Here is a 44,478-nt window from a genome sequence, read left to right on the forward strand (position 1 = left end):
TGCTGAAAACAATCAGGTGACTTTGGGCATGATCGTGGATCTGTCCTACACCAACCCGCATATGTATCCATTCATGGAAATGCAGCGCTGGAAAACCCATCCTTTAATCAAGCAGTATTTAGAAGGCGGCAAGCGTATTTCTTATGGCGCCCGCGCCGTGACCAAAGGTGGCTTTAACTCGTTACCGAAGTTCACTTTCCCGGGTGGCTCACTCATTGGTGATGATGCCGGCTTCCTGAACTTTGCCAAAATCAAAGGCTCACATACCGCAATGAAATCCGGCATGCTCTGCGGTGAAGCGGTATTTGAAGCGATTGCGGCTGGTGTGGAAAAAGGCGGTGATCTGGCGATTGCACGTGTGGTTGAGGGTGACGATTTCTTTGTTAAGGAACTCACCGCGTATACCGACAAGTTCAACAACAGCTGGCTCAAAGAAGAGTTATACAATTCACGTAACTTTGGCCCGGCGATGCACAAGTTCGGTCAATGGATGGGTGGTGCATTTAACTTTATCGACCAGAATGTGTTCAAAGTACCATTTACCCTGCATGATCTGGTGCAAGACCATGCCGCACTGAAAACCCAAGCCGCTGAAAGCTTCAAGCCAAACTATCCAAAACCGGATGGCAAGCTGACTTTTGACCGTTTATCTTCTGTATTTGTCTCGAATACCGTGCATGAAGAAAACCAGCCTGCGCATTTAAAGCTGACTGATGCCTCTATTCCGGTAGAAGTAAACCTGCCTAAATGGGATGAACCGGCGCAGCGTTACTGCCCGGCGGGTGTCTATGAAATCATGGAAAATAATGATGGTTCAAAACGTTTCCAGATCAATGCAGCCAACTGTGTACACTGCAAGACCTGTGACATTAAAGATCCGTCTCAGAACATCACCTGGGTAACACCGGAAGGTGGCGGTGGTCCTAATTACCCTAACATGTAATTCGGATAGTCCTTGCGCGAGCTCATACCCTAACATGTAATGTTAGGGTAATCTTGCGAATGAGGAATATATTCCGCAAGTTCTCATATCCGAATATTTAAGCTCTCATGAGAACAAAATAAACCCGCTCGAAAGCGGGTTTATTTTCTGGAGAATGGCGATAATATTATTTTTAAGATCGAATAGGAACTCTTATCAGATCATAAATTTCAAAAAAAATTCGGCCAATTTAGCCGCCCTTTTTCACCAGATAATGAAATTCTTTATTGCCGTTTTCATCCAGACACTCTTCCTGCAACAGCAATTCATGTCCCAAGTGCATGCAAAATTTTGGAATATCCCAAGAGGTTGAATTATCGGTAGCAAACACCTCAACCACATCACCGGCTTTAGATTTACGAATGGCCTGATGCAACATCATGACTGGCTCAGGACAGCGTAAACCTCGGGTATTTAATTGCAGGCTTGGGATAATTTCAGTTGGGGACATCGATAGACTCAAGAGTGGAAGACTGAAAATATTTTAGCATAATCCCGCTCGGGCATTGCGGCTTTGCCAAAGTACACACGACTAAACGCAGCCCTGACTGATACGATCATGCCTGCACATCATATTTACAATAGACAAGCGTATTTTCTGCGGTATGATAAAACCACGTTTTTTTAGATATTAAGAGTCTTCAGGAAAAATCATGCACGAGGAATCAGGCCCGTCGTGGGGTATGCGCGGCTTACGTAAATGGCTGGGAACTGCACCCGAAACTCGCGACGAACTGCTAAAATTAGTACAAGATTCACGTCGATTTTTAGAACCCGATACTGTTGCCATGCTTGAAGGTGTACTTGACCTTCCGGCAACCAAAATTCGCGAAGTCATGACGCCTCGCACGTCGATGATCAGCTTACAGGAAGATGACCAACTGCTGGATATCCTGCATGTGTTGGTCGAATCTGCGCATTCGCGTTTTCCGGTCTTTTCCTCCGATCAAACCGATAATGTGGTCGGCATTCTATTGGCCAAGGATTTATTGCCTTTTCTGACCGAACCAACCTCCAAAGTCGATATTCGCGCACTGATGCGTCAACCCTTATTTGTACCAGAGAGCGCCCGTTCCGATCAGGTGCTGCGGATGCTGAAAAACACCCAGACCCATATTGCCGTGGTGATTGATGAATACGGCACCACCTCGGGTCTGGTCACGCTGGAAGATATTCTGGAAGAAATTGTTGGTGAAATTGAAGATGAACATGACAATGCCGATGAAGAGGCACAATTCATTGTTCCGGATAACGATCCAAACACCGCCAATACCTGGATAGTACAAGCTCTGACCCCGATTGAGCATTTCAATAATATGCTGGATGCGAATTTTTCTGACGATGAAGTGGAAACCATGGGTGGCTTGTTATTACAGGAAATTGGTCTGGTGAACGATCTTGAAGGCCAGACCATTGAACTGGAAAACTGGCAATTTACCATTCTTGAAGCAGATTCACGCTCTATTCACCTAATTCGAGCCGTGCGCCAATGAGAGCGTATTTCGACAAGCTGTTGAGTTCTGATCAACAGCAAAAACCGTTGCCGCTGATCTATCCTGTTCTAATTGCCTTATTTGCAGGTGCTATCTTTAGTTTGGCACTGGCTCCCTATCATTACTGGTGGCTGGCCATCCTGTCTCCGGCACTGCTCTATGCCTGCCTGCGTGGACGTAGTGCCAAACAGGCCTTTGGAATTGGCTGGGCCTATGGAATTGGCCTATGGTTTGTGGGCGCATTCTGGCTGTATACCTCTATTCATGTCTACGGCGATACTAGTGCATTTCTCAGTGTTGTAATGATCTTGATCATGGCACTGGTGATGGGCCTGTTTAGCGCCGTTCAAACCTTTGTCTATCGCCGCTTTTTCCCGGAAACCCCTTTGACCTTTGCCCCGCTTTGGGTTCTGTTTGAATGGTCTAAAACCTGGGTCTTTACCGGTTTCCCGTGGTTGTTTGCCGGCTATGCTTTTACCGAACGCTACCTAGATGCCTATGCACCTCTGTTTGGGGTGTTTGGAGTATCTTTTGTGGTGATTATTCTAGCCTGTGCACTGGTCGAAATTCTGAACCGACGTCTGTTCTGGGCGGTTCCTGCTGCAATTTTACTATTCGGTGCCTGGGGCGCGGCTCAATTGAGTTTTGTGCAACCAAAGAATGAAAAGCCGCTTACGGTTTCTCTGATTCAGGGCAATATTCCGCAAGATCTGAAATGGCTGACTGAATATCAGGTAAAAACCTTATTGATCTATGCCAATCTGAGCAAGACCGAATGGGGCCGCGATCTGATTGTCTGGCCAGAGTCCTCGATTCCGATGTTCCAGACTGATATTGAAGCCTTTCTCGAAGCCATGAAAGTACAGGCTAAAAAATCGGGTACGGCTTGGGTGACCGGCATTCCGTATTGGGATTTAGCAGAATCACAGGCTGCGGGTTATCCAAAATATTATAATAGTATTATGGCCAGCGGCGATGATTCTGATGGACTGTACAAGAAACAACGACTGGTGCCCTTTGGTGAATATATCCCGCTGTCAGGCTGGTTAAGCTGGGTATTGCCAGGTTTACAGAATGATCCCTCTATGAGCGGCTTTACCCGTGGTGCGGACAATCAAAAACCATTGAATGTGAAAAACCATCCTTTAGGTTCCGCAATTTGTTATGAGGTTGCTTATCCAAACCTGACACGCCGCAATGCCAGTCAAAGTGACTTTTTAGTTACGGTCTCGAACGATGCCTGGTTTACCGGCACGGCAGGACCTTTGCAGCATCTACAAATGGTACAAATGCGCGCCAAGGAAAATGGCCGCTGGTTTATCCGTGCCACCAATACCGGCGTGACCGCCTTTATTGACCACAATGGCCATATTGTGAAAAAAGCCCCGATGGATCAGGAAGCGGTACTGCGGGGTGAACTTCCAGCCATGCAAGGCGAAACACCTTATATGAAACTGAGTGATTGGCCGGTAATGATCTTCTCGATTCTGCTCTTGCTGGTGGGCTGGCGCTTCCGTCCCCGTAAAGTGGATGTCAGCTTTAAGTCGAGAAGATAATTTCTTCAAGTCCCTCTTTTACAAAAGGGGATTTAGGGGGATTATTAGATATAACATCTTATCAATCTCTCCTAAGCTCCCTTTACGAAAGGGATGGACACTCAAGGCAATAAAAAACCGAGGTCAATGCCTCGGTTTTTTATATTTCAAATTTTAGAACTGAACTGCTAGATAAGAAATCATACTGGCGAGGGATAACATTGGAAGATAGCGGTAAGTTTGCACCATCATATTTTCGAATACAGACGTCTGCCGTTGTTTTAATTGCAATACCGAGGCTTTCAGTGCTGACCAGAAGCACAATGCAAATAATGAACTCATCAAACTGATGGCAAAAAAACCTACCATAATCTGGCTGCTACCCTCAGTAGTCTGCCATAAATGCAGAATGCCCTGACTAATCGGTAACATGCTTAAAACCAAAAGAACAGATTTCAGCATCGACCAATGAAATTGGTTTATTTCATCCCCTAAGATTAATGCTTTCATATTCTTCTCCGTTGGCTCGTCAAGTGCCTTTCAGATCATTATGAGCCTTTTTGGGTAAATAGAAAGTCTATATTTATTCATATTTTACGATAATTGTAATAGATAAATATGGGAATAATTCTTATTATAACTCGCATATACAAATTATTAATTAATTACAATAAATATCAAAAACTTAGATTATAATTTATAATTAAGAGTTATTATCACTTCACTTAGTCTTGAAAACGTCTATTAAGTGAAGTGATATATTTCATCTATTGAGAGTTTATATTGATTCTCAATCAAGGCTGATAATAAATATCAGCATCGGTGCCTTCACCACCCGACTGACCATCTGCACCGAATGAATACAGATCAAAAGTACGACCATTGGTGCCCGGCATCACATATTGCAGATCATTATCCCAACTGTCTTTAGGATAGCCGCCCTTGACATAGCCGCCCGGCAACCAGTTTTTCGCAGTCGCTGGCTGATTCACCAGTGCATCCAGACCACCTTCCTGCATGCTTGGATATTTGCCATTGTCCAGCTTATATTGGTCCAGTGAACCAGCAATACTCTGTAACTTGATCACAGTGGTATCCACTTTGGCCTTTTCACCGCGTCCCATCACGTTCGGTACAATCAGTGCAGCAAGCACACCGAGAATCACAATCACCACCATCACTTCGATTAAGGTAAAGCCCGTCTGTTTATTTAATTGATTTCTTTTCATTCAATCTCTCTCATTCATTTGCATCATTCACAACATTCAATTTAATTTTAATACCACGAGAATTTTAACTTGATTCTGTTTAAATCATATTATTCATATTGACGATTGGCAGCATCACCGCAATCACAATGACCAAAACAATACTGGCCATTAGCACCAGCATTAAAGGTTCCAATAAGGCCAGTAAAGTCGAAATCAGCGTGGTGACTTCCCGATCCTGCATCTGTGATGCACGCTCCAGCATGCGATCCAGTTCGCCCGAGGCTTCGCCACTTTTGATCATTTGTACCATCATCGGCGGAAAATAACCACTGCGCTCCAGCTGGGTTGCCAGGTTGCCGCCTTCGGTGACTTTTTCCGCTGCCAGATTGACCGCATCACGAATCACCCAGTTATTACTGACTGCAGCGCCAATCCGTAGGGCATCGACCAAAGGCACGCCTGACTGGGTCAAAATGGACAAGGTACTGGCAAAACGTGCGGCATTAATCCCGCGTGATAATTTTCCAAATAAAGGCAGTTTCAGGGTTAAACGGTCGAAGGCATAATGCCCGGCTGTGGTTCTCAAGAATCGTATCAGCAGGGAGATGCCCAAGAAACCGCCAACCAAGAGAAATGGCCACGCAATACGAATAAAATCACTGGCTTTCATCAAGGTGACCGTAATCCACGGTAAGGCATCTTTGCTTTGATCAAAAGTCTTGACGATATCTGGCACCACATAAGTCATCAGCCCCATCACGATGGCAAAAGACATCAGCATCAGAATAATTGGATAGACCATCGCGCCTTGAATTTTTTTCTGCATGGCAAAACGGTTTTCGGTATAGTCAGCCAATTGATCCAGAATCAGATCCAGATGCCCGGAACGCTCACCGGCCGCAATGGTGGCAATATACAATTCTGGAAACCGCCCGGACTGTTGCAGACCCTGCGCCAGACTATGCCCCTCCAGAACCTTGGAACGCACCGACATCAGCAGATTTTGTACATGTACTTTTTCGCTTTGCTTGCCGACGGCGCGGATGGCTTCTTCCAGCGGAATCGCGGCAGCGACCAGTACAGATAATTGCCGGGTCATTAAGGCCAGATCATAAGCGGTAATGCTTTTTTCAAACCATTTCCTACGATCATGTTTGTCTTTTTTCTCGACAGGATCAACAGAGACCGGAATAAGTGCTTTATCCCTTAACTGTTGCCGGATCTGACGTGCAGAATCCCCCTCCAGCACGCCTTTTTGCTGCTTTCCTGAAGCATCAAGCGCAATAAACTGATATGCAGGCATTGTAATGCTCTAATTTTCCAAAATTTTGCTTAACGCTGTTGCGTCAGACCACCGAAATCATTCATATTCTTTGATATAAATTATCTGCTCACTCTACCATAATCGAACTTTAAGCACGACGAAATTTCTTCAGGATATCCAGCACCAGACATGCAAAATTCTCATACCGATTCTAGTCCACTTTGTCGCGTACGCGTTGCTGTACCTGTGCATGTATTCGATTGTTTTGATTACAGTATGAATGCAGAACAATTTGAGCAGGCCCAGGTCGGCGCACGCGTATTGGTATCTTTTGGACGACAGAATCTGGTTGGGGTGATTATCGAAAAGCTCTCCGCAGATACTCCGGTCGACCCACGTTTTAAACTCAAGCCAGTCACTGAATTGCTGGATGAACGTGCCATCATAGACCCTAAAGTTTTAAGTTTGTTGACATGGTCGGCACAGTATTATCAGTTTCCGATGGGTGAAGTGGTGCACAGTGCCCTGCCAACGCTGTTACGCCAAGGTAAGCCTTATAACCTGCTGGCCCGCACCTGGAAACTTCTGAACCCTGATGCTGAAGCTGAAATACGCCGTTCGGAAAAGCAGCAGGAAGCCTACCGGATTTTAAAACTGCATCCGGTTGGCACCACTGAAAATGTATTGAATTTGGCCGGAATTGAAACTGCGACCTTAAAAGCACTGGAGAAAAAAGAGATTTGTATCTGTGTGCTGGAGCCACAAGATTTCAGTCCACAGCCGATGCAATTGGCGCAAATGCCGCTGACCGCTAATCCTGAACAGAAACATGCCATTGATCAGGTATTAAAGTATCGCAATCAATATCAGGCTTTTTTACTGGATGGTCTGACCGGCAGCGGCAAAACCGAAGTCTATCTACAAATCATGCAACAGGTGCTGAAACAAGGTAAGCAGGTCTTGGTGCTGGTGCCGGAAATTGGTCTGACCCCGCAAACGATTAGCCGTTTCCAGTCGCGTTTTCAGTGTCATATCGCGCTATTGCATTCAGGCCTAAACGATACAAAACGTCTGCAAGCCTGGCAGGCAGCAGAGACTGGCAAAGCTTCAATCATCCTCGGCACACGTTCCGCCATCTATACCCCCATACCGAATTTGGGTCTGATCATTCTGGATGAAGAACATGATTTGTCTTTTAAGCAGCAGGAAGGTTTCCGCTATCATGCCCGCGATGTGGCGCTGTACCGCGGCCATTTACAGCAATGTCCAGTGCTGCTGGGATCAGCGACACCAAGTATCGACAGTTATGCGCTGGTTGAACATGGCAAAATGCAGGTGCTGGAGCTGAATCAACGTGCCGGCACAGCCTTAATGCCGAAAATCCATATTCTGGATTTAAAGGTGGCACAGAAAAAGCATGGCATCAGTCTGCAACTGATTCAGAACATCAAAAAGCGTCTGGAGAAAAAAGAACAGGTACTGATCTTTTTAAACCGCCGTGGCTATGCCCCCGTCCTGCTTTGTGGCAGTTGTGGCTGGCAGGCACAATGTCCGCACTGCGATGCCAATTTTACTGTGCATCGCCAGCCTTATCAGCATCTGCATTGCCATCACTGTGGCACCATTCACCGGATGCCGGAGCACTGTCCGCAGTGTCAGCATCAGGAACTGGTCACACTGGGTATGGGCACTGGCAAGGTCGAAGAACATCTGAATGAACTTTTTCCGGATCATGAAGTGATTCGGGTCGATCGCGATTCCACCAGCCGGGTGGGTAGCTGGCAAAAAATCTATGACAAGATTCAAAAAAGTGAACCCGCGATTCTGCTCGGCACCCAGATGCTGGCCAAAGGGCATCATTTTCCTTATGTGACGCTGGTGGCGATTCTGGATATTGATTCCGGTCTGCTCAGTGTGGATTTCCGTGCCACCGAACGTACCGCACAACTGATCGTTCAGGTCTCAGGCCGGGCCGGACGTGGCGAACACAAAGGCGATGTCTATTTGCAGACGCTCAGACCGGATCATGCCCTGCTGAATACCTTGGTCAATGAAAATTATCGTGTGTTTGCCCAGCAGACCTTAAAGGAACGGCAAATTGCCCAGATGCCGCCCTATCGTTATGCCATCCTGATTCGCTGCGAATCCAAGGATCAGGCACAAAATACCGAATTCTTACAGAAACATGCGGCATTCCTCAGGCAATATCCTGATCTGGCGCTGGACATCTGGGGGCCCATTCCTGCGCCGATGGAACGTAAGGCTGGGCGCTATCAGTCGCATATGGTGCTTTTGTCAGCAGATCGTCCACGTTTGCATTACTATGTGCGCAGCTGGTGGCAGAATATGCTGCAGGACAAACCTTCCAGCATGAAGCTGACGCTGGACATTGACCCGCAAGAACTCAGCTAAGAGAATTGCATCTGAGTCCATGTCCGGGACATACGCATCAACGTCTTGATCAAGCATAAAATTTAGGACAGGAAAATGTCGATACTGTTACAAATAACACTGGTTTTGGTGGTCGCACTGTTAATAGTGCCACTGAGTAAAAGGCTCAGACTACCAAGCGTACTGGGCTATCTGTTAACAGGACTGATCTTAAGTCCCGGTGTTTTGCATCTGATTCAGACTCCAGACCTGATGAACAGTTTCATGAACGTCAGCCTGTTGGCACTGCTGTTCTGGATCGGGCTGCAACTCAGACCACAACGCATCGCCCAGATCAGTCAATCTCTGTGGATGACGGCTGCTTTGCAGGTACTAATGAGCACCTTGATTTTTAGCCTGCTGGCCTGGATTTTTCTACAACAAAGCCTGCTGGCCAGTATTGTGATTGGACTTGCTGGCAGTCTGTCAGCCATGACCTTGGTGATTCAACAACTCCACAATCAGGAACAGTTTGCCACCAGCTATGGTCAACAGACCTATTCAATCCTGCTGCTGCATGCCCTGCTGGCCATTCCTGTGATTGCCGCCATTCCTTTATTTGCCGGGATTCGTTCGACCGAACACGGAGTGGCTTATTTTGCCGCGATGATCACTACTTTTACCGGCTTGTTCCTGTGTAATCGCTATCTGATGCAGCCACTATATCGCTGGATTACAAAAAGTGGCAGTCACGAACTGCATGCCATTGTGGCGATTGCGGTAACTTTGGCACTGCTGCTCTTGATGAGTACGCTTGGACTGAATCTGTTTCTTGGCGCTTTATTTGCCGGGATTTTACTGGCAGATACAGATTTCCGGCCCGCGGTAGAAAGCACCATTCGACCTTTTCAGGGCTTATTGATGGGCCTAGCCTTTATCAGTCTGGGTATGTCACTGCAACTGCCCGATCTGTTGAATTTCCGTTGGATCATTTTAGGCGGCACTCTAGCTTTAATCTTGGTCAAGTTTGCAATCAGTTTGGTATTGGCGCGTTATCATCAAAATAGCTGGCGCAACAGTAGCTTGCTGGCAGCCAGCCTGGCACAAGGTGGCGAGTTTGCCTTGCTGGCGCTGGTGATTGCGGTATCCGACCAGATCATCGCAGCCAATCTGCTGTCTCCCTTGCTCTGGATGGTGAGTTTCTCATTATTACTTAGCCCGGCATTTTACTGGTTATTACACAGTCAGGTTTTACCGCGTCTGGATCAAAACAATCATCTGGCTGCGACCTTTGAAACCGATTCCAGTCCTCAAGCCAGCCCCCCTATTTTGCTGATTGGATTTGGCCGCTTTGGACAAATTATTGCCCGGATTTTACTGCAACAACAGCATGTATTTAGTGTCATGGACAGCAATGTGCCAGCCACTGAACTGCTTGCGCAGTATCAAATTCCTTTCTATCAGGCCGATGCGACAGAGCCAGAAACTTTGGCACATGCAGGAATTGCGATGGCCCAGCAAGTGATTATTGCCATTGATGATATTGAAGATTCGATGCTGATCGTGCGGTATATCCGGCTGAATTATCCTGAAACTTGTTTATGGGTACGCGCACGTGATCGTCATCATGTGCATCTGTTACAGGATTTAGGTGTAGAGAAAATCTGGCGTGAAAACTACTTTTCAGCACTGGAAATGAGTGAGGCTTTGTTAAGCCAGTTGAATACTGCTCCGGAAGAAAGTCAGCAACAGATTGAATACTTCCGCGCACATGATGAAAAATTACTCAACAGTCAATACCATCTAGATTCGGATCAACACGCAAGTTATGAACATCACCGCAGTAGCTTGGCAGAACTCGAACATCTGTTTGCGCAGGATCAACGCAACAAAGTTCAAAAAACAGATACACAGCCGCAACAGGATACAAACGGCGCAGGAATTGATGCGTTAAGAGATGATCTGTCATAACTTGTGTTTTACAATAATGACACCATTAAAGCAGGGTTATGGAGAATTTTATGTCTGATTTACGCCAACGCTTTTTTATTGAAGATAGCCCTGTTCGTGGTGAAGTGGTGCATCTTGAAGAAGCTTTACAAACCATTTTAGCGCAACGTGACTATGCACCTGCGGTCAAGATTCTGTTGGGTGAAATGCTCACTGCGACTGCACTGCTTGCCAGCACCTTGAAGATTAAAGGGCGTATCAGCCTGCAAATTCAGGCATCAGGCACATTTAAATGGGCAATGGCTGAATGCAACCACCTGGGTGAAGTTCGCGCTTTGGCGGACTATGAAGAAGATCCGCACTTTCTGGTGGGTGAAGATAGCAGCACCATCTTAAAGTCACTGGTTTCTCCAGTGCTGTTTATCAATATCGAACCAGAATTTGGTGAGCGTTATCAAGGTATTGTGCCGCTGGACAAAGAAAATCTGGCTGGCTGCCTCATGCAGTATTATGACCTGTCTGCACAGATTCCAACGCGCATTGTACTGGCAAGCGACTATCAGCGCGCCGGTGGTTTACTGATTCAGCTATTGCCACGGAATAGTGAAGAAGAACAGCGCCGTGTTGATGAAGATTTATGGCCGCGTCTGACCATGCTCACTGAAACCTTGAAAACTGAAGAACTAATCGGCCTGCAAGCCACTGACATTCTTTACCGTTTATATAATGAAGAAGAAGTGCGCTTGCCAGAAACTGAAGCCTTGAAATTTGGCTGTACCTGCTCTAAAGAGCGCTGTGCAGTGGCCTTACAACAGATTGGCGTAGAATCAATACGTGAAACACTGGAATTCCAGAATCCGATCAAAATGGATTGTCAGTTCTGTAATAGCCAATATACCTTTACAGCCGAAGAGGCCTTAGGTCTATGTGGTGAACATCTAAGCTAAGCGGTGCTAAGTATGGATTTAAAAAAGCATTCCTCAGGAGTGCTTTTTTATGTTTTAAAATTTACATGACGAAGCTCAACAGAGCATATTTACCTCCAGTAGAAAACCTGTTGATTCACTGAATCAGATCCTCAGATAAACCCCACCCCAAAATCCCATTTAAATTATAAGACTATTCACATTAACAAAGACCAAATACTCATCGTTTTAAAAAAATTATGAGAATACAATCACATTTTATAGTATTGATTTAATTATGCTTTTAAAATAAATTAGAGTAATAATTCTAAAATGAATACAGTATCAAATTTAACAGGTATGTTATGAAAAAATTATTGAACACTCTAGTGATGGGGATAAGTTTAGCTGCGGTTTCTAGCTTGGCCTTTGCCTATGAAGATCCATTAGTGGGTAAATGGAAAACCATTGATGATCAATCAGGCTATTCTCGTGCGGATGTAGAAGTTCGTAAGAAAGCGGATGGTAGCTATGAAGGAATAATTGTCGCAACACGTAGCCTGCCTGGCGCGGAGAAAATGGGCATCTGTCATAAATGTCCAGGTCAGCTCAAAGATAAACCGTTTATAGGCCTGCCGTTTATCTGGGATTTTAAAGCAGATCCGAAAAAGCCACGTGAATACCATGACGGCAAAGTGCTTGATCCGATCAGTGGCAAAATTTACAAAGGCAAAGCACGCCTAAGTGCCAATGGCAAACGCCTAACCTTGCGTGGTTATGTCGGTGTCTCAGTAATTGGCCGCAGTGTAACCTGGATAAAACATTAATTTCAGAAAGATTTTCAAAGCCTCTGTATCAGGGGCTTTTTCTTTGTCATGATTTGAAACAATAAGGTACAAATAAAAACTGTTTTGGCGCAGCTAAAGTCATAATAATGGATCGAAGACGGTTATTTTTTATCCATTTATGATGATCAATCTTCAGCCTTGTTTAATTCTGTCATCAGGTCTGCTTTGCTGTCCTCATAGGGCAGCGTATATTCAACACAGGAAAGTGTTTGAACACACTCGGTCAATAAAACATAAAACTATAAAAACAGCGTTCACTTTCACCTTCTCTTATTCGCGCGTTCCTGATGCATTGAATACCGGAACATACCGATTTTTTTCTCGTGATCATTTGAGTCATCACTCTGAGTCTGCATATCCGAAGAATAGAAAGCGTTTTACTTCAGTACCTTTTCATTCTCTCAATTTTGCACACTTGGCTGTTTAAGGAGTAGAGCCATGACTACAATTCAGTACCAAGAAAGCTTTTCACAGGACTATACCCCGTCAGAAATTATGGACGATCACTCATTTGACCTCATCCACTTCGCAGAAGCATGCGGACAAAGTCCGGAATGGGTCATGCAATTGATTGAACATGGAATTCTGCCCGATCGTTCTCCTGTCACGCCAGCCAGCACTTTCCTCGGTGAGGATATTTCACGTGCACAACGCGCCTATCGCCTGCAACGCGATTTTGATGCGTCATTTACCGCAGTCGCGATGATGCTGGACCTCATCGATGAAGTGCAGGAGTTACGCCGCGAGGTCAAACATTTGCATTTTAAGTAAGTCCTTTGATGCTCTGTCTATCTGCATCTTTCGCTGCAGATCAGGACATATTTATTTTTAATTTGATGATTAGAGTATAAAAAGCGCTATGAAAACCAAAGATTGTAATAAAAAAATGAAATACATGTTTCCCGAATACCGCGACTTGATTGTGCAACTTCGCGAGGAAAACCCATACTTTGCCAAATTGTTTGAGGAACATAATGAGCTGGACAGGAAAATTAGTCAGCTTGAACTCGACCCGGTCAATCATATCAACAATGATATTGAAGCGATCAAGCGTAAAAAGCTAAAATTGAAAGATGAAATTTATCGTCTGCTAAAAAGTTCTGAAGCCGATCCCCTGACCTAAGATCAACTGCTTACTACAGACTCAGATCGTTCAATACCATCGTGCGACAATCGTTGACAGCCTGTGGCCGATTCAAACATTTTGGCCAGATGTGCGGAGATTTTCCGAAGCATAAAAAAAGCCCTGAACAGCCAAAGTAAGCACTTTGATCAAGCTCAGGGCTTTTGATATTTCATTCCCATGAGCTAACTCATGGGAATATTCAGATGATTAAACTTGTTCGATGTCTTTCATGGTCAATTTGATACGGCCACGGTTGTCAACGTCTGCAACCTGTACCTTCACTTCTTGACCTTCTTTCAATACATCTGCAACGTTCGCAATGCGTTCGTTCGAGATTTGAGAGATATGAAGTAAGCCATCAGTACCCGGAAGAATATTCACGAACGCACCGAATTCAACGATACGAATCACTTTACCCACGTAAATTGTACCTGGTTCGATCTCAGCAGTTAATGCTTGAATTTTAGCAACTGCAGCAGCGGCTGCCGCTTTAGTTTCACCGAATACGCGAACTGTACCGTTATCTTCAATATCGATTGCAGCTTTCGTTTCTTCAGTAATCGCACGAATCGTCGCGCCGCCTTTACCGATTACATCACGGATTTTGTCCGGGTTGATGTTGATTACCTGGAAGGTTGGTGCATGCATCGAAATTTCAGGACGAGCGCGTGAAATTACTTGGTTCATCTCATTAAGAATGTGCATACGACCGGCATAAGCCTGGTTCAATGCAGACTCCATGATCTCTTCAGTAATCCCTTCGATCTTGATGTCCATTTGCAGTGCAGTAATACCGTTTGCAGAACCTGCGACTTTAAAGTCCATGTCGCCAAGATGATCTTCATCACCCAGGATGTCAGAAAGAACTGCGAAACGCTCGCCTTCTTTTACTAGACCCATTGCGATACCCGCAACTGGTGCTTTAAGTGGAACACCTGCATCCATAAGTGATAGAGAAGCACCACATACAGAAGCCATTGAAGATGAACCGTTCGATTCTGTGATGTCAGATACGATACGGATCACGTACGGGAAGCGGTCAGCTGCAGGAAGAACTGCTTGAACACCACGACGTGCTAGACGACCGTGACCGATTTCACGACGCTTAGGACCAGATTCACGACCCGTTTCGCCTACAGAGTATGCAGGGAAGTTATAGTGAAGCATGAAGTTGTCAGTTTTAGTACCTGCAAGGGTATCAACCATCAACGCATCACGGGTGTTACCCAAAGTTGTTGTAACCAATGCCTGAGTTTCACCACGTGTGAACAATGCAGAACCATGAGCACGACCTAATACGCCCACTTGTACATCGATTGCACGAACAGTTTTAGTATCACGACCATCAATACGTGGCTTACCAGACAAGATGTTGTCACGAACCGTGCGGTATTTAAGATCTTCGAAGAGTTCGTTTACTTCGTCAGCAATACCTGTTTCATCTTCTTCAGGAACGAATTGGGCAACAGCTTCTGCGTGAAGTGCATCAAGCGCCGCATAACGGTCTTGTTTCACAGCAATTGTGTAGGCTTCAGAGATTTTCGCTTCGAATGCATCTTTTAATTGACCAAGAAGCGCTTCATTTTTGCTTGGAGCAACCCAAGTTGACTCAACTGCGCCAGCTGCTGCAGCAAATTCTTTGATCGCTTGAATCGCGATTTGCATTTCGTCATGACCGAACAATACAGCGCCCAGCATTTGGTCTTCTGAAAGTTCTTTCGCTTCAGATTCAACCATCAATACTGCAGCTTCAGTACCTGCAACAACCAGATCAAGATCAGACTCTTTTAACTGTTCGTGGTTCGGGTTCAGGATGTATTCACCGTTGATCAAACCAACGCGAGCGCCGCCGATTGGACCACGGAAAGGCGTACCTGCAATCGACAATGCAGCAGAAGTACCCAGCATTGCAGCAATGTCAGCATCCATGGTTTTGTCAGATGAAATTACTGTTGCAGTCACTTGAATTTCGTTGAAGTAACCTTCTGGGAACAATGGACGAATTGGACGGTCGATCAGACGTGAAATTAAAGTTTCAGCTTCAGACTGACGGCCTTCACGCTTACCATAACCACCCGGGATACGGCCTGCAGCATATTGCTTTTCTTGGTAGTTAACAGTCAATGGGAAGAAGTCTTGACCGGCTTTTGCTTTAGGTTGCGCTACAACAGCAACAAGAACCTGTACGCCGCCCATGGTAATCACAACAGTGTTTGCTTGACGTGCAACGCGACCTGTTTCAAGAATCACGTTGTGTTGACCGAATTGGAATTCTTTACGAATAATATTAAACATCGACATGTTTTATTTTTTCCTAGTTCTTGTGAACAATTATTCTAGTGGAGACCCCTAAGGTTTGGCATTCACGACCATATAGACGAACAAATGACAAAGCTTAGAAGCCGACCTCACCAGATTAAATACTATTTTTAAACACAAAGAAGGAGCGAAACATTCGCCCCTTCCACTGGCCTAGCCAAAAGCTAAACCGACTTTAGTTTTCAGCAATAAAGCACAAAGCATGCAATAACCCGAAAATAAAGTTTAAATCGAATTAACGACGTAAACCTAAAGCACCGATCAATGCTACATAACGACCGTGGTCTTTACCATTTAGGTAGTCAAGCAGCTTACGACGTTGGTTAACCATACGGATTAGACCGCGACGGCTATGGTGGTCGTGTTTGTGCTCTTTGAAGTGACCTTGTAAGTCATTGATTTGAGCAGTCAAAAGAGCTACTTGAACTTCTGGTGAACCAGTGTCGTTTTCAGCGCGTGCGAATTTAGCAATGATCTCTGCGCGATCTGCGTTAGTTAAAGCCATTCGATTTCTCCGAGATGCTTATATATTTTGATAAAAATCAATGTAATGAGAATTCAAAACTTTGACTGCCGTGCATCACTACAGCAAGTTGCATATTTTAAGGGAAAATGCGCCAAATTGCAAAAATAGATCAGCACTTTTAAATGTTTTCAATCGGTGATTTATTTAAAGCGAAGCTGTTGTCCATTGATCCTGAGTTATTCAAGATCTGTACTGTTTTAAGCGAGATCATCTAGACCACTTAAATAGAGAAATCGACCTAAGCAATTAGAACGCTTTTTCTATTGTTTTAATGTACCGTCGTCTGTCTGAATAAAAAATAGATAAAAAAAAGCCCGAGTTTAGTCGGGCTTTTTGGCGCTGTAGTTCTTTCTCTTATCATTATTATTTATTGTGTTTTTTATAGCGTTTTACGCTTGTTATTATTTTCAAACATCCTGTTGAAAAATCACCTTCCTTGTGTGGTAGATTTTGCCATATTCTACAAAGACAAGTAGAGGCATTTAGCGTATCTTGCTGTAAGCTATTTCGTACAATAACCAGCCTAAAAGTTGCATAATATTACATTAATACCACTTTATTTAACCTAATTCGCTTAAATCCAGCCATTCCACAACAATATCCAACTTTAGAATTAAGGTAAATATCTAGTATTTTGAAATATAAATTAATTAAATATAAAAAAGCCTTGTAGTCTCTCCCAAAACTACAAGGCTTAGCGGCTGTAAGTTTCCTCTTTTTACTTACCTCACTGTAAGTTCGCTGTCTACTGACATTCTTTTTATAATTATACGATTATGCTCAACTTTCCGTGTTGAGTTATTTTGTATGACCAATCTTCTCAAAAACTGAGTAAAAGCTCTATGCGGCAATTTCTTGAATCCGTGTAAGCTTTTACCTACAAGATCTGATTATTTTTTGCCAATAAACTAGTAGATTGTTCAAGTATTTTTTGACTTAAACCACTTTTACGTGTGGTTCGTACGCATAAGGCTTGTGTAAAAGCGTCACAATCTACCAATAAACTGACCACTTTTTTAGCACGGGTAATTGCAGTATAAATCAACTCTTTACTTAATAGATTTTGCGCATATTGATCCAGCACCACTGCGGTATGTGCAAATTCTGAACCTTGAGATTTGTGAATGGTCAGTGCAAAAGCGGTTTCTATACTCTTTGGCAAACGGGTGGCTAAGACCCATTTTTCCAGACTCGGAAAATAGACTTCAAACTGGCACTGACCAGACTGCTCACGTAAAAAACAGATGCCAATATCACCATTGGATAAACCCAGTTGATAATCGTTATAGGTCATCATGACCGGCCGCCCGACATACCAGTCACCCTGCTTCAGTTGACCTTGAGCGGCTAAAAAGCGTTGTTCAATCTGTAGATTGATTTTGAATAAGCCCAGATCACCAGAACGAATCGCAGTTAAAATACGGTAATCATCAAATGATCTCACCACCTGTTGTACATATTGCTCGAAATTATCTAAGCCTTGCTTATTTTTGACAACCTGTGTATAGGCCTGATAACCATACATCAACTGGTCATAATATTGATTCAATGTAGTGGCCGTCTGTTCAGCACCAGGCGCTAAATATTGCAACTGGATCTGGTCAATCTCAACCTGATCCAAGGCGATGGCTTGTAATTCACTGGCAGTGACAATCTGCTGCTCAAATTTTTGCAGGACACTGGCAGCTTCATGCTGCTGCTGAATAAAATCAGCCATTGCACCAATCTTGGCCCCTGCTTTAAAACGTCGTGTGGTAATTAAGTTGACCCGATTATCCTGCAAAGTCGCAACCTGTTGCAGATCTGCCAGAACGGTGCCGACATCCACAGAAGCCAACTGGTCTGCATCGCCAAGTAAAATCAGACGTGCCTGAGATGGCACAGCGGCCAGCAACATCTGTGACAGACTTAAATCCAGCATCGAGGCTTCATCGACCACAATTACGTCATAGGGCAAAGGCTGTTTGGTATGAAAACGTGGCTGTCCGCGCGTGCCCAATCCCAATAAACGATGCAGGGTCACGGGTTGTAACTGTTGTAGTGCAGCTATTTCAAACTGCTGCAAAACTTCAGTCTGTAAGGCTTTTTGCAGCGCTTCTTTCATCCGCTGTGCAGCCTTTCCGGTCGGCGCGGCCATGGCAATCCGGATATTCGGCAGCGCGTCATATAAAACTGCAATAATATGCGCCAGCGTATAAGTTTTACCGGTTCCCGGCCCGCCAGTAATAATACTGAAGGCTTGCTCTGCCACCATTTGCAAGGCTTTTTGCTGCTGTGGATCTGAGAGCAGACTGCGGTCACGTGCTGTTAACTCCAGGGCTACAATAGATTGGGTCTTGATTCGTGCTATATGCGTTGCCACTGCCTGTTCCAGCTGCCAGTAGCGGTACAGATATAAATGCTGATCTTCAAACACCAAGGGGGCAATACCCGTGCCTTGCTGAGCATGATCACGCACCAGATTATGCAATAATGCCATTTGTTGAGGAAGCGCTTCAATGCAGCTATCGCCGGCCTGCATCGCCTCAAGCAATTGCTGAATCAGTAATTTTGCTGCCGGATCAAATGTAGCCGAGCTAAATGGTGGCTGACATAAATAGTCAATCCAGGCCATCAAACTGACGTTTTGTTGCGACACGTGATTCTGCTCATTTTCCACACAGTTATCCTCAAAGTTATCCACAGGATAATTTTCTGTTTAATCTCTATATATTTTATCAGGCAGCAAAATTATGCTGTTTTTTTCTGCTCAAAATAGCCCAAAATCTGATCCAGTTTTTCAACGAATTCGATGTCTGGTTGCCAGTGATATACACCTTGTTCCATCTGCCCGTGCATACCGCGTAAATATAAATAGCTTGCGCCGCCCAGATGCTGCTGCATTGAATACGCCTGCATATTTGCGTTCAGATAACGATGCAGGGCCACCAGATACAAGGCTGCCTGCAACCAGTAACTGGACTGGCTCATATTCTGCTGAATCGCCTCAGTTGTATAATGCTGTTGATCTGGGCCGAGAAAGTTACTTTTATAATCGGCAATATGGTAACGCTGGCCATCAAAATACACCAGATCGATGGAACCGGTCAGATAACGTGCCGATTTGGCTTCATTAAAATCGCTCATGACAATGTCATGTTCAACAAAGAGCTGATGAATTTGTCGGATCTGCAAAGGCGCATCGGTCAGTGACAGATAGAACGGGAATTCTGACAGATACTGTTGATCACCCAGTTGTGCCAAAACAAAATCTGCCTGAATCGGAGTGACCAGAATGTCATGCACCCAGTCATGCATCAGATTGAGTAAAATATCTTCCCTAATTTCATCAAGCAATCCATCTAAAGCAGTCTGGAAGATGCTTTCGACATTGAGCTGTTCAGGACTTGCAAGGTGTGCAATCTGGGCCATTTCCTGTTCAAAAAACAGGATAAAGCTGTCATCATCCAGCTCGGTGAAATAACGCTCAAACTGGCTTAAAAAGAGCATCAAGGCTGATCGGTCTTGCTGTGCCGATTGAAATAACTGTCGCCATTGTTGACGATAAGCTTCGCTCTGATCATGCAGGCGAATGCCGCTCAGCAATTTATAGTTCAGGCTGGACAAAACGCGTTGCATACTCTGTTGCAACTCATCTGCTTTGAAATTTGCCTGCGCTGCGGCTTGAAAAAGGCTACGCAGATTCACCGCTGCGGCCTGATAATGCGGCGCAAAGGTCTGCTCCAGCACAGTACGCAACTGGAAGGCCTGTTCAAATTTTTCTTTCAGTTCTTGCCAGATTTGCGGTGCAGTATTTTTAAAACGACGGCGAATTTCCAGATTCCAGTAACTGCTATCCTGAAAATTGATATGTTCAAAAATACTGTGCAAGAAAGTCCCGGCCACCGTACCTTTGGGGAAATTCAGCTTGATCCAGTCTAGCGGTGTGACAGCCGGCTGATCTGCTAAAGCATTCAGATTGATTTCATCCGCTGCACTATCCGGGTGTTCCTGTGCATTGACCAGATCATCCTGCAAAACTGGCGCATGTGACTGGTGTTGCGACAATGCGGTAAAACTGGTTTTGGTGCGTGGATAGAACTGTCGCTCTGGCAAAGGTTGCGCCAGCATGTCGATCTTATGATTGTGTGACTGCTCGACCAGACGTGCCGGTTCCTGAGACAGCGGCTGCTCGACCAGAGTTAAAGCATGTTCGAAGATGGCATCGCCCTGGCCACGCCAGAACGCCAAGCCCGAATCGGATTGTGAAGCGTGGTCTTGCAACATGGCATACACCCGATGACTGGCACGGGTCAGCGCCACATACCAAAGCCGGTGATTTTCCGCTGCATTACGCGCTGCATTCTGTAAAATCGCCTGCTCGTGCAAATGCTTATGATTGACTGCAATCACCCGGGATTGTTCTAAAATACTTTCAGACAGTGTGCCACTTAATGAAAAGTTCAAGTTGCCTTTATTTACATCAAAAGCAGCATCTGCGCCCAATAAAAATACCACTTTAAATTCCAGCCCTTTAGAGGCATGGATGGTCATCAGCTGTACCCCATGATCACCAGACAGCTTGCGTTCTTTTTCATTGTCTTTGCCTGAAGGGGACTGTAACTGACGCAAATACCAGTGATAGAGTTTTTGGGCACCCTGATAATATTCACTTTGCTGGCTCAGAATTTCAGTCAGATGACGCAAATTCACAACCACCCGTTCATTATCCAGACTTTGACTGGCCACCAGATGAGTCCAGACCTGAAACAGGTTTAAGGCATAATTCCATGCCGTGAGAAAACCTTTTTCGAACCACATTTCCCGAATTGCATCCAGATCGGCAATATAGCGACTGAGCCCTTCACTCTGCGCCTGTAACTCAATCAGTTTTTTCAGGTTGAAGCCCAGCAGGCGGGTCAGTAAGGCACGTTTGACCTTGGATTCATTAAAAGGATCCATGATTGCAGTCAAGACGGCCGCGACATCCTGCGCAATAGCACTGGCAAAAACACTTTGTTTGGACTCTTTATAACAAGGAATACCCATACGCTGTAGGCGCTGCTTGACCTGCTCAAGGGCAAAATGTCCAAACCCCAGCACTGTAATATCATCGGCTTTCAGGCTTTGAATACTGTTCTGCTGCTGAAAATATAACTGCTGTTGAGCAGACTGATTGAGGAGTGCACGGATTTTCCAGGCCACCTGATCGGCTTCTACATCCGACTCACCTAACTGAATCCAGCGTAAGGGCTGCGGATTGCAGACAGCGCTATCGATGAGATCCGGATGTGGCCGACTACCGGCCTGAATCAGGGTGTACTGCACCTGTTCACCAAAATCCATCTGGCATTGAAATAAAGCATCGACCACTTCGACCAGCGCTTTGACCGAACGATGGTTCTGCATCAGGGTATATTCGCGGCCCTGCTTCTGCCGCACGTCAGCATGTGCCTTGTTATAGGTCAGCATGTCGCCACCACGGAAACCATAAATCGCCTGTTTCGGATCGCCGACCATAATCATGCAGCCGGATTGAACCCGGCTAGCATCCCGCCAGATCTTGGCCAGCAGGTCATCCTGATCCTGATTGGTGTCCTGAAACTCATCCACCAGAATCAGCGGATAACGTGCCTGTACAAACTGGGCAAAGCGCTGACCCTGCTGACCCTGCAAGGCTTCCGCCAGTGTGCGGATTTGCTGGGAAAAAGTCGTTTCACCCTGCTGTTGCAGGGTTTGTGGTAAACGGGTCTGCACACTTTGAATAATATGAAATTCCAGATAGGTCGTGAGCTGCTTCAACTGCTCATCCAGATCCTGTTTGACCTCACACAGTGCATCAATTGCCACAATCAGGCTGTGTTGCAAAATCAGCTGCTGCTCCGCCTCCGGACAGCTCTTGTTAAAAACCTGAGTGGTCGGCTGGAAATCAGTTTTTTTACGGCGTAAATGGCACAGATTCAGTAAAATCGGTTGCAATTCTGCATCAAAGAAACTCATGCCACCCTGAGTTTGCAGGGCTGCGCTCCAGGTCATAAAGTTTTCACAAACGTCGGTTAACTTGGTCAAAAAACTCTTGTGAAAATACTTTGGACTTTCCTGACAATAGCGCCGCATGACTTCGAGATCATGCTCATGAATATTCAATAATTGGGTAATACAGGCTTCTAATTTACCTAGATCACATTCAGCCGGCTCGACCTTCTGGAATTGCTGCTTGCTAAAATTTAGGGCATCCCGAACCAGCCCGGTATAATGCTCGACCGGTTTCAGCAGATTCTGCACATACAAATGATTGACCATATATTGGGGCTGCTGCTGAATCCAGTCACGCAGCACATCATGAATCAGTTGCTGGATATATAAATCCTGATCTTCGGTCAGTTCTGCACGTTCAATCTTGCCACTTTCAAAAGCAAATTCACGTAACAGTTTCTGGCTAAAGCTGTCCAGCGTCCCGACAAACAGTTCATCCAGCTGGTTCAGTACCAGACGCAAGCGGCGACGGGCATAGTCCATCCGTGTGCCATAATCTTTCAACACCTGCTGAAATAAAGGATCAGTTTCGCTCTGAATCTTCGCTGCAATTTCCACAGAATTGAGCTGCTGATGACGCTGGATATAGGCCAAAGTTTCTTCGACCCGCAGCCGTACCCGGTTTTTCAGTTCGGCCGTTGCCTTGCGGGTGAAGGTGGTTGCAATCACCTGATGCGGATAATACTGATCCAGAAAAATCCGCACCATCAAACTGGATAAAGTATAGGTCTTGCCGGTTCCTGCCGATGCTTCAATCCAGTGCAGACCACGGAACGTCATGTCCTGAATCGGATTGGTAGAAATGGCTTTTTGCATCTGCTGCTTTAACACGGTCATATTGCTATTTCACCCATTCCAGATGTTGGTGAATCGGCGCATACAGAGCATGGGCGAAATCATGACAGCAGCGCTGCAAGGCCAGATCCGGGTCCTGATCCTGCAAAATAAACTGCCAGTCCTGATGCAGCAGACTGGATTCATCCGAAGCCAAAGGCTTGGCACTTTCATAGCTATTGTTCCAGGCTTTTAGCAGTTCCGGCATTTCCACAATGATCATTTTGCCCTGTTCATTTTCGGCCCACTGCCACTCTTTTTTCATCAACAATTCCGCTGGCAAGACCAGCGGCTGCTGTTGACCAATTTCCCAGGCTTTGAACCAGAACTGTAAATATTCTCGCGCTTTACTCGAACTCAATCCGGAAAATTTCAGGGTTTTATTACTAAAAATCACAATACGCTCCAGTTCCGGCGAGCGTGCATCATCATTTAAGTAAGCCAGCCATAACAGATATTCCAGCCAGATCTGGGCACGGCGTTTTTCCGAGGCCGAAGAGGATTGCATACTCAGCCAGTAGCTACTGTGTGAAACCTGAGGCACGTTAATATGAATGATCAGTTCAGGACTAAATTGCAGGGATTGCTGGGTCACCGGCGTCAGTTCTTTGCCAAGCTGTAGCAATCGTTCTTGCAACAACTGCTGTTCCTGCTGACTGCTGAGCCAGGTGGCTTGCTGGGTTTTGCCTACTGGCAAACGGTCTAGCATCAAGCTCGGCTCAATCTGCTGATCTTGTTGTAATAGAAAATCCCGCACCTGATATTGTTCCAGCTTGTTTAATAACAAGGGCTCACGGGAACTCGGCAAATCTGCATAGCGAATTGTGGAAATTCCGACACTTTTCAGAAATAAACGTGCCGGGAAAATCATGTCCCGAATCCACTCATCCCCTTTCAGCACCCGTAGTTCTTTTTGTTCAACTGCCGGATAATGCGCATTGATCCAGCTGCTGCGCTTGCCTTCGGCACTTCGGATATATTCTGCCACCGCAAACCACTGATCCCGATAACGCGGTGTTTGCGCATCTGCAAATCCGGCTGGATCAAAAGGCTGCAAGGGATGTACATGATAAAGCTGCTGGATATGTTGGGCGACTGACAGACCATTGATTTCCACCACAGGATCGACTTCGGCATCCGGCTGTTCCGACTGACAGATGAATGCGATATGCTGAATCAGTTCCTGCAAGGCAGTGGATGGATCTCGGGCCTCGCCATCGTTCAGATCAAAGCCATTATAAAACAGCCATAAATTATCCTGCGCCAATAGTAAGGCATCCAGAAAAGCACCCTGCTCATCATCCAGACGCGAACGATCGCCGAGTTGCGGCTTCAGGCTGCGCATCAGATCAAACGGCACCTGCTGATTCCGGCTCGGAAACTTACCGCTATCCAGATTCAGCATCACCACCAGCTGATAAGGGAGTGGCCGGATCTGGCCAATCTGGCTAAAAGTGATCTGTCCGGTTGGTTCGGCCTGATCCAGCTGCATTTCTAGCGTATTCTGAATTTCTTCCAGCACATAAGGCAAAGGCAAACTCAGTGCCACCAGCTCCTGACTGGCATGTGAATCATCCTGCTCATGATAATCGGCCAGGGTCAGCATCCGCATCTGCTTGTCGATAATCTCGGCCACAGTTTTGAGCGATTCCACCCCGGCATCACGAAATTCATTCAGATCGGCGCGCAAATATTCCAGCCAGGTTTTCACCGGCGTGCGCTGTCCGGTCTCATGCAAAGTCAGCCAGTCACGGCGCTGCACCAGATCCTGATAAATCTGGATCAGGGTTGAAATCAACGGGAAATCACTGGTCAGAACCTTGGCATAACTCAAGGTATCCTCAAACATTGTATGTTCAGGAATGGCCAGGCCCAAAGCCAGACGGTCTAGCGCGAATTTAAAACTAAAACGGTAATCATCATCGCCTGCGCTCAGGCTTTGCTGTAAATGCTGCTGGTCCAGACCGCGCTTGAAGCCAGCCTCCGTCAGCAACTGCAACATCCGTTCTACCTGACTATAGTCCAGAGCATAACGTTGCTGGGTGGCATTCAGGCTGAGCCAGTCGGCAAAGTCCTCAATACTGAAACGGCGACGTACCCACTGGATCCGGCCCAGTACCGCGCGCCAGGCATTGCTAACATCCAGACGCGACACCCCGGCAATCTGGATCGGTAAATACAGGTTATCTTTCTGCAACCGTTGGCTGCCGATCTCACGCTCACGTGGTGGCGGGGCAAAGACACTGCGAATCGCCGGTTCCAGTTCTTTCAGATTCGGACTCAGCACCAGAATGTCGCTCGGTTGCCGTGGCTGCTGTTCCGTGCCTTGTGCCAGCCAGTGAATGAGCTGTTCTTTGAGTACTTCCAGCTGACGCAACGAGGAATGACAGACATGAATCTGCACCGAATCATCGGCCGGACTTAAAGCATATTGATGCTGTTCAGGTTCGAGTAAATATAAAATATCTGACTGGATTTTTGCCAGCAGCTTGTCCTGATAGTCATCGACAAAAACATCGGCCCAGAGACCTTCTTCTCCAGAAGACAGTTTGGAGAGTAAAGAGAAATGATCCCGCGCCTGCTTGCCAAATCGGGTCAACAGCGGATGCCGCGATTCACGATCTTCGGCATTAAAGTTAAGCTGCTTGATTCGAAATTCTTTCAGTTCAGCATCATTCGGTTTACGTTGGCGAGTTTTTTCAAAGCGCTGAATAAAGCGCTCTTCCCGTTGCAGATTAAATTTGGCTTTCCAGTCCGGATCGACACTGTCGGCCCAGTATTCCTGCGAGGGGTTAAAATGAAAGATATAAATGTCTATGTATTGCCCCAGCCGGCGTAAAAAGTCCAGCTGGCTGGGCGGAAGTTCCAGCAGGCTAAATACCACTATCTGTGCCGGCAAGCGTTTCAGAGCCTGGGCGCGGGTTTCTGCATTTTCCAGCCGTTCCCAATACAGGCGCTCAATCTCCAGAATTTTGGCATAATCCTCCTGAAATACATGCTGCCACAACCAGCGTTGCCAGGCTTCCAGTTCACGCGCCTGAATTTTGACGAAATCGGCCACCTGTATTTCATGGCCATTTTCATCTTTGGGACTATAGATCATCTGCTCGATATCCAGCGCAATATCCTGTCCCCAGGCCTCTAGCCAGTTGGTCGGGCAGCTGCAGCTTTGCGGTGGACAGTTACGTGCACAATAACCGCGATAATCCATATAATGGCTGAACAGGCGCGATACCTGTTCGGCCACCCAGTACAGCATGCTCTGTTTTTTCAGCTGTTTTTCTGTGCCCTGTTCCAGCCGGTCGGCACTGTCGTAAATCCGCTTTACAATTGAATACAGCGGATGATCGACGTCTAAGGGAATCTGTTCTGGCAGAATACATTTGCGCAGTGCCTGAAACACCCGCCATTTGATGATAATACGCGGAATATTGGCTTCTCGAACCTGTTCGACTTCTTTAGGCGCATTCAGCACCCACTGATAAGACGTCCACTGAAACGCACGAATTCGGTGATGGAACTGGCTATTGGCACTGATGCCTTTCTTCTCGGCAATTTTTTGAGTCAACCAGCTTTCTACGGCCGGAGACGGCACAATAAAATGCCGGGGCTGTAACACTTCAAACGGATGCCGGGCAGTTTGATTGACAATACGCAGCATACTATCCAAAAGCACATCAATGCGTTGACTCTGAATAACATGGATTGCCATCGTTTCCCCTGAACTGCTGAACTAGTTTTACTACAAAATGATAAAGATTAGTTACTATACATCTCGAGCGCTGTATGACACTTTAAAACCACACTTCAGTCGAAAAATTTCTTTGAAAAAAGCATCTTAATGATGCTTGCATAGAAAAAAACAACATAGAGCTTAGGTAGTGCCCATGAAATTAGATAAAATTCCTGAACGTATCGATCCAAGCTTAGATTTGGAACAAATTCGTGCCGAGTGCCTGGAACTCACCAAAAAACGTGCCTACTATTCTGCGGGTGCCGCCATTATTCCAGTGCCGTTTATGGATGTCGTCATTGATATCGGCATCTTGTCGCAATTGATTCCCGAGATCAATGCCCGCTTCGGACTGGCGCCTGATCAGATCAGTGTCTATGATCCCAAAACCCGTCAGGTGCACTGGAATGAGCTGCGTAAACGCGGCGTAGAATTTTCTGGTCTGGTGGTCGCGCGAACTGCCGTCAAAAAATCTTTGAACAATGTTGCAGCGAAAGTGATCACAAAGCAAGTGACAAAATTCATTCCCCTGGGTGGTCAATTGATTGCCGCCAGTCTGGGCTATTTTGTCATGAAAAAAATTGCCGAAGCCCATGTCGAGGAATGCTACCGTGCGGCTAAAAATATCCAGCAAAAACAGGTCGCTCAAGGTTAAGCACATTTGAGCTCAATATTTTAAACAGCTGAGCCCGTGCTACTTCAGGCAGATTATTCTGCCTGAAGCTGTCTTAAAATGGCCTTTAACACCTCGACCCGTGCGGTATTTTTATCATCGGTCGCAATGATATGCCAAGGTGCATAATCGGTCGAGCTACGTTCAAACATGTCGGCTGCTGCTTTCAGATAATCATCCCAACGTTCCCGGTTACGCCAATCATCCTCAGTAATTTTAAAACGCTTATGCGGTGTATCTTCGCGTGCCTTGAAACGTGCAGCCTGTTCATCTTTGGAAATGGCCAGCCACAGCTTGATCACCACGGTTTGATGCTTGACCAGACTTTGCTCAAAACGGTTAATTTCCGCATACGCACGTTGCCATTCTGCGGCACTGGCAAAACCTTCTATCCGCTCTACCAGTACCCGCCCATACCAGGAACGATCAAAAATACAGATATCATCATCGCTTTGCAGTTTGGTCCAGAAGCGCCATAAATAGGGACGGCTCAGCTCATATTTTTCTGGTGCGGCAATGGTATGAATTTCATATTCACGCGGATCCAGTTTTTTCACAATGCGCTTGATCGCACCGCCCTTTCCAGCCGCATCCATGCCCTCAAACAGAATCACCACATTCCGCGGATCGGACCGCATCGCCTTGGCTACCTTAGCCGTTAATTTTTTCAGCTCCGGCTTGTAATCCTCTGCCTTGGCTCGAGTTTCGGCAGGATGTTTTAACAGTTCGGGAATCTTGGCCTGTTTCCATCGTCCACTGGCTCTGGCCGGATGATTGGGGCAATGCTTGAGAGCACCCAGAATATGCTGGGCAAATTGCTGGTCACGCTGCTGTTCATCTTCACCCTCAATAATGAACCAGTCTTCGGTAAAATGCTGACGCAAGCGCTGCAAGGTGTCGTACTGTTTTCTGTTGCGCCAGTCCAGACCATGCAGCTGATGCCAGTGCGCTTCACTCGGATCCATGGCATCCAGCCGTTTTTGCAGGGCTTTCCAGGACAGGTCAAACCAGACCTTGACCACATCGACATGATTATTTTTCAGGTCCTGTTCAAAGGCTTGCATCTCTTGCAGATAATGATTGAACTGTGCATTAGTGATCGGATCTGAAACTTGCATAGCGCTGCTCAGTAGGTCGCTGTACCAGTTGCCAAACAAGACCATGATCTGTCCTTCGGCCGGAATAAACCGCGCATAAGGCTGCCACAAAGTCTGTTTAGGCCCGGCCACTTGTGGTGCATCCGCTTTCACGCGCAAATAGCGCGGATCGACCCATTCACGCAGCTGCTTGACCGCTTCACCCTTACCGGCCAGCTCAATCCCGTTGACCAGAATCAACAGGCTTTTGGCATTTTTCTGGCCGCGTGTTTTTTTTAAATCATATTGAGCATCAATCAGCTCGACCGATAACTGATCTTCATCCATTAACTGAAATTGTGGTTGTTCCATGCGTATCTTCAACCCTGATGTTTTATTCTGTTTGCAGTATAACGATGAGTTTTGGCGCAAAATAGCTCTGGCAACGTTTTTCACACGATTAAATTGGCTATTTAAACAACACATTGACAGACAAATGTCCGATCTGTGTTCAATTTGTCATAGCAGGATTGTCCGGCAGCCTCTAAGATTCTTGCATTCTCAAACTATAATTGAAATCTCATGTCCAAACTTGCCGTTCTCGATGATCTGTTAGCGCATTATTATCAGCTGAGCTATCATACCCAACCGGACATTCTGAGCCGTTTACAGGATGTACAGGCCTGGCAGAAAGTTCGCATGCAGCGAACTCATCGCGCGCATTTTGCGGAAAAACCCAATCAGTTGATGGCCGAATATTTCCTGAACCGTCTCTATGGTGGTGCCGAATTTGATGCACTGGCAGCACAGATTGCCCGGCTGATGAAATATGCCCATAAAGCAGAAAAAGTGATTCCTGAAAATGCCATCAAAACCGGGACATTGGGTGTAGAACTGGCGATTCTGGCGGTACAGCTGGATGAGCAGGTCGCGATTCAGTTATTACAGGATTATCATCCGCATGAAACACTGACCGATGAGATGATGCGCCTGACCTATCTCAAACTGGATCAGGGTCAGGCACGGTTAAAACAACTGGCCTTGCTGGATCAGCTCGGTATGAGTCTGGATAAATACATGCGCTCCTTTGTGGTCTATGCGGCCTTCAAGATGTGTAAAGGCGCGGCCAATAAATATAACTTTCAGGTGATGTATGCATTTATGCAAGATGGTTTCCTGGCCATGAAGCCGCTGAAATCGGCAGAAAAATTTGTCCGTGAATTTACCGCAACCGAACGCCAGATTATTGAGAAAGTGCATTCTGGCGATGCGTTGCCATTTCAATAAATAGCAGTGCAGTATTTCTGCCAAGCGCACATTTTTCTGTATATTATTCATAACAATTGCATCATGATTGCTGAATAAGCCTTTAGAATCTGTCATGATGCAGAGAATGCAAGATTAACCCGATTGATATGTTAGGAGTGACTCCAATGTCGAATGAAAATACAACGCCTACCCCTACCCCTGAGTCGGCACAACAGACAGACAAAGTGAGCCCATTCTTAACTGAACCTCTTCCACAAGGTACGCCGCAAGGTCAGCAACAATCCCTCGAACAACGCCTGACTGATACGCCGGTCACAGGCTCGGTGCCGAAATATAACCTGCCACGCGGTGCCAATACCGGCAACGTGGGTTCAACCACACATTTTGGTTATCAAACCGTAAACAGCGAAGAAAAAGCCCAGAAAGTGGCTGAAGTGTTCCATTCGGTGGCGAGCAAATACGACATCATGAATGACCTGATGTCTTTCGGGATTCACCGTCTGTGGAAACGTTTTGCAATCAATATGTCCGGTGTACGCCGTGGCCAGCAGGTGCTGGATATCGCCGGCGGTACCGGTGACCTGGCCAAAGTGTTTAGCCGCGAAGTGGGCCCGACCGGTCATGTGGTGCTGTCTGATATTAACGAATCGATGCTGAATGTCGGTCGTGACCGTCTGATCGATGCCGGCTGTACCAATGTCGATTTCGTACTGGCCAATGCTGAAACCTTAGAACCATTTGCAGACAACAGTTTTGATCTTTTGACGATTTCATTCGGTCTGCGTAACGTGACCGATAAAGATGCCGCACTTGCATCGATGTATCGCGTACTCAAGCCAGGTGGCCGTTTACTGGTGCTGGAATTCTCTAAACCGGTGTTTGAGCCATTCTCTAAGCTTTACGATCTGTACTCATTCACAGCCTTGCCAATCATGGGTAAAATCATTGCCAATGATTCTGAAAGCTATAAATATCTGGCTGAATCGATTCGTATGCATCCAGACCAGCGCACCTTAAAAGGCATGATGGAAAATGCCGGCTTCCAGAATTGTGACTATCACAACCTGACTGGCGGGATTGTTGCGGTTCACCGCGGTTTTAAACTTTAAGGTTCATTCCCTATGTGGTCAATTCTGGCACTCGGTGCTGTTGAACGCGTGATTCACCATGTGATTGATCTGGATGCGATTACCCGCATCCAGTTAAATGCCTTGTCTGGTAAAATGCTGCGGGTGGTGATCGCCTCGCCGCAGCTTTCGGTTGATGTGTTTTTTGATGAAGGCAAAGTTCGTCTGGAACCAACGGCAACCGGTCATACCGAAACACCTTCGGTCTTTGAACAACGTCCATTTGACGCAAGTTCCGCGACAGTTACCGAAGCGACCGCAACCTTGCAGGTCAGCAATGTGGTGGAATTACTCAAGCTGCTGCTTTCCGATGAAGTCGGCAATATTCCATTGCAAGGCGACTACAAGTTATTGCAGGAAATCCAGCGCATCATGCAACAGGCGGAACTGGATCTGGCAGCGCACTTAAGTCCTTGGATTGGCCCGACGCTGGCGCATGAAATTGGCAAATTGCAACTGCTGCCCAAGCAACTAAAACGCACCTTGCAAAGTCAATTATTCTTTGCTGAAGATGCCTTAAAAGAAGACAGCGGTCTGTTTGCTCCCCGCTGGCAAATGGATGACCTGAATCAGGACACCCGTATCCTGAATCAAAATTTAGATCGGGTTGAAGCAAAAATCTATCAGCTTCAGGCTCAAATCGATGCCTCAAACAATTCTACTCAAGACTAGGTACACAGCTTTATGATTCCGCATGTTTCACGTTTACTCGAACTTTGGCGCATCGCCGCGCACTATCGACTCGACACGTTGTTTCCTGCGGAAGAATTACCAGAAAAATCCCGGCATGTGCTGTCCCTCATCCGGATGCATCCGGCCGCCTGGTCCAGTCGTGAACGTAAAAATCCGCTCAAGCTGAAACTGGCTTTAGAAGAAATGGGGCCGTTGGCGATTAAGCTTGGCCAGCTACTCTCGACCCGTCGTGACCTGATTCCACCTGAAGTCTTACAACAACTGGTGTTGCTACAAGACCGAGTCAAGCCGTTTGATAATGACGTGGCCAAGATGCGCATTCAGGAATCACTGAAAGCTGATATAACTACCCTCTTCGCGCGTTTTGATACCCAGCCACTGGCAGCGGCTTCGATTGCACAGGTGCATACCGCAGCCCTGCATGATGGCCGTGAAGTCGTGGTCAAGGTGACCCGCCCGAATATTCGCCAGCAGATTTTGCAGGATTTTGAAATTTTGGAATGGCTCGGTCAATTTCTGGAAAAACGTCTGGAAGCAGCACGTGCTCTACACTTATCGGAAATCATTCAGGATTATCGACAGATCATTCTGAATGAGCTGGATCTGACACTGGAAGCCGATAATACCCGCCGCATGCGCCATCATTTTACCGGCTCGAGCATGATGTATGTGCCGGAAATTTACATGGACAGCAAAGATGTTCTGGTAGCCGAGCGTATTACCGGGGTGCCGATTTCAGATATCGCGACCTTTGACCGGTTGGGCATGGATCGTGCCGATCTGGCACGTAAAGGCCTGACCATCTTCTTTACCCAAGTTTTCCGCGATAACTTTTTCCATGCTGACATGCATCCGGGCAATGTTTTTGTCGAAACCATCAATCCGAGTAATCCGCGTTTTATTGCGCTGGACTGCGCGATTATGGGCGAGCTGTCTAAGCATGACCAGATGACCGTAGCACGCATGCTACTGGCGGTCATGAACAGTGACTTTATGCAGCTGATTCAGGTGGTGCATCAGGCCGGCTGGATTCCACCGGGGACTGATCAGGATGCTTTGGCACGTGAAATGCGCCGTAGTGTGGGGCCAATGGTGTCCAAACCGATGCATGAACTGGATTTTGCCGGCATTCTGATTGAAGTCATGGACATCGCTCGTCGTTTCCATCTGGAAATTCCACCGCAACTGATGCTGCTACTCAAAACACTAGTGCATGTCGAAGGCTTGGGAACCGATCTGTATCCGGAACTGGATATCTGGAGTCTGGCCAAACCGATCCTGACCGACTGGATCAAGGCACAAATGAATCCGCAGAAAAACCTGAAAGAACTGGGACAAAAAATTCCGGATTTGCTATTAGGGGCACAGGATCTACCAACCTTGATGATTGATAGCCTGAACGGTCTGAAAAACCAGTCAGCCTGGCATGCCAAACAGCTCAATGAACTGCAAAGCATGCGCCTGCAAATGGAACTTCAGCAAAAACGTAGCTGGATGTTTGGCAGTATCATGGCCATTCTGCTGTCGATTGCGATTATTTCACCATGGTTTGTGTCGGTGCTTCTGATTGTGCTAGCGAGTGTTCTTGCCGTCTGGCGAATTGCGAAATAATTTTTTAAATAGCCTGATTCGTCAGGCTTTTTTATGCTTAAATTATTGAAAAAATAAAACAAGAATATCCAAATGAAATATAGTTTTTTATGGGCACTGTATCGCCAGAATAGACAAAAAACCTTTCTCACTGCACTACTTTACAGCTTCCCAACATGGATAGATATTTTTTTCTATATCAACCAAACAGCCCATTGGCTGGCATGGTCCTCTGCTGCCAATACCACATTCTACCTCCTGATTCATAGTGACTATTTCTGGCTCATTGTCAGCTTTAACCTGCTTCCGTTGTTATTTCTATTCTGTCTACGACAAACACAGCTAATACTAGCTTTAAAAATATGGATAGGTATTGCAGGTAGTTTGTTTCTAATTCATGCTTTTTACTGGCCAAGCTATCCTATAACCACGCTTTTGATTATTTCATTTAATCTACCTTTTTTAAATTTACGCAATAAAGAACTCATGCACACTTACATCAACCCGATGCCATGACTCTCAAGTCACCTTAGGACATATCTTGCCATTGGGTCTAAAGACGCATCGATTAAAATAAGCACACACTTGGCTGGTATGGATTGAATCATGGTACAGATTTTACAAAAACGGGCGCCTGCGCTGACGATTCGTGCTGGCCATCTGGCACGTGAGCTGATTTTGCAACAAGGATTACAACCTGAACAGGTCGATATTATCCCCGGTGCTGCAGGTGGCCCAAAAGGAATCGGGATTCAGGGTCTGGATCAGGCGATTTTTGGCGAGTTTTTCCCACGTGCCCCACAACGGCGTACTCTCGTTGGTTCCTCGATTGGTAGCTGGCGTTTTGCCAGTATGGCTGCACATGGGGCTCAACAGGGAACCGAGCGTTTAGCTGAGCTGTATACCAACCTTTATTTCCATAAAAAAATGACCCGCCAGGAGGTCAGCGAAGTTTGCCGCGGCATGCTACTTGATCTGGTACAAGGCAAGGAAAATGATCTGGTCAATCATCCGGATTATCATCTCGCTGTGATTTCAATTAAAGCCCAGCACATTTTCCAGAGTGACAAAGTGCTGCCTTTGCTGGCCTCTGTAGCCGGAATTGTCGGAACAACTGCTGTTGCACGTAAACACAGCCGTCATTTTATGCAGCGTGTGATTAGCCAGCCGAATATGGGAGAACAATTTCAAATCGCGGAAGATGGATTTACTACACATTATCATGCCCTGACCGAGCAGAGTGTATTGTCCTGGCTGATGGCCTCGGCGTCGATTCCCGGGGTAATGGCAGCGGTGAACAATATTCCGGATGCACCGCAGGGTTATTACCGCGATGGTGGTCTGATTGACTATCACATTGACCTGCCCTTTCAGAGCAAAGGCATTGTGCTCTATCCACATTTTACTGACAGCATTACTCCCGGCTGGTTTGACAAGTTATTTAAACGCACCTCAAATCCGGAAAATCAGGCACGCACCTTGTTGCTTTCTCCATCGCAGGACTATCTGCAAAGTTTGCCTTTAGGCCGCTTACCGGATCGTAAGGATTTTACCCTGAAGGGCCTAGATCAGGCAGAACGGATCAAATTATGGAAAGCCTGTATTGCTGAAAGTCAGCGTTTAGGCGATGAGTTTCTGGAGCTGGTCGAGAAGCAGAATTTTGCTGAGGTCATGAAAAGCTTGTAATTGACCGAGAGTGCCCGATTATTTGTATAATTGCTTTCATTTTGTGAACTGTTGAGATTTATGCAGAAGTTTTTAGTGGTCCTGCAATACCTGTGTCTGGCCTTTGCCGTCTATCTGACTTATAGCGTGAGCATGTCGCTGTATAACCAAGATTTTGTCCTGATGGAGCTGGTCGCTGATATTGGTACGATTCTGATCTGTATTGACTTGGGCGTGTTTTTATTTAGCAGTAAAACCAAAGCAGGCATTAGCATGGAAGAATATGCCAAACGACTGGAACAGCCACCGTCGAAACTGGTTTATGTGACACGAAAAATGGGGCATCTGGGTATTTTGCTGATTATTACCAGCTGGATTGTACCGATGATCAATTCATAAAAATCAGATATAAAAAAACCTCCCGATGGGAGGTTTTCTTTTAGCAATTAAAGATTACTTTGAACCTTTAATCCCTGCTTGTAATAACAATGCGCCTAAACCACCAATTTTTTGCTCTTGTGGTTTAGCCACTTGCGGTTTCTTGCCCTGAGGACGCTCACCTTGCGGACGCGCTTGCTGTGGACGTTTGCCTTGAGGCTTACGCTCACCGCGCTGTTCATTGTTTTCACGACGTGGCTGACGTGGTGCTTTTGCCGGCGCTTCAGAACCTTCAGGACGCATCGATAAGTTCACACGATTACGTTCAGCATCCACATTCAAGACCCGCACTTGCACGATTTGACCCGGTTTCACTACTTTATGCGGATCCGCGACAAATTCATTGGCAAGTTCAGAAATATGTACCAAACCGTCTTGATGCACACCGACATCGACAAATGCACCGAAGTTAGTGACATTGGTCACCACACCTTCAAGCTGCATGCCTTCAGACAATTGCGCAACTTCAGTAATGTCATCACGGAACTTCGCCGTACGGAATTCTGGACGCGGGTCACGACCCGGTTTTTCCAGTTCGCTTAAAACATCTTTGATAGTTGGCAGACCGAACTTCTCATCTGCAAATTCTTCAGCATTGACCTGACGAATGATTTCAGTATTGCCAATGATATCTTTCACTGTCGTCGCTTTCGCTTCAACAATTTTAGATACAAGTGCATAAGATTCTGGATGCACTGCAGATGCATCTAATGGCTCAGAACCATCTTGAATACGCAAGAAGCCTGCTGCCTGCTCAAAAGTACGCTCGCCTAAACGTGGCACTTTCTTCAAGGACTGGCGATTATCAAAACGGCCATTTTCCTTACGGAATTCCACAATTTGCTGTGCAATCGATTTATTCAGACCTGCGATATAACCCAAAATCGCCGCAGATGCCGTGTTGACATCGACACCGACCGAGTTCACACAATCTTCTACCACTGCTTCAAGGGTTTTCGCTAAACCGGTCTGGTTCACATCATGTTGATACTGACCCACACCAATCGATTTCGGATCGATTTTTACCAGCTCAGCCAATGGATCCTGTAAACGGCGTGCAATTGACACTGCACCACGAATCGACACATCCAGCTCTGGCAGTTCTTGTGATGCCAGTTCTGATGCTGAATATACCGAGGCACCTGCTTCAGACACAGACACACGTGTCATTTTCAGATCACTGTTCGCAGCCATCATTTCAGCCACTAAAGCTTCAGTTTCACGGCTTGCCGTCCCATTACCCACTGCAATCAGGTCAACATTGAACTCGCGGCATAAACGTGCCAGTTCAGCCAATGAACCTGCTTTATCATCTTTGGGTGCAAATGGATAAATCGTGCTGTGCGCCAGCACATCACCCGATGCATTCACCACAGCCAGTTTCACACCGGTACGGATACCCGGGTCAACGCCCAGAGTGGTGCGCGCGCCTGCAGGAGCAGAAAGCAGTAAATGACGCAAGTTTTCAGCAAAGACGTTCATGGCTTCTGTTTCAGCAGCCAGACGTTTTTCAGTCAGCAATGAATGTTCAATGCTTGGACGCACTTTGCCAAGCCAGAACAGTTTTGCGGTTTGCTTCAAGAAATCCTGACGTGCTTGCGGCTGAATCGTGTCTAAATTGTATTCAGTCTCAATGCGTGCCAATGGTGCAGCATCTTCGCCATCCACTTTCAGGCCCAGAACGTTTTCTTGACGGCCACGCAGCATCGCCAATAAACGATGTGAAGGCACTTTGTTCAGGTTTTCAGAGAAATCGAAATAATCACGGAATTTTTTACCGACTTCTTTCTTTTCTTCAGAAGCAACCAAACTTTTCAGCACGGCAGTTTTGGCAAAAGTGGCTTTCAGTTCAGTGGTCAGCGCGATATTTTGTGCCCAGTCATCAATCAGGATGTGCTGGATCGCATCAAGCTGGCTTTCAGTATCTGGATAATCGTCATGGCTAAAACCGGCCAATGCGTCGCTTGGATCTACCGCTTCAGCAAAGATTTTCTCGGCGATTGGGCCTAAACCGGCTTCCTTGGCCTTAAATGATTTACTGGTACGTTTTGGACGGTACGGTGCGTAAATTTCTTCTAATGCATTTTTGGTTTCAGCGGCATTCACACGCGCCAACAAATCATCAGACAATTTATCTTGTTCTTTGAGTGATTCAATCACCTTGTCACGGCGCTCATACAAATCACGCAAGTATGATAGACGCGTATCGAGTTGACGTAGTTGCGTATCGTCTAAGCCTTGCGTTACTTCTTTACGGTAACGTGCAATAAAAGGAACACTGGCACCTTCATCAATAAGCTTGATGGCAGCTTCAACTTGGTTTGGACGTACGGCAAGTTCTTTTGCCAACTGCTGAACTAAGTCAGTCATCGTGTTTGATCCCACAAGGATAAGTACTAAATGGCATGATTATAAAGACCGGGCCTATAAAATCCACCATTGTTTTTATTAATTTGTCTCAACTTTATATTATGAAGTGCCATAGTTTTCAGCTTTTCTGAATATAGTTTGCATGAACTTTGCTTTTTATGTTGCTCCAAATCATATTTTTTGTCCATTTAGATGTATATATTTGGTATCTATGTCTTGATTTTAACTGCAATATTTGGTGCTTTAGAGCATAGTCAATTAATATCAATGAATCGTATACTCAAAGCATATTTCATTTTTTGTTTATGACGACAATAAAGAATAAAGGAGCATCTCATGAGTTTAGTTGTACCTGCTGAAAAAGCCGATGCCGTACATACCGAAACAGACCGAGTCGAACGCATCTTGGTTGTTGATGATGATGTTCGTCTGCGTACCCTATTGCAACGTTTCCTCGAAGATAAAGGCTTTGTGGTGAAAACTGCACACGATGCCACGCAGATGGATCGACTTTTACAGCGGGAACTGTTTTCTCTGATCGTGCTCGACTTTATGCTTCCGGTCGAAGACGGTTTAAGTATCTGTCGTCGTTTACGCCAATCCAATATCGATACGCCTATTATTATGCTGACCGCGCGCGGCAGCGATTCTGACCGTATTGCAGGGCTTGAAGCCGGTGCGGACGATTACCTGCCTAAACCGTTTAATCCGAATGAATTGCTGGCGCGTATTCGTGCGGTATTGCGTCGTCAAGTCCGTGAAGTACCGGGCGCACCAAGCCAGCAAATGGAAGTGGTGTCATTTGGCCCCTGGTCACTGGATTTATCAACCCGTACATTGACCCGTGAAGGTCAAGTCGTGACTTTAACCACAGGTGAGTTTGCGGTATTGAAAGCTCTGGTTCAGCATCCACGCGAACCGCTCACCCGTGACAAGCTGATGAATCTGGCGCGTGGTCGTGAATGGGGTGCCATGGAACGTTCGATTGATGTTCAGGTGTCACGTTTACGCCGTCTGGTTGAAGAAAATCCGGCGCGTGCGCGTTATATCCAGACCGTTTGGGGTGTGGGTTATGTGTTTGTTCCAGATGGTGCGGAGTAAATTAATACCTTGATTCATGACGGAGTCTGATGGTTTAAGCTCATTTATAGGGTTTAACCTGCGATTCGCCTTACTTTTGTTTCGACAAAAGTAAGCAAAACCATTGTCATCCGCAAAACTCGACAACCTCCGTCATTCAAGCAATTCTCTCGCAGAAACATCATTGACCATCTTGAGTCCTGCCTCAAACAGTTGCGGATGACCTTAACGTGTATCCAACTACGGGGGAAGCCTCCCCTTTTGAGCAAAAGGACGCAGTGTGAAACTCGACCCCATCGACCCACAAAAATTTACCGATTTTGTTACCTACTCAGAAAAAAAACGCACGCGTGGGGAACGCTTTCTGGACAAGATCAAACCGCGTTCTGCCGCCATGCGTACCACAGTTCTGGTGGTCTTTGTGGTCTGTTTCAGCCTGTTCATGTCTTTGTGGTTCTTCTGGCGTACCTTATTTTTACCTGAAATCCAGCAACATGCGCGCTATCTGGCCATGGAACTGGAAATTCTCAATAATCCCGATCTACGCCTGTATCATAAACAGCAGGAAGTCGATATTGATACCTGGTTAAAAAACCGCGTTGGTATTGAATATGTGACCAATCCGGCAGAGTATCCCACTGTCCGGGAAAAAGTGATTGCAGAATTTTTTACCCGGCAGATCGAAACCAAGCTGGCCAAAGAACTACGTATTGAAGAGGCCACGGTCTATTTCCAGTTTAAACCAAGCCCGCGTATCTGGATCCAGACCCCTGAAATGAATGGTCACTGGGTGCAAGAGCCTTTAAAAACCTATGCCAATTATAGTAATGAGCTGATTCTGGGCTGGTTACTGGGCACGCCGATTATTGTCGGCATTATTATCCTGACCCTGGTGCGTCAGCTCAACCGTCCTTTACGCCGCTTGCAGAATGCCGCCAACAGTTATAGCCGCATTGGTTCAGCACCCTATCTGGACACCAATCATGGCCCACTGGAAATCCGTCAGGTCAATCATGCCTTTAACCAGATGATTTATACCCTAGACCAGACCGAGCGGGAACGCCGCATCATGCTGGCCGGCATTTCACATGACTTGCGCACGCCTTTAACGCGGATTCGTCTCAGTGCCGAAATGATGCCCGATGAAGACTTTCTCAAAGAAGGTCTGATTTATGATGTGGAAGATATGGACGCGATTCTGGATCAGTTCATTTCCTATATGCGCGATGGTTCCGATGAAGAACCACAGGACACCAATGTCAATGTATTGCTTCAGGAACTGGTCAAGCAGTTTAAACCGCTCGATATCCGTTTCAGTCCGCAAGAAATACCGTTGATTCAGGCGCGCAGCATGTCGCTAAAAAGACTGATTGGCAACCTGATCAATAACTCAAAACGCTATGGTTCAGAACCGATTGAAATCTCTGCACATGTCGAGGAAAACCAGCTGTTAATTTGTGTTGCAGATCATGGCGAAGGCATTCCGGAAGACCAGATTGAAGCGCTGATGCAGCCTTTTGTACGGGGAAATTCAGCACGAACCGTCCAAGGCAGTGGCTTGGGACTGGCCATTGTGAAACGGATTGTCGATATTCACCAAGGTCAATTACGCATTCATAATCGCCCTGAAGGCGGACTTGAAGCCATCATCTCACTCCCCTTGAATCAGCTTAACCCAGAGACGCCTCCCCCAGCCACCACACTTGATAAAATCCGCCAAACACTGACTGATCGCTTTTAAGAAACGATCAGTCAGTGAGCAAATGATTTTGTAGTTTTTCTATACAATTCATTTTATATTTCATTAATTCAATCACTTAAAAATCATCATTTTTTATTATACCTACATTTAGCTAAAAAATTAGACCTTAGCCTAACACCTATGCACAATACATTTTTTGAGCGGTACAATCCGTCTCATAGTTTAAGAATTAATGAGAGTTAAAATGTCTTTAGATCGTATCCGTTTAGCCTCCCTACACAACAAAGTCATCAGTCCAGAACAAGCGGCTGAATTCATCAAAGATGGCATGACTGTGGGTATGAGTGGCTTTACTCGCGCGGGTGAAGCGAAGGCGGTTCCTTTAGCTTTAGTTCAACAAGCAAAAGCAAATCCATTAAAGATCACGTTAATTACTGGTGCATCACTAGGAAACGATCTAGACAAACAACTGACTGAAGCTGGCGTACTGGCACGTCGTTTACCGTTCCAGGTCGACAACACTTTACGTAAGGCGATCAACAACGGCGAAGTGATGTTCATCGACCAGCATTTGTCTGAAACTGTTGAACAAATGCGTAACCAACAGCTGAAAAAACCAGATGTTGCGATCATTGAAGCGGTTGCAATCACTGAAGATGGCGGCATCATTCCAACCACATCTGTAGGTAACTCTGCAAGCTTTGCAATCTTTGCTGAAAAAGTAATTGTAGAAATCAATACCAACTTAAGCCCGGCATTTGAAGGCTTACACGATATCTATATCCCGTCATACCGTCCAACGCGTCAAGCGATTCCTTTGACTCAAGTGGATGAGCGTATCGGGACACATGCGATCAACATCGATCCAGCAAAAATTGTCGGTATCGTATTCAACAATGACTTGCACGACTCACCATCTACAGTGACTGCACCAGATGATGAGACGCAAAGCATCGCCAATCATTTGATCGCTTTCTTTGAAAAAGAAGTGGCTGAAGAGCGTCTACCGAAAAACTTAGGTCCATTACAGGCGGGTATTGGCTCAATTGCCAACGCAGTATTGACCGGTCTGAAAGATTCGAACTTCGAAGACTTGATCATGTACTCAGAAGTACTACAAGACTGTACCTTTGAATTGATTGATGCAGGCAAAATGAAGTTTGCTTCAGGTTCTTCGATTACCCTGTCTGCTAAATATGGCGAGAAAGTATTCAACAACCTGGAACAATACAAAGACAAACTGGTATTACGTCCACAGGAAATTTCGAACCATCCTGAACTGGTACGTCGTTTAGGTATTATCGGTATCAACACGGCACTTGAGTTTGATATTTACGGTAACGTGAACTCGACTCACGTCTGCGGTACCAAAATGATGAACGGTATTGGTGGTTCAGGTGACTTCGCACGTAATGCGCACCTGGCGATCTTCGTGACCAAATCTATTGCGAAAGGTGGCGACATCTCTTCTGTAGTGCCTTTTGCTTCACATATCGACCATGCGGAACACGATGTAGATATTCTGGTAACTGAACAAGGTTTGGCAGATCTTCGTGGTTTAGCGCCACGTGAGCGTGCCCGTGCAGTGATTGATCACTGTGCACACCCAATGTATCGTGATGCCCTGAATGATTACTTTGACCGTGCTTCTGCAAAAGGCGGCCATACGCCTCATCTGCTTCGTGAAGCGCTGTCTTGGCATTCAAACTTCGAAGAAAATGGTCACATGCTGGCTGTTGAAGCTGCAGTAAAAACTGCATAATTGACTGCATTCGAAAAACGCCCTACGGGGCGTTTTTTTATGGGATTTTTATCTTTCTTGAATAGCCATAAGCAGACTCTCTGGACGAAATCATCAGGCTATCATTCATATTCTCGTCCAATCTTCATGCTGCCAATATGCTGTAGAAATCCCCTTCTGATGCTCAGGGACTTTAAATTCTGATTCTTCACCCTCATACTTAAACACAAGAGTAAATTAGAGACATGACATGCGCGTAGATATCTGGTCAGATGTGGTTTGCCCCTTCTGCTATATTGGTAAAAAACGTTTAGAAGCAGCTGCACAAGAAGCAGGCATTGAACTTGAAGTGCATTGGCACAGTTACCAGCTCGACCCTGAAGCACCAGTGCGCCAGGAAGTGTCCAATTCTGAGCGTCTGGCACAAAAATATGGTCGTAGCGTAGCTGAAGTCGAAGAAATGCAGCGTAATATTGCCGAGATGGCCAAAGCTGAAGGCATTGAATTTAACTGGGAAGGTGCCAACTCAGGCAATACTTTCAATGCGCATCGTATTATTCATCTGGCGCAAAGCAAAGGTTTGGGTACTGATGCACAGGAAGCTTTCTTCTATAGCTATATGACGCAAGGCTTGGCCATTGGAGAGCGTGAAACACTGGAAGATGTCGCAGCACGTATTGGCCTGAATCCGGTCGAGGTCGATGACTTACTGGACTCTGATGAGTTTTCTGATTTTGTCAAATTTGATCAGGAAGTGGCACAGGATCAGCTCAAAGTGACTGGTGTACCTTTCTTTGTTTTTGATCAACGTGTGGCCTTGGCAGGCGCGCAGCCTAAAGAAGTGTTCTTGCAGGTTTTTGAGAAAGCGCTGGAGACTGCAGCAGAAAATCCGGCTGAATAATACTCAACAGAGAGTTGCAATACGCCTAGGCAATCGAACTCAGAAAATTTATAAAAACATCCCCATTTCAGATGGGGATGTTTTTTGCATGTCATTTACACTCATTGACTTAGTCGACCAGAAAACTAATTTTTAAATTTACACGATATTCCGTGATTTTATTTTCTTTGATGACCACCTTCTGTTCATTGATCCAGGCACCTTGTACATTTTTGATGGTTTCTGTGACTTTTTGAATACCGGTTTGAATCGCATCTTCAAAGCTTTTCGTACTGCTTGAATTAACTTCCACCACTTTTGCAATTGCCATAATGAAACTCTCATTGTAAACATGAATGAAAATCCATCTTAGTTCATTCCCACAGGATTGCAGCAGCGCGTAAACAAGCGACAGCAAAAACTTACATGGATTGAACAAAGCTTTCATCTGAGCAGATGAAAATCTATTGACCTTATTTTGGCAGTTCATGATATTCAAATTTCCATTGTGACTAACAACCATAAAAGCCCCGTAAACAGCCGAAACCCAGACTAGAGCAAATACACTAATATATTGTTTTGTAGAATAATTTTTCTAATTTTTAGGTGCTGCTTTTGCCGAATCTATCATTTTCTATTCAGCCTTATTTGCTATGATTTCACCCGAATCAAGTTTAAATACTCTCCCCTCTGTTCAAGTTGTTGAACACCCTGATATTAAAGGTCGTCCCATGAATGCTCTTAAATTTGCTTTCGCAGCAACTGTTATGGCTTTTTCTGTTCAAGCATCAGCGCAAATGGCACAAGTGGTTTATCTGCCAGACTTTCCGGCAAGCAAAGCACCTGCTGAAACTGTAAATACAGAAACTGCAACGCCGGCAACTGAAAAACTGCTTAATACCCAACAAGTTTTTATGCAAACAGGCTGATTGATTCAGCCTGTTTTTTTATATCGATTTAATTTAGCTGCTCTCTGAAGAAAATCTGTATTTTAAAAATTATCGATCATTTCATATTTTATTATTTTCCATTGATATTGATCGCTTTTTTGTCATTAAATTTA

General features: G+C 45.8%; 34 protein-coding genes. 22 read left to right on the top strand and 12 right to left on the bottom strand.

Features of this window, described 5'->3' with window-relative positions; genetic code table 11:
- Window positions 1–943 (top strand): electron transfer flavoprotein-ubiquinone oxidoreductase (locus tag KT990_RS07055; RefSeq protein ID WP_218208531.1); only part of this gene is annotated, 943 nt, incomplete at its 5' end.
- A 229-nt stretch (window positions 944–1,172) separates the two neighbouring features.
- Here KT990_RS07055 and tusA read toward each other — a convergent pair.
- Window positions 1,173–1,433 (bottom strand): sulfurtransferase TusA, encoded by a 261-nt coding sequence (gene tusA, locus KT990_RS07060; RefSeq protein ID WP_005172942.1) that lies wholly within the window; start codon window positions 1,431–1,433, stop codon window positions 1,173–1,175.
- Window positions 1,434–1,635: 202 nt separating this feature from the next.
- Between tusA and KT990_RS07065 the strand changes: the two genes are divergently transcribed.
- Both KT990_RS07065 and lnt read left to right on the top strand, forming a co-directional pair.
- Window positions 1,636–2,475, top strand: coding sequence for an HlyC/CorC family transporter (locus tag KT990_RS07065; RefSeq protein WP_005095361.1), 840 nt, complete (start codon window positions 1,636–1,638; stop codon window positions 2,473–2,475).
- Complete coding sequence (gene lnt, locus KT990_RS07070; protein WP_218208532.1) at window positions 2,472–4,031, top strand: apolipoprotein N-acyltransferase; 1,560 nt, start codon at window positions 2,472–2,474, stop codon at window positions 4,029–4,031. Before KT990_RS07065 ends, lnt begins: the two co-directional genes overlap by 4 nt.
- Window positions 4,032–4,184: 153 nt before the next feature.
- Here the strand turns inward: lnt and KT990_RS07075 are convergent, their stop codons facing one another.
- The 3 genes from KT990_RS07075 to gspF all read right to left on the bottom strand — a co-directional run bounded on the left by KT990_RS07075 (window position 4,185) and on the right by gspF (window position 6,524).
- The gene (locus tag KT990_RS07075; RefSeq protein WP_218208533.1) at window positions 4,185–4,520 is read right to left on the bottom strand and encodes a hypothetical protein; all 336 of its coding nucleotides are present in this window, start codon (window positions 4,518–4,520) and stop codon (window positions 4,185–4,187) included.
- 284 nt (window positions 4,521–4,804) lie between these two features.
- A complete protein-coding gene (gspG, locus tag KT990_RS07080; protein WP_005095357.1) occupies window positions 4,805–5,239 on the bottom strand; it encodes a type II secretion system major pseudopilin GspG in 435 nt (144 codons plus the stop codon).
- A 79-nt stretch (window positions 5,240–5,318) separates the two neighbouring features.
- Complete coding sequence (gene gspF, locus KT990_RS07085) at window positions 5,319–6,524, bottom strand: type II secretion system inner membrane protein GspF (RefSeq protein WP_180049800.1); 1,206 nt, start codon at window positions 6,522–6,524, stop codon at window positions 5,319–5,321.
- Window positions 6,525–6,674: 150 nt separating this feature from the next.
- Here gspF and KT990_RS07090 point away from each other — a divergent pair, with 150 nt between their 5' ends.
- From KT990_RS07090 to KT990_RS07115, 6 genes are all read left to right on the top strand, one after another.
- Window positions 6,675–8,897, top strand: coding sequence for a primosomal protein N' (locus KT990_RS07090; protein ID WP_218208534.1), 2,223 nt, complete (start codon window positions 6,675–6,677; stop codon window positions 8,895–8,897).
- Window positions 8,898–8,972: 75 nt separating this feature from the next.
- Window positions 8,973–10,826: a cation:proton antiporter gene (locus KT990_RS07095; RefSeq protein ID WP_218208535.1), complete on the top strand. Its 1,854-nt coding sequence runs from the start codon at window positions 8,973–8,975 to the stop codon at window positions 10,824–10,826.
- Between the two features lie 50 nt (window positions 10,827–10,876).
- Window positions 10,877–11,752: an Hsp33 family molecular chaperone HslO gene (locus tag KT990_RS07100; RefSeq protein ID WP_180082913.1), complete on the top strand. Its 876-nt coding sequence runs from the start codon at window positions 10,877–10,879 to the stop codon at window positions 11,750–11,752.
- A gap of 323 nt (window positions 11,753–12,075) precedes the next feature.
- Window positions 12,076–12,537, top strand: coding sequence for a DUF2147 domain-containing protein (locus KT990_RS07105; protein ID WP_005095344.1), 462 nt, complete (start codon window positions 12,076–12,078; stop codon window positions 12,535–12,537).
- 459 nt (window positions 12,538–12,996) lie between these two features.
- Window positions 12,997–13,329 carry a chaperone modulator CbpM gene (locus KT990_RS07110; RefSeq protein WP_005095341.1) on the top strand — a complete coding sequence of 111 codons (333 nt, stop codon included), beginning with the start codon at window positions 12,997–12,999 and terminating at the stop codon, window positions 13,327–13,329.
- Between the two features lie 88 nt (window positions 13,330–13,417).
- Window positions 13,418–13,681 carry a YdcH family protein gene (locus tag KT990_RS07115; protein WP_005095339.1) on the top strand — a complete coding sequence of 88 codons (264 nt, stop codon included), beginning with the start codon at window positions 13,418–13,420 and terminating at the stop codon, window positions 13,679–13,681.
- Window positions 13,682–13,891: 210 nt separating this feature from the next.
- Here the strand turns inward: KT990_RS07115 and pnp are convergent, their stop codons facing one another.
- The 5 genes from pnp to KT990_RS07140 all read right to left on the bottom strand — a co-directional run bounded on the left by pnp (window position 13,892) and on the right by KT990_RS07140 (window position 27,090).
- The gene (gene pnp / locus KT990_RS07120; protein WP_171063368.1) at window positions 13,892–15,979 is read right to left on the bottom strand and encodes a polyribonucleotide nucleotidyltransferase; all 2,088 of its coding nucleotides are present in this window, start codon (window positions 15,977–15,979) and stop codon (window positions 13,892–13,894) included.
- A gap of 259 nt (window positions 15,980–16,238) precedes the next feature.
- Complete coding sequence (gene rpsO, locus KT990_RS07125; RefSeq protein WP_004637724.1) at window positions 16,239–16,508, bottom strand: 30S ribosomal protein S15; 270 nt, start codon at window positions 16,506–16,508, stop codon at window positions 16,239–16,241.
- Window positions 16,509–17,406: 898 nt separating this feature from the next.
- On the bottom strand, window positions 17,407–19,188 hold the full coding sequence (recD, locus tag KT990_RS07130) for an exodeoxyribonuclease V subunit alpha (RefSeq protein ID WP_228730800.1): 1,782 nt from the start codon (window positions 19,186–19,188) through the stop codon (window positions 17,407–17,409).
- Between the two features lie 71 nt (window positions 19,189–19,259).
- Window positions 19,260–23,381, bottom strand: a complete 4,122-nt coding sequence (locus KT990_RS07135; RefSeq protein WP_218208536.1) for a UvrD-helicase domain-containing protein — start codon at window positions 23,379–23,381, stop codon at window positions 19,260–19,262.
- A gap of 4 nt (window positions 23,382–23,385) precedes the next feature.
- A complete protein-coding gene (locus KT990_RS07140; RefSeq protein ID WP_218208537.1) occupies window positions 23,386–27,090 on the bottom strand; it encodes an exodeoxyribonuclease V subunit gamma in 3,705 nt (1,234 codons plus the stop codon).
- Window positions 27,091–27,265: 175 nt separating this feature from the next.
- Here KT990_RS07140 and KT990_RS07145 point away from each other — a divergent pair, with 175 nt between their 5' ends.
- The gene (locus KT990_RS07145) at window positions 27,266–27,766 is read left to right on the top strand and encodes a hypothetical protein (RefSeq protein ID WP_005095328.1); all 501 of its coding nucleotides are present in this window, start codon (window positions 27,266–27,268) and stop codon (window positions 27,764–27,766) included.
- 53 nt (window positions 27,767–27,819) lie between these two features.
- On the opposite strand, the gene KT990_RS07150 is transcribed toward KT990_RS07145, so the two are convergent.
- The gene (locus tag KT990_RS07150; RefSeq protein ID WP_100357925.1) at window positions 27,820–29,238 is read right to left on the bottom strand and encodes a phosphate--AMP phosphotransferase; all 1,419 of its coding nucleotides are present in this window, start codon (window positions 29,236–29,238) and stop codon (window positions 27,820–27,822) included.
- A gap of 204 nt (window positions 29,239–29,442) precedes the next feature.
- On the opposite strand from KT990_RS07150, the gene KT990_RS07155 reads away from it, so the two are divergent.
- The 7 genes from KT990_RS07155 (at window position 29,443) to KT990_RS07185 (ending at window position 35,603) form a co-directional block, all read left to right on the top strand.
- A complete protein-coding gene (locus tag KT990_RS07155) occupies window positions 29,443–30,147 on the top strand; it encodes an FFLEELY motif protein (RefSeq protein ID WP_100329316.1) in 705 nt (234 codons plus the stop codon).
- A 146-nt stretch (window positions 30,148–30,293) separates the two neighbouring features.
- Window positions 30,294–31,238: a bifunctional demethylmenaquinone methyltransferase/2-methoxy-6-polyprenyl-1,4-benzoquinol methylase UbiE gene (gene ubiE / locus KT990_RS07160; protein WP_005095322.1), complete on the top strand. Its 945-nt coding sequence runs from the start codon at window positions 30,294–30,296 to the stop codon at window positions 31,236–31,238.
- 12 nt (window positions 31,239–31,250) lie between these two features.
- On the top strand, window positions 31,251–31,928 hold the full coding sequence (locus KT990_RS07165) for a ubiquinone biosynthesis accessory factor UbiJ (protein ID WP_218208538.1): 678 nt from the start codon (window positions 31,251–31,253) through the stop codon (window positions 31,926–31,928).
- 12 nt (window positions 31,929–31,940) lie between these two features.
- A complete protein-coding gene (locus tag KT990_RS07170) occupies window positions 31,941–33,560 on the top strand; it encodes an ABC1 kinase family protein (RefSeq protein ID WP_218208539.1) in 1,620 nt (539 codons plus the stop codon).
- A 72-nt stretch (window positions 33,561–33,632) separates the two neighbouring features.
- Window positions 33,633–34,055 (top strand): hypothetical protein, encoded by a 423-nt coding sequence (locus KT990_RS07175; RefSeq protein WP_100355500.1) that lies wholly within the window; start codon window positions 33,633–33,635, stop codon window positions 34,053–34,055.
- 90 nt (window positions 34,056–34,145) lie between these two features.
- A complete protein-coding gene (locus KT990_RS07180; protein WP_005172985.1) occupies window positions 34,146–35,225 on the top strand; it encodes a patatin-like phospholipase family protein in 1,080 nt (359 codons plus the stop codon).
- Between the two features lie 60 nt (window positions 35,226–35,285).
- Window positions 35,286–35,603 (top strand): hypothetical protein, encoded by a 318-nt coding sequence (locus KT990_RS07185; RefSeq protein ID WP_074383938.1) that lies wholly within the window; start codon window positions 35,286–35,288, stop codon window positions 35,601–35,603.
- 54 nt (window positions 35,604–35,657) lie between these two features.
- On the opposite strand, the gene KT990_RS07190 is transcribed toward KT990_RS07185, so the two are convergent.
- Window positions 35,658–38,012 (bottom strand): Tex family protein, encoded by a 2,355-nt coding sequence (locus tag KT990_RS07190; RefSeq protein ID WP_218208540.1) that lies wholly within the window; start codon window positions 38,010–38,012, stop codon window positions 35,658–35,660.
- 336 nt (window positions 38,013–38,348) lie between these two features.
- Between KT990_RS07190 and ompR the strand changes: the two genes are divergently transcribed.
- The 4 genes from ompR (at window position 38,349) to KT990_RS07210 (ending at window position 43,436) form a co-directional block, all read left to right on the top strand.
- A complete protein-coding gene (gene ompR, locus KT990_RS07195) occupies window positions 38,349–39,113 on the top strand; it encodes a two-component system response regulator OmpR (RefSeq protein ID WP_004278590.1) in 765 nt (254 codons plus the stop codon).
- Between the two features lie 259 nt (window positions 39,114–39,372).
- Entirely contained in the window at window positions 39,373–40,833 is a 1,461-nt protein-coding gene (locus KT990_RS07200; RefSeq protein ID WP_100329320.1) for an ATP-binding protein, read from the top strand.
- A 205-nt stretch (window positions 40,834–41,038) separates the two neighbouring features.
- Window positions 41,039–42,556 carry an acetyl-CoA hydrolase/transferase family protein gene (locus KT990_RS07205; RefSeq protein ID WP_005095307.1) on the top strand — a complete coding sequence of 506 codons (1,518 nt, stop codon included), beginning with the start codon at window positions 41,039–41,041 and terminating at the stop codon, window positions 42,554–42,556.
- A gap of 229 nt (window positions 42,557–42,785) precedes the next feature.
- Window positions 42,786–43,436: a DsbA family oxidoreductase gene (locus KT990_RS07210; protein ID WP_100329322.1), complete on the top strand. Its 651-nt coding sequence runs from the start codon at window positions 42,786–42,788 to the stop codon at window positions 43,434–43,436.
- 109 nt (window positions 43,437–43,545) lie between these two features.
- On the opposite strand, the gene KT990_RS07215 is transcribed toward KT990_RS07210, so the two are convergent.
- Window positions 43,546–43,746 carry a dodecin family protein gene (locus tag KT990_RS07215; protein ID WP_005095303.1) on the bottom strand — a complete coding sequence of 67 codons (201 nt, stop codon included), beginning with the start codon at window positions 43,744–43,746 and terminating at the stop codon, window positions 43,546–43,548.
- A 400-nt stretch (window positions 43,747–44,146) separates the two neighbouring features.
- Here KT990_RS07215 and KT990_RS07220 point away from each other — a divergent pair, with 400 nt between their 5' ends.
- Window positions 44,147–44,344, top strand: a complete 198-nt coding sequence (locus KT990_RS07220) for a hypothetical protein (protein WP_218208541.1) — start codon at window positions 44,147–44,149, stop codon at window positions 44,342–44,344.
- Window positions 44,345–44,478 lie beyond the last annotated feature (134 nt).

The organism is Acinetobacter sp. F9 (genome assembly GCF_019195275.1).
GTDB classification, from domain to species: Bacteria; Pseudomonadota; Gammaproteobacteria; order Pseudomonadales; family Moraxellaceae; genus Acinetobacter; species Acinetobacter pseudolwoffii.

Excerpts from the sequence above, each read along its gene's own strand:
- pnp (WP_171063368.1), bottom strand. The coding sequence starts at position 15,979 with ATGTTTAATATTATTCGTAAAGAATTCCAATTCGGTCAACACAACGTG.
- ompR (WP_004278590.1), top strand. The coding sequence starts at position 38,349 with ATGAGTTTAGTTGTACCTGCTGAAAAAGCCGATGCCGTACATACCGAA.
- KT990_RS07185 (WP_074383938.1), top strand. The coding sequence starts at position 35,286 with ATGCAGAAGTTTTTAGTGGTCCTGCAATACCTGTGTCTGGCCTTTGCC.
- KT990_RS07210 (WP_100329322.1), top strand. The coding sequence starts at position 42,786 with ATGCGCGTAGATATCTGGTCAGATGTGGTTTGCCCCTTCTGCTATATT.
- KT990_RS07215 (WP_005095303.1), bottom strand. The coding sequence starts at position 43,746 with ATGGCAATTGCAAAAGTGGTGGAAGTTAATTCAAGCAGTACGAAAAGC.
- KT990_RS07105 (WP_005095344.1), top strand. The coding sequence starts at position 12,076 with ATGAAAAAATTATTGAACACTCTAGTGATGGGGATAAGTTTAGCTGCG.
- KT990_RS07115 (WP_005095339.1), top strand. The coding sequence starts at position 13,418 with ATGAAAACCAAAGATTGTAATAAAAAAATGAAATACATGTTTCCCGAA.
- KT990_RS07075 (WP_218208533.1), bottom strand. The coding sequence starts at position 4,520 with ATGAAAGCATTAATCTTAGGGGATGAAATAAACCAATTTCATTGGTCG.
- KT990_RS07100 (WP_180082913.1), top strand. The coding sequence starts at position 10,877 with ATGTCTGATTTACGCCAACGCTTTTTTATTGAAGATAGCCCTGTTCGT.
- KT990_RS07155 (WP_100329316.1), top strand. The coding sequence starts at position 29,443 with ATGTCCAAACTTGCCGTTCTCGATGATCTGTTAGCGCATTATTATCAG.
- KT990_RS07205 (WP_005095307.1), top strand. The coding sequence starts at position 41,039 with ATGTCTTTAGATCGTATCCGTTTAGCCTCCCTACACAACAAAGTCATC.
- lnt (WP_218208532.1), top strand. The coding sequence starts at position 2,472 with ATGAGAGCGTATTTCGACAAGCTGTTGAGTTCTGATCAACAGCAAAAA.
- KT990_RS07145 (WP_005095328.1), top strand. The coding sequence starts at position 27,266 with ATGAAATTAGATAAAATTCCTGAACGTATCGATCCAAGCTTAGATTTG.
- KT990_RS07140 (WP_218208537.1), bottom strand. The coding sequence starts at position 27,090 with ATGGCAATCCATGTTATTCAGAGTCAACGCATTGATGTGCTTTTGGAT.
- KT990_RS07095 (WP_218208535.1), top strand. The coding sequence starts at position 8,973 with ATGTCGATACTGTTACAAATAACACTGGTTTTGGTGGTCGCACTGTTA.
- KT990_RS07220 (WP_218208541.1), top strand. The coding sequence starts at position 44,147 with ATGAATGCTCTTAAATTTGCTTTCGCAGCAACTGTTATGGCTTTTTCT.
- KT990_RS07135 (WP_218208536.1), bottom strand. The coding sequence starts at position 23,381 with ATGACCGTGTTAAAGCAGCAGATGCAAAAAGCCATTTCTACCAATCCG.
- gspG (WP_005095357.1), bottom strand. The coding sequence starts at position 5,239 with ATGAAAAGAAATCAATTAAATAAACAGACGGGCTTTACCTTAATCGAA.
- KT990_RS07180 (WP_005172985.1), top strand. The coding sequence starts at position 34,146 with ATGGTACAGATTTTACAAAAACGGGCGCCTGCGCTGACGATTCGTGCT.
- ubiE (WP_005095322.1), top strand. The coding sequence starts at position 30,294 with ATGTCGAATGAAAATACAACGCCTACCCCTACCCCTGAGTCGGCACAA.
- rpsO (WP_004637724.1), bottom strand. The coding sequence starts at position 16,508 with ATGGCTTTAACTAACGCAGATCGCGCAGAGATCATTGCTAAATTCGCA.
- KT990_RS07090 (WP_218208534.1), top strand. The coding sequence starts at position 6,675 with ATGCAAAATTCTCATACCGATTCTAGTCCACTTTGTCGCGTACGCGTT.
- tusA (WP_005172942.1), bottom strand. The coding sequence starts at position 1,433 with ATGTCCCCAACTGAAATTATCCCAAGCCTGCAATTAAATACCCGAGGT.
- KT990_RS07110 (WP_005095341.1), top strand. The coding sequence starts at position 12,997 with ATGACTACAATTCAGTACCAAGAAAGCTTTTCACAGGACTATACCCCG.
- KT990_RS07170 (WP_218208539.1), top strand. The coding sequence starts at position 31,941 with ATGATTCCGCATGTTTCACGTTTACTCGAACTTTGGCGCATCGCCGCG.
- KT990_RS07175 (WP_100355500.1), top strand. The coding sequence starts at position 33,633 with ATGAAATATAGTTTTTTATGGGCACTGTATCGCCAGAATAGACAAAAA.
- gspF (WP_180049800.1), bottom strand. The coding sequence starts at position 6,524 with ATGCCTGCATATCAGTTTATTGCGCTTGATGCTTCAGGAAAGCAGCAA.
- KT990_RS07190 (WP_218208540.1), bottom strand. The coding sequence starts at position 38,012 with ATGACTGACTTAGTTCAGCAGTTGGCAAAAGAACTTGCCGTACGTCCA.
- KT990_RS07065 (WP_005095361.1), top strand. The coding sequence starts at position 1,636 with ATGCACGAGGAATCAGGCCCGTCGTGGGGTATGCGCGGCTTACGTAAA.
- KT990_RS07165 (WP_218208538.1), top strand. The coding sequence starts at position 31,251 with ATGTGGTCAATTCTGGCACTCGGTGCTGTTGAACGCGTGATTCACCAT.